The sequence below is a fragment of the Chryseobacterium sp. 6424 genome (assembly GCF_003692615.1).
In the GTDB taxonomy this organism is placed as follows: Bacteria; Bacteroidota; Bacteroidia; order Flavobacteriales; family Weeksellaceae; genus Kaistella.
Window position 1 is genome coordinate 1441785 of sequence record NZ_CP023540.1, and the last position, 57671, is coordinate 1499455.

Genomic DNA, 57671 nt, shown 5'->3' on the forward strand with positions numbered 1-57671 from the left:
AGTGTCCCGACCGTTTCTGCAATAGTCCGATTCATTTCTGTAAATGTTCCATACATTTCTGCAGGTGTCCGGACTGTTTCTGCAAGCGTCCAATACATTTTTGCAGGTGTCCGTTCTGTTTCGGCAAGTGTCCGGTTCATTAATAATACTCAAAGGAAGATTTCTACAGGTGGCGGAAGGATTGTAGGTTGTGGACTGCTCTACTCTTTGGGCATCCCTACAAATGCTGGCGAGAGTACAAGGTGGAAAAACATCCACCCTGCGTGGTCTTAGCCGAATTTATTAATGAAAATAAAAAGCGTTGCCAGAGTTTAAACCTTTAACAACGCTACTTTTTGGCCTTAAGCCTATTGCCTGGAAGGTGTTGCCTTAAATTACATCGCCTCCATCTTGAAGCTCATGCTCTCGATCACTTTCAGGATGGCTTCCACCGTATCCATCGAGGTCAGGCACGGCACGCCGTTCTCTACAGACATGCGGCGGATTTGGAAACCGTCGCGCTCGGCCTGCTTGCCTTTGGTGGTGGTGTTTACCACGTACTGCACCTTTCCTTTTTGAATGAGGTCGATCAGGTTGACATCTTCTTCGCCGATCTTGTAACCGATTTTCACCGGGATGCCGGATTCCTCAAAATATCTGGCCGTACCCTCGGTGGCCCAGATGCGGAAACCGACTTCGTGGAAGCGCTTGGCGAACACAGCGGCTTCTTCTTTGTGCTTATCGGCCACGGTAAAGAGAATGGAACCGTGTGTGGGGACCTTTCGGCCAGCTGCTATGAAGCCTTTGTACAAAGCTTTTTCAAGTGTGGTATCTTTGCCCATTACCTCGCCGGTTGACTTCATTTCCGGCCCGAGAGAAGTGTCCACCTTGGTCAGTTTAGAAAAGGAAAAGACCGGAACTTTGACAAATACGCCTGGTTTATTGGGTGCCAGACCGATCTGATAGCCCAAATCCGCCAGTTTCTTACCGAGAATGGCTTTGGTGGCAAGGTTCGCCATCGGGATTTCGGTGATTTTAGACAGGAAAGGTACGGTTCTGCTCGATCTTGGATTCACCTCGATCACATATACTTCATCGTCTGAAAGTACGTACTGGATGTTCATCAGGCCGATGACCTTCAGCCCTTTTGCGAGCCTTTGGGTATAATCTACCAGGGTATTGATCTGCTGCTGACTGATGTTTTGGGGTGGATACACCGCGATAGAGTCGCCCGAGTGAACGCCGGCTCTTTCGATATGCTCCATAATGCCTGGAATTACGACGGTTTCGCCATCGCAGATCGCATCGATCTCTATTTCTTTGCCTGTCAGATAACGGTCGATGAGGATCGGGTGTTCTGAACTTTCCTTCACCGCGTTGGTCATATAGTGGCTGAGATCTTTTTCATCGTAAACGATTTCCATAGCGCGGCCACCCAATACATAACTTGGCCGAACCAACACCGGATAACCGATCTCTTCGGCGATGACGATGGCCTCTTCTTTGGTGAAACACGTTTTGCCCAGTGGCTGCGGAATCTGAAGCTCCTGTAGGGCAGCTTCAAATTTGTTACGGTTTTCCGCACGGTCCAAATCTTCAAGCGAAGTGCCGAGAATCTGTACGCCGTGCGCTGCCAGTTTATCGGCCAGGTTGATGGCAGTCTGTCCGCCAAACTGCACTACCACGCCTTTTGGCTTCTCGAGTTCGATGATGTTCATTACCTCTTCTTCCGTTAAAGGCTCAAAGTAAAGTTTATCTGAGATCGAGAAATCTGTGGAAACAGTTTCGGGATTGTTATTGATGATGATAGCCTCGTAACCGAGTTCCTTAATGGCCCAAACCGAGTGCACGGTGGCGTAATCGAACTCCACGCCCTGGCCAATCCGAATCGGCCCGGAACCCAGCACGATGATTTTCTCCTTATCGGAAACAATGCTTTCGTTCTCCTCTTCATAAGTTCCGTAGAAATAAGGTGTTTCGCTCTCAAATTCAGCAGCGCAGGTATCTACCATTTTATAGACCGGCATGATATTGTTCTCTTTCCTGAACTCGAAGATGGTTTTCTGGTCAGATTCCCAAAGATGCGCGATGTGCAGGTCAGCAAATCCTAACTTCTTGGCCTGAAGAAGGGTTTTTGTATCGAACTTATTTTCAGCGATCACCTTTTCAAAGTCGATGAGCTTTTTGATTTTCCAGATGAAGAATTTATCTATTTTGCTCCATTCTACTATTTTTCCCCAATCGTAGCCACGTCGCAGGGCATCACCGATGATGAAGAGCCGCTCGTCATCGCAAACGCGGATTCTTCTTTCAATCTCTTCATCCGTCAGTGCTTCGGCCTGCTTCGTTTTCAAACCGATATGCCTTAAACCAGTTTCAAGGGAACGGATGGCTTTGTGCAAAGACTCCTCGAAGTTCCTGCCGATGGCCATCACCTCACCTGTGGCTTTCATCTGGGTTGAAAGTCGGCGGTCCGCGGTTTCGAATTTATCAAACGGGAAGCGCGGGAATTTGGTCACGACATAATCCAAGGCCGGCTCAAAGCACGCGTAGGTCTTGCCGGTAACCGGATTCATGATTTCATCTAAAGTAAGTCCGACAGCGATTTTTGCCGCGATCTTCGCGATAGGATAACCGGTAGCCTTACTCGCCAAAGCTGATGAACGCGACACACGCGGATTGACTTCGATGATATAATATTTAAAGGAAGCAGGATCTAAAGCAAGCTGTACGTTACAACCGCCTTCGATGCCTAAAGCGCGAATGATCTTTAAAGATGAATTGCGAAGCATCTGATATTCGCGGTCCGACAAAGTCTGCGAAGGTGCCACCACAATGGAATCACCCGTGTGAACGCCCACCGGATCGATGTTTTCCATATTGCACACGACGATGGCGTTATCGTTTTTGTCGCGCATCACTTCGTATTCAATTTCTTTGAAGCCGGCGATGGATTTTTCGATGAGGCATTGGGTAACCGGTGAATATTTAAGTCCGAAACTTGCGATTTCTTTTAGTTCCTCATCATTATGCGCTATTCCGCCGCCCGTTCCGCCCATCGTAAAGGCAGGCCGAACGATGACCGGATAACCGATGTTGTGCGCAAACTCCAAAGCACCCTGCACCGTGTTTACAATGTCGGAATCTGGCACCGGCTCGTTGAGTTCGCACATCAGCGCGCGGAAAAGGTCGCGGTCTTCGGCCTGGTTGATCGCCGAAAGCTTGGTGCCGAGAACTTCAACTTTGCACTCCTCGAGAATCCCGGATTTCTGCAATTCTACCGCCATGTTGAGTCCGGTTTGTCCGCCAAGAGTTGGCAGAAGTGCGTCCGGTCTTTCCTTTCGGATGATGTGGCTGACGAATTGCAACGAGATGGGTTCGATGTAAACTTTGTCGGCAATCTCCACGTCCGTCATGATGGTCGCGGGATTGGAGTTGATGAGGATTACTTTATAGCCTTCTTCGCGGAGTGCGAGACAGGCCTGTGTGCCTGCATAATCGAATTCCGCGGCCTGACCGATAATAATGGGTCCGGAGCCGATAACAAGGATGGTTTTTATGTCGTTTCTTTTCATTTTTTATAATAGATTCAAGAGTCAAGAACCGAGATTCAAGATTTTTTTACAAGGTTGTTTTTAAAGGAATAGATCATTTTTTGAATTTCAGAGACATCGGCAATCAAGTCATTGGCAGAAACATCGCCTAAAAGTTCAAGTTCTTTAGATAAAATTAACTGTGTCTGAAGCTCAAATGCAGATCCTAGTGCGATTGCGAGGAAATGATTGAATTCTTTATCGCTGTTTCTACCGGAACCTTCAGCAATATTTGAGGGAATTGAAATTGCGGCACGTTTCATTTGAGACACCAATCCAAACTTCTCGTCCACGGGAAGTTGTGCAGAAAGAAGATAGATCTTCCTCGCGAAAGCCATCGATTTCTGCCAGAATATCAATTTTTCAAAATTGTGCATGCTCCTGCTCTTGATTCTTGGCTGTTGATTCCTGATTCTTAAAATCCTTCATTAAACTGATAAAGTCATCAAACAAATAGTTGGCATCCTCCGGCCCGGGGCTGGCTTCGGGGTGATACTGTACGGAAAAGCATGGGTGGAACTTATGCCGCAGGCCTTCATTGGTACGGTCGTTCAGCGCGATATGAGTTTCAATGAGGTCGGTGCTTCTCAGACTTTCCTGATCGATCGCATAACCGTGATTCTGGGAAGTGATGGCGACTTTGTTCTTCTCTAAATCCAACACCGGATGATTGCCGCCGCGGTGTCCGAATTTGAGTTTGAAAGTTTTGGCCCCGCAGGCTAAACCAATCAGCTGATGCCCAAGACAGATGCCGAAAATCGGTACCTTTCCTAATAATCCGTTGATAAGCGCAGGCGCGCCCTTCACATCTTCGGGATCGCCGGGACCATTCGAAAGCATGATTCCATCGGGCTTCATCAATAAAATCTCCTCAGCGGTGATGTCTTGTGACACTACAATCACGTCGCACTCGCGGTGCGTAAGTTCGCGCAAGATGCCGAGTTTGGAACCGAAATCTACCAGCACGACCTTTAGGCCTCTGCCAGGGCTTGCGTACGGCGTTTCGGTTGATACACTGGCAACCTGATCGGTGGGCAGACCGGTGGTCTTAAGGTTTTGTACCACAGTACTTTCATCTTCATCGGCATTTACGATGATGCCTTTCACAACACCTTTATCCCTTAAAACCCTTGTGAGTCGTCGGGTATCGATCTCGGAAATACCTGAGAGGTTTTTATTCCTAAAAAACTCATCAAGCGTCATCTGGTTACGGAAATTAGACGGGAAATCACACAGTTCCTTTACGATCAGGCCTTTTATGGCGGGTTCTATACTTTCGTAGTCATCGCGGTTGATGCCGTAGTTGCCGATGAGCGGATATGTCATGCACACGATCTGTCCGCAATATGAGGGGTCGGAAATAAGTTCCTGATAGCCTGTCATTCCGGTATTGAAGACCACCTCGCCGAGGATATCCTGATCAGCACCGAAACCCTGACCATGGAACACTTCGCCCGTTTCTAATATTAATTTTTTGTTCATTTATTTTATATTTTAGAATCAAGATGCAAGACGCAAGACTTTGCACTGCAGATTCTTCGTTTACAGCTCTTGGCTTCTGGCTCTTGGCTCTTGACTTCAGCTTCTACTTAAACTTAAATCCTTTAGTTTCCAGCGCATCTTTAAGGATCGCCATGCGCGCGAAAACGCCGTTTTCCATCTGTTTAAAGATTCTGGAGCGGCTGCATTCAACAAGCTCACTGTCGATTTCCACATTTCGGTTTATAGGTGCCGGATGCATGATGATTGCGTTTTCCTTCATCATCTTCTCGCGGTCTATCGTCAAACCAAACTTACGGTGATAGCTATCAAGCGAAATTTTCATCTTTTCGCCATGTCTTTCATGCTGGATTCTTAGGAGCATCAGCACATCCACTTCCTTCACGAGTTCATCGATGCTCATATAAGTTCCGTTGATGATGGTGCCTTCATCGAACCACTTTTCAGGACCGGAGAAAAACACCTTAGCACCCAGTTTCCGCAGTGCTTCAGCGTTTGAATTGGCTACGCGGCTGTGCTTCACATCTCCCACGATGCCGACTTTCAGGCCTTTGAAATTGCCAAATTCCTGCTGAATAGTCATCAGATCCAATAGCGTTTGAGAAGGGTGATTACCGCTGCCATCGCCACCGTTGATGATGGGGATATCAATATTCCGCAGTTCTTCATAATACTTATCCTGCTTATGACGGATGACAAGGAGATCGATACCTAAACTTTGCAGTGTCTTTACCGTATCATACAGCGATTCGCCCTTGTTGACGGAACTTGAATTAACGGCAAAAGGTACTACCTGCAGACCAAGCTGGCGCTGTGCCATATAAAAACTGGTTTTCGTGCGGGTACTGTCTTCAAAAAACAGGTTCGAAACATAGATCTCCTCTGTTGCCCTAAGTCTTTTTCCCTGTGCAAATTCTTCCGCTGAGCGAAGCAGCGTCTGGATTTTTTCAGCGGTTAATTCGTTTGTTGTAAGCATAGTTATGTACTTTTAAATCAAAAAAAAACGAAGCCAAAATGACTTCGTTAAATAAAACAAATATTGTTATGCCCGGCATCGCTGCCAGCCTCTTTATAAACTAATGGAAATGTGTTTCTCATTAGTTGCAAAGATAATAATTTTTCATAAATAGAGATAAAAATATTCGCATTGGGATAAAAAACCTTCCAAAAAGATAAGGGCAGATATATGTCAGTTTAAATTGTGTCTCTTCGTTACCTAAAAAATGATTTCAGAATCTTACCTTTGTACAAATCAAAAAAAATATATGAAATTTTTTATCGACACTGCCAATCTGGATCAGATTAAAGAGGCGCAGGATTTGGGAATTTTAGACGGCGTTACCACCAACCCTACGCTTATGGCGAAGGAAGGAATCTCTGGGAAAGAAGCCATCAATAACCATTACAAGACCATTTGCGATATTGTAGATGGGGATATTTCAGCAGAGGTTTTAAGCACCACCTACGAAGAAATGATTAAGGAAGGTGACGAACTCGCGGCCATCCACCCAAATATCGTAGTGAAAATCCCGATGATTAAAGACGGTATTAAAGCGTTAAAATATTTTTCGGACAAAGGAATCAAGACCAACTGTACGCTTATATTCTCGGCTGGGCAGGCCTTACTTGCTGCAAAAGCTGGTGCGACTTATGTTTCGCCATTCTTAGGCAGACTTGATGACATTTCTGTTGATGGTCTTAACCTTATTGAAGAAATCCGCGTAATTTTCGATAACTATATGTTCGACACAGAAATTCTTGCTGCATCTATCCGTTCTCCGATGCATATTATCAATTGTGCAAAGATTGGGGCAGATGTGGTTACTTCCCCACTGGCTTCTATTTTAAACTTACTGAACCATCCACTTACCGATAAAGGGTTAGAACAATTTGTATCCGATGCCAAAAAACTTGGATAATTACTTGAACCACTTTCTCCAAAGTGGTTTTTTTATTTCTTGAATAAATAAGTTGTGTGCAATTTAATTGTTTACTATCTTTGTAATGTAAAAAAATTTAATTTTATGTCACTATTAGAGAATCTAAATTGGAGACATGCGGTGAAAGCCTATGATCCAACAAAAAAAATTGCCGAAGAAGAACTTAACAAGATACTCGAAGCCGCACGCTTGGCACCAACCTCCTCTGGTCTGCAGCCTTTTCGTGTGATTGTAGTAGAAAACCAGGAGCTTAAAGAAAATATGGTAAAAGGCGCCCTGAACCCCGAAGTGATGAGAGACTGCTCCCACGTATTGGTCTTCGCCGCATGGGATAACTACTCTGCCGAAAAAATTGATAAAGTATACGATTATCATACTGATGTACGAGAGTTACCGCGAGGACGCTTTGGCAGCTATACCGACCAACTGAAAACAATATACGGCGCACAGACCGCAGAGCAAAATTTCGCACATACCGCACGACAAACTTACATCGCATTGGGACTTGCCATGGCACAAGCCGCAGAACTGAAGATTGACAGTACCCCAGCAGAAGGATTCAGTAATGAAGTGGTTGATGAAATACTAGGACTTAATGAACTTGGCCTGAAAAGTGTTACACTGCTGTATCTGGGATATCGTGATGCTGAAAATGACTGGCTTTCTAAAATGAAAAAAGTCCGCATCCCGATGGAGGAGTTCATCATCAGGAAATAATAACAGTAACCATTATGGAAAACAGCCAAACGCCTAAGCTTGGCGAACAGCTTTGCTTTCCGTTTTATCTAATTGCTAAGGAAATCGCAAACCTGTACCGTCCTTTTCTTGAAGAGCTGGGCATTACATATCCGCAATATCTGGTCATGATGATCCTTTGGGAAGAACAGCCACAGACGGTAAACCAGATCGGGGAAAAACTTACCTTAGACAGCGGCACCTTAACGCCACTCCTTAAAAGACTTGAGGCTAAAGGCTACCTGACCAGAAAAAGAAAAGTTGAGGATGAACGTGTGGTACAGATTTTCCTTACCGATGAAGGAACTGTCTTGCAGCATGAGGCCTGCCTGATCCCAGGAAGAATGAATGAAAAACTGGGCTTAACAGACCAAGATTTATGCGAATTGAAAAACACCCTTCATAAACTTTTGACTACCATTAAAAAATAAAATATGAAAACATTGTACAACACAAGCGTTACAGCCACCGGCGGACGCGACGGACATGTGAAAAGTGATAACGGCATCCTGGAACTGGATGTAAGAACACCGAAAGCTTTAGGTGGTAAAAATGATGACTTTGCGAATCCTGAAATGTTATTTGCCGCTGGTTATGCCGCCTGTTTCGATAGTGCGCTAAACCTAATGATTAGAAAAAATAAATCAGCCGCGGGCCAGACTACCGTAACCGCAGATGTAGGCATTGGGCCGAATGACCAAGGTGGTTTTGGCCTTCAGGTGGCGCTTCAGGTAAACGTACCCGGCGTATCGCTGCAAGAAGCACAATCTCTGGTAGAGCAGGCTCATCAAGTTTGCCCATACTCCAACGCTACCCGTAACAATATTGATGTAAGCTTACAGGTCACCAACAATTAGACGGTTCTGAAACACAAAAAAAACGAAATAAAAAACCGGCACACTTCCCAGGAAGTGTGCCGGTTTTCGTGTGACCGCGGAGGGATTCGAACCCCCAACCCTCAGAGCCGAAATCTGATATTCTATCCAGTTGAACTACGCAGCCTTATTTCAGTCGGATCGGTAACCTACTAAAAGGAAATCTTTAATCCTCCTAAAATCTGTGTTCCCAATACTTTATATCCTTTGAAGGTTTGGTAATTGGTGTTCAGGAGGTTATTTCCGTGGGCAAAAATACTGAAATTTTTGTGAATTCTATACTCTGCAGATAAATTTAAATCCGCGAATCCACCAACTTTATCATCCCCGTTTTCATTTGATACATAAAAATCCGGCGAAGTGCCTGATGCTGTGTAGGAAAACGAATTGGTCGTACGGTCGGTAGCGAAGATCATCTTGGTCCCTAACGTCAGTTTTTTGCCCAAAAGGGTATAATTCGCTCCGATGTTGGCGCGCAGCAAAGGTACGTTATAAATGTGCTCATAAACATCAAGGTCGTATTTGGTGAACTGCGCTTCAGCACTGAGTACAAGGTTGGCCAGCGGGAAATACTGCACACTCGCGTTCACTTCGCTCACTGTACCGTTGTCATACACGGCGGCAAACGTATTGGCGTAGTCATATGCCGCCCTGTTGGCTGCAACAGCGGTATCAAAAAGATCATTGGCACTATAAAAAAGGATGTCATTTACTTTACCGAAACCTGCATTGAAGTCGTACTTTATCGTCTGGTCAATATCGCCGCGAATGCCCACATACCCCTTATATTTGACTTCGGTGGGACGAAGTTGCTGGTCGGAAACCAGGTAAGGATTTTCCTCTAACATGTAGGCATAGCTATTGAGCGTCAAACCACCTTTTATGCCCGCGTAAAACTTAAATTCCTGCGCCGCGGAAAACAGGATTTCTGCCCGCGGAAACCAATATGTTTTGTTCGACTTCTGCTGTTCAGCCATTAAATTAGTGTTGTATTTACCACTAAAGAAAGAAAAATCAGAGCCAATCATCAGATAAGAATCTCCTTTAAAGAAAGTAAGTTTGGGTGATACCGAGGCATTTAGGAAACGTGTGATGTTTTGACTAAGAAGTTTAAAGTCTGTATTTAAAGTTTCCACGCCTAAGCCTAAATCTGTATTCAGGGTGATGTCGTTTATAGGCAGGGCGATGTCGTGTTTTGAAAAATTAGCCACGATTTCTGCCTGAGTTTCCCTGGCATCGAAATGATCGCTAAGGAATGATGATTTCACTCGGATGTCGTTGAGGATTTCATTGCTGTAAAAATCATAGTAGCCATTCACCTTGAAACGATTGGTTTTCTGCTTCAGATTGACATCAGCGGAAGGATCAAAGGCGTAGATGCCATAGTAATTGTAATCATTTAGGCCATAATCTGCGATTACGTTGAACTTTCCTTTGTTGTTGTAAGAATTCAGGTAAGCCGCTACATTCCCTGTGTTTTGTTTAGAACTCCACGCATATTCTTTTTTCAGACCCGAAGTTGAAAGTACATGCAAATCCGCACCTACTTCAAGATTATTCTCCAGTTTTGCGACAATATTTCCGTCTGCCAATACCCGTCCGAAATTGCCCATTCCCAACTGGAAGTAACTGTTTTGGTGATCAGCATCAAATTTCGGCGAAATATCTTCCCCCTGAATGGTGGAAGTTTTAAAATCAGACGCAGCCGGAACATTGGTAATCTGGTAACGTAAATTAAGAGAATCCTGCGTTTTTTTCTCCTTTGGCGGATAGTTTTTTTCTGCTGCAACCGATGTCTTTTTCTTTTCGATATTCTTGACTTCAGGTTCGCGCTTGCGGTCGAGGATGAGTTTTTCTTCTTTAATCTGCGCCAAGGCAAACTGCGATAAGCCTAGGAAAAACAGAGCTATGATGGAGATTCTTTTGTTCATTAAGATAAATTTTTTAGAGGAAATTCAAACCAAATTGTACGGGGGTTATTTTATCAGTTTCTTGATTTCTTTGGCCTCCGCTACAATTTCCGGAAAGTCTTGGTAATTGTCGATAATCTGATCCACGGTATAACTTGCCTGATATTTATCTTTCAGCCCGATATAGTTTCTTGCCATCAGTACAAGAGCTTTTGCGCCCCAATATTCTTCTGATGCATAGTTATTTGCCAATTTGAAAATGGTTTCGTTAGAAGATTTGAACGCTTTTGCTTTGTTCTGGTAAAATGCTTTTGCGTAAAAAGCTTCGGCAACAACTTCGGTATTTGATGACCTTTCAAGTGCGGCGTAGGCAGCTTTGGCTTCGTTATCGCGGTTGCGGTTCATCAGGCTTCGGGCTTTCACAACCTTGGCCAGTTCGCTGACCGATGCGGCATTTTTCGTGTTAGCCAACACCAGATCCGCAAATTTCTCTGCCTGCGCGAAGTTTTTCTCTTCGGCAAAGATCTTCATCAGTTCCAGATTTGCGAAATTGCGTACATTTTGGTTAGATGAGCTGCTGAGTGGCTCTAGATATTTCTTAGCTTCTGCGCGGTTGTTCTGTTCTATATATATCTGTGCGATGCGGGTTTGCGCATCTTCCTGGTAATCATTCTGTACAGCTGCAAGTTCTTTCAGCACTACCAGAGACTGTGGTAGATTACGGGTTTGATAGAAGCTTTCGCCCAATTCATATTGCGCTTGGTACAGCCCCTCGCCTGTCGGGTTTTGCGTAAGATATTTTTCGTACAGTGGAATGGCCCTTTTGTAATCTTTAGCGGCGTAATAGTTTCTAGCAGTAGTCAAGTTTATTTCATCCAGTTCCGAAGCAGCGATTTTTACACCTAACGTCTTCGCGAAACTTTCGTAGCCGGCAACATCACCATTCTTAATGTAAACCGGTCGTGCGGCCTGCACAATTTTAGGGGCATAGGCAGTGTTTCGGTATTGGTTACCCAGAGATTTTAGTTCCGAGAGCGCACGCGAATCTTGGTTAAGATCTATATAGTTTTGTGCACGGTAAATTTGCGCGTTTGCCACCAAATCTTTGTCGGTGCTGCTTTTAATGACTTGCGCGAAATAATCGTTCGAGGTATTATAGTCATCATTAGCGGCATAGGCAGTGGCTATTTCGTACTGGGCATCATCGATATATTCCGAATTCTTGTATTGTGAAAGTAACTTTTTAAGTTCAGAAATCTTAGCTTCCGTGTCTCCTTTAAAACCATAGGCCATGGCTTTCTGGAACATCGTATAGTCATCAGCATTTTCGGCTTTATCATAGATCGCGATGGCTTCATTCAGTTGATTATCTGCATAATACGTATCAGCAAGCCGAAGTTCGGCATCTGCCTTAAACTCTGGTTTTGGATTGTTCAGATAGGCCGCGAAATATTTTTGAGCCTGCGCAAACTTCTTTGATTTGAAATATGCGTATCCGAGGTCATACGGCAGCTGCTGTTTCTCGCTGAAACTTTCATTAAGAATCTTTTCATACCGAACAATTGCAGAAGCATAATTTCCTTTCTGATAATAAGTTTGGGCCAGCCAATAAGTGGCACGTACATTAAATTCTTTATTGATATTAAATTCTAGACTGCGCAGGAAATAGGTTTCCGCCGCATCGAAATTCCCTTTATTGAACTCTTCTGTACCTAAAAGGAAAGAAACCTCCTGGTCGATCCTGTTCAGTTCAGGTGTGGAGTTGGGCATTTTGTCAATCGCACTCAAGGTTCCTTTGTAGTCGCCGGAATAAAGGTAAGATTTCACCAGCAAGGATTTCATCTCCTCAGCCTCCGTACTGCGCGCATACCGGTTGATATAATCCTGAATCACCACAGGCGCAGACTCGAAAGGATTACCGATATCATAACTTAGCTTTGCGTATTGTACATGTGCCAATTGCTGCACTTTGGCATCATAAGTCATTTGTTTTGCCGACCGGAAAGCCGAAAGCGCCTCCTGTTTCTTACCCACTTCCAGATACGCATTCCCAAGTTGGTAATAGGCATTTTGCGAGGTAGGCGAATTACTGTTGATCAGCTGGTTATAATAAGATACAGCTTCATCATATTTTTTGAGTTGGGCCGCAACAAAGCCCATTTCATAAAGATCGCTTTCCGAAGGTGTTTCATTACTTTCAAGATAAATCTTAAGGTGTGGATAGGCCGAGGCATACTCCCCTTTCATAAAGTAACTTTCACCAATGATTTTATGAACTTCTATTTTATAACTATTTGAAAATGAAACATCAAGCAAAGCATTTCCTTCCTCGATAGCACGGTCGAAATCACGGTTATTGAAATACATCTGCACATAATACGGCTTTACTACACGCGCGTATTTTTCCTCGTTTTTAATGGTATCAAAATAACTAAATGCACGGTCGTTTTGGCGGTCGGCATAGTATAAATGCCCCAACATATAAGCAATGTCGCTTTTATCAGTACCTTCAGCGTTTATATAGGCCGCGTCTAATGCCTCAATAGCGCCCTGGGAATCTCCGGTCATAAATCTGGCGTAGCCCAGTTTCATGATATACTGTGTGTTTTCTTCGCGGGAAAGTTGGTACTGATTAATGTTCCCCAGCATTTCAAGCGCTTTCGGGAAGTCTTTCTGTGCCAGATAGTAGTCGGCGAGCGGCAGGTTGGCCTGTGCAAAATACGCAGAATGGGGATATTCGCGGATGAATGCCTCCAAACCCTGCTCCGCATAGTTCTTCCGAAGTATCACCCCAATGACATTATCAAAAAACTGTGCCGCTTCCTGTTGCGACGCAACCAGTTTTCCGTTATAAAAATACTGCCTCGCGTATTCGAACTGGGCAGCACTGTATATTTTGTTTTGATAAAGATTTTCTGCAAGTCCCAGACGGTACGTTTCGCGGTTACTGAAATATTGTGACTGCTGTGCCTGAGCGTGACCGAAATAAAATATAACGGCTGCAAGAACTATTTTTTTTGACTTCATTGAATCCGGATTTTCAAAAAGAAGCGGAAAATCCAGCTTTTTCGGGCTGAACTTTCCACGTTTAGTGAACGAAAATAAGAAAAACTTATTGCCTGCACAAGATGCAGCGCTCTCCTGGGATGCCTTTTATACCGAGGAAAGGGCTGGTTATCATCATGTAAAAACTTTTATAAAACAGCTTAATCTCTATTTTTAAGTAAAATCCAGCCTTGGCGCTGCGTTGTCTTTTGGGTTATCGGGTCGTACCAAGACAGCGTGTACCAATAGGTTGAACTGGGGAGTGCTTTTCCGCTCATCGTACCGTCCCAGGCAACTGTTTTGGTGTCCCCGGAAGCAAATACACGATTGCCATAGCGATCAACAATCTGGATAGAAACCCGTTCCATTTTGTCAAGGTTTTCAACCTTCCACACATCATTCCTACCATCACCATTTGGACTGAAAGAATTAGATATTTTAATAAAATACACCGTTTTTGGCGGGCCCAAACAACCCATAGCCGACTGTACCTGAATTTCATAATTAAGTTCCGTAGGGTTTTGGAGGATATTCGATGTCTGCATGATGCCATTGAAATAATATCTGTATGGCTTTGCGCCGCCAGTTGCAATAACCTCAATAGCGTTCGACGTTTGGTTTACGACCTCTATTTTCGGCTGGTTTTCATCGGAAATAACGAAATTGTGCGTGTACGGACAACCATCCGCGCCATTTTTCAGCACAACTGAATAGCTTCCCGACTGCGTGAAATAGGCAATCTGGCCCGTCTTCCCATCGCTCCAGCTGAAAACTGTGTTTTCTGCTCCGGCATCAATGGCCAAAGTTTCACCATAACAGATAAAATATTTGTCAAGCAAAGTACCCGATTTTACGGGCGTGTTTACTTTTAAATTGATCTTTGCTGTCGACGGACACTGGCCTCCAGAGGTAATACGAACATAAACCGTTTGCGCAAAGGCCGTTTCATTAATATATGTCGAAGGAATGGTGACCGTAAAACCGGAATCTTTAAAATACTCAAAAACCGCTGAAGCATCAGAGATAAATTTCGTCTTCAAAGTATCCAAATTAAATGTTGTTTTTCCGTCAAAATCCTCGTCACACAGCTCGTAATCGGTTTGCGTTGAAATCAGCGCTGTGGGTGAACCTTGCACGAAAGTGATGCTTTGAAAATCGGATGTGCAACCTGTACTGTTGTTCTTCATATAGAACCGTACAGTGAGCGGTAATATTGTCAGATCAAAATTTGAGGGCAGTGGATTGCCGAACTCATCTGTAAACGTGTATTGCGGCTCATTTACGATGGCTTTCCGTTTAAAATTCTGCAAAGCATATGTGGTTTCGCCGCAGACGGCGATTTGGGAAATGAGTGCAACAGGTTTCGTAAGTTCTATCAAGTTAAACTCAATTCTGTCTGAACATTCCAAATTGTTGGTTTGGTTATAAACAAAAACCATATAAGGTCTTCCCCGAACACCAGCATCATAACTTTCCCATTCGACCTGAGAAAGAGCTATATTAGAGGCATCAAAATAACGGATTTCCGGATACTCGCTCCAAGTACCAATATAATCTTCAATCACAGTCGTCAGATTGTAAATTTTGGTACCACAAATCGAAAACTTGGTTTCGGGCGTTGTCTTTATAAGCGAAGGTTTACGGTATATTCTAAGCTGCAGTGTTGGAACGGAATCAGCGACGCATCCAGTCACTATATTTTCGACTTTAATGTAAATTGTTCCGCTCCCCCGATAATTCAAGTCTGTAATTTGGTCAGTAAGTTCTATATTACGATAGAATGTCGCAAGAATTTCTGAAGAGTACTCAAGCTCCGCTTTTGTAATATTTAAGTCAAAATATTCAGTTGTACTAAAGCAATGCGGCGGAAATGTCGAAAATGGTTTAATTTCAACTGTCGGATGAAAATCAAAATTCAGCTTTACAATACTTTGGCAGGTGAAATTGGGGTCTGTAATTTTTACCCAAATGCTTGAATGTGTCTGCGGATTTACCGGTGTAGTATTAAAAGTAGTTCCGTCTGTTGAAAACTCAAACTGGAATGGTGAGCCGGCGAAAAATTCGGCTTTAAATTGCGGAACTGTGTAAGAATTTACATTATCGCAAATCTTTGCCGACGTGTAAACCGTATTATCTGGTGGAAATGACTGATACGCAATGCTGAAATTTTTGGTGAAAGTACACGCAGGACTTACGCCGGCATTCGTGGACACTTTTATTGTAAAATTCTTGGTTTGACCTGAAAGTATGGAGGCAGAGGTTATCGGTGCGGAGGTACCTGTCTCGAAATATTCAACCGTATAATCTGCGCCTGGCGGATAACCCGTAACCGCTGCGAGATCAAATATTTGCGATGGCTGCCCGCTCTTGTCGCAAATGCGGATCGTCAGCCCATCATGCACAAAAGTGGGCAAGATCGACGAGATATCTACAACCTGACTGGCGGATCTTAGGGTACACGTACCGGCCGTGTTCTTCACCTGTACATAATAACTTCCGTTACCGACCAGAATGCTGGTACCAGTTTGGCTGAATGACGCATCTGTGTCTGAACGCCATTCGTAAATCAGATTCGGGTCTGGACTTATCACATGCAACTCGGCCGGATTTCCGCAACCCGCCGTGTAAGTCGGTGCCGAAATCTGTGGATTTTGAAGTAATTTAAACTTAACTTCATCCGACACCGCCGCACCTACCTGTGCGCCTGAAGGATCGTGATAGGTGACTACGACCATCAGGACATCACCATCATTGGGCTCAAAATTATTTACAGTATCAGAAGTTTCTCCCGGAATCTGCGTGCCGTTCCGAAACCATTTGAATTGGGGAGTAAGATTTTGGTTTGGAGTGAAAACCCATGCCACACCCTCGCTTCTCCACGGTCCGTTATTGTAGTTATGTGTTGGGACTTTAAATTTGGTTGCGTTTTCATTTTGAATACCAAGGATCGCGTTATATGAGTTTTGAGTCTTATTGCGCACTTCAATTATAATTTCGCCGCCTTCAATCAAAAGGACGAAACTATTATATGGCGCACTAGAATCATCTCCGGTACCGTTTGTACGAATCTGATTCTGAAAGGAGATTAGCAATGCATTCTTGCCATTTACACTGATGTTTTTATAAAAATAATCGACTGAAGACTTGGTTGATTTGGGAACGAGATCGGTATATCCGAAAAAGATCTGGGCTAAATTAAGTTCTCTTTCCGGTGCATTGCGGTAAACTTTATTGTAATCCGTAGAAGGTAGCCTTGAGTAATCATTGTAGCCCGTAATCCCACTGAATGTTCTGTCCTTATACACATTAATGTCCTTCAGGTCTTCCAGTTCGGCATCGTTTGTAAATACCAGTCGGCCGTTACTGCCTAAGACTGCTTTTGTGTAATTTTTTTCGTAAAAGCTAAAGGTAAAACCAATGGGAAATGCTTCACTGAATTTATCGGCACCTGCACTTTGAAAGTTGATGGGGATGTTGCCTGCCACGAGCGGAAAAGTTGAAGCGGCTTCGCTAGATATTCTGTAATCCCCGGTTGAGGTGGACTCCGCGTTTACTTTAAAGTCAAGACTTTCTCCCACGCAAAAATATTGCTGCGAAGGATATAGAATCTCGGTTGTCGGATGATACAAATCTATTGTCTGGGCAGTATTATAGATACCCAGAAATAGCAAAAACAGTACATATATTCTCCTCATCACAGTGAAATTTAGTCAAAAATACATTATTATTTAAGAACACATCTTCTCGTTTTAGCATCTAAAACATGTAAAAAATAACAGTTTCTGCAATTTTCTTTTACTTTTGCATCAATAAACTATTTTATGAATCAACTTTTCAGGAGAAAACATTATTCTGAAACCGAGCAGCCCTCTGGTTTGCGCCGCGTTTTGGGCGTATGGGATATTGTATTTTTTGGTATCGCGGCCATTATCGGGGCGGGCAGTTTCAGCAGTTTGGGTGAGGCCGTTTTCCGTGGTGGGCCGGGGGTGATCGTACTCTATCTGATTTGTGGCTTTGCGTGCGGTTTCACTGCACTTTGTTATGCGGAGTTTGCGAGCCGCATTCCGCAGGCTGGTTCGGCTTATACGTATGCATACGCAAGTTTTGGTGAGCTTATCGCTTGGGTGATCGGTTGGGCGTTGATTATGGAATATTCTTTCGGTAACATCTATGTCGCTTTTTCATGGAGTGATTATTTTACGAGTTTTATGGAGAGAATCGGTATTCACATCCCCGATTATCTGAGTTGTAGTTATACCGAAGCTAAAAAAGCTTTTTTCGGGAGCTCAGGAAATAAAGAACTCATCAATGCCTGGAGTTCGGCGCCTGTAATCGGCAATCTGAAGATTATTTTCGATTTGCCTGCACTTGTAATTAACGGATTAATTACGTGGCTTTGTTATGTAGGTGTGAAAGAATCTAAAAACTTCAATAACATCTTCGTCCTACTGAAACTGTTCATTATACTATTGGTAATTGCTGTTGGAATTGGCTACATTAATACCGGAAACTGGTTCCCCACAAGCAGCGTCACTGGTGAAGCGTCTTTCATGCCGAACGGCTTTACCGGCGTAATGAGTGCTGTATCGGGCGTTTTCTTCGCTTATATTGGTTTTGATGCGCTGAGTGTTTTATCTGAAGAGACCAAGGATCCACAGAAAAACCTGCCACGTGGGATGTTGATATCTCTGGTGCTATGTACCGCGATTTATATTGTGCTGACACTGGTACTAACCGGAATGGTGGATTACCGAAAATTTGATGGTATTGGTGACCCGCTGGCTTTTATTTTTGAAAGTTCTAACGCCAACGTGCCGTGGATGGAGTTTGTAGTGGCACTTGCGGCGATTATCGCCATAACGACTGTGCTGCTTGTTTTCCAGATGGGCCAGCCACGGATTTGGTACGCCATGAGCCGTGACGGACTGATGCCAAAAAAATTCATGGAAATTCACCCAAAACACAAGACCCCCTCCTTCGCTACCATCATCACCGGTATTGTAGTGGGTTTACCTATTCTGTTCACTGATAAATCTTTTATACTTGATTTTACCAGTATCGGGACGATATTCGCCTTCGTACTAGTCTGCGGGGGCGTGCTTCTGCTGCCGGCCAAACAGAAACGGAAAGGCCGTTTCCACATGCCCTACATCAACTCAAAGTTCATTTTCCCTGTATTGTTTTTGGGTGGGCTAGCCTTTTTCTACTTCTGGCAACCGACTTTCTTCCAACAGTTAATGGATTGGAGTGATCCTGCGGAAAAGGAATTCCGGATTTCGATCCTGGTGTACATCATCCTGAATCTTATCCTGTGTGTGATGGCTTTTGCCAAGAATTTATCTTTAATTCCGTTGATCGGACTTACTTCCTGCCTCTATTTACTAACAGGGATGAGCCATGATAACTGGTTTTGGTTTCTGCTTTGGTTTGCGATTGGTATGATTATTTATTTCTCCTATGGGTTTAAAAACAGTAAACTCAATAACGAACTCAACGGAGATTTAAATTAAATAAACATGTCAGAAAGGATAAAAACTTATCAGGAATTTTATATTTATTATTTATCACAACATCAGAAGACCGCGACTAAAATCCTGCATTTTATCGGGATAATGATTGTACTGGGTGTGGTCGCGTATGTGCTTGCCTCAGGGAAAGAGAGGTTTCTGTGGTACATCGCCATTGTAGGATATGGTTTGCCACTGCTTAGCCATTATACTTTTGAGCGCAATACACCTACCGCTTTCCGGTACCCATTGTGGACATTTATATCAGATTTTAAGATGTTTTTTGAACTTATTTTTGGTAAAACTAAATTTAAAAACAATGCGTAATAAAAATCCCGAAAAACCAGTGTTTTTCGGGATTTTGTATTTTAGTGGAAATGTGTAGGCGGCGGTGGCGGAAGTTTGTCTTTCGACGTTTCTTCAATTTTTTGTGTGGCCGCCATCGAAACCACCAGGTCATTCAGCATGGAACTTGCCGCACTTGGCGAATTAGGCAATAATACCAAATTGCTTCGGTTGTTCGCACCAATGCTGTGTAGCGTGTCGTAATGCTGTGTCACTACAATCAGCGCAGACGCTTCCTGCGAACTAATGCCAGCTTCGTTCAACATTTTAACAGATTCCTCCAGACCTTTCGCAATCTCCCGGCGCTGGTCGGCGATACCCATACCCTGAAGTTTCTTGGATTCAGCTTCGGCCTTTGCAACAGCAACGATTCGGATTTTCTGTGCCTCAGATTCGTATTCAGCGGCCGTTTTTTCGCGTTCTGCAGCATTGATCCGGTTCATTGCATGTTTTACCTGCTCATCAGGATCAATGTCGGTGACAAGCGCTTTGATGATGTCGTAGCCATAACTCTGCATCGCGTCCTGAAGTTCGCCTTTCACCGCGATTGCAATATCATCCTTACGAACGAAAACATCATCGAGTTTTAGTTTCGGTACTTCCGCACGCACCACGTCGAAAACATAAGAAGTTATCTGATTCTCAGGGTTTTCAAGTTTGTAGAATGAATCTGCCACTTGCTCTTTGATCACCTGATACTGCACCGAAACTTTCATACGGATGAATACATTGTCAAGTGTTTTGGTATCAATAATCACATCAAGCTGCTGAATCCGCAGGTTCATCCTTTTGGCTACCTGATCAATAAACGGGATCTTAAGGTGCAGACCTGCGTGGCGCACCGAATGGAACTTGCCCAATCTCTCTACAATAGCCGCTGTAGCCTGCTTCACCGTAAAAAAAGAGGCAAACAGTACGACAAGGCCCAGGAAAATAATAATACTTAATAATGTCATTCGTAAATATTTAAAAGTTAACTAATTTGTATCTGAAACGTCATAAATATAGTAAAAAAAATTAAAATTTCGTCTTAATCGTATCAAAATTCACTGAAAATAATGATTAGACTGTCATCCCGATTTCAATTCCTTTGATTTTCCGGTAGAGATCGGTGGCAAAATTATCCGTCATGCCGGATACAAAATCAATGACTCCCAATACGCGTTGATAATCGCTTCCATTCTCATAAACAAACTGTTGGGGCAGCAGTTTCAAAGCCATTTTATCATAAGATTTCCGTTCTTCTTTCGGTTTGATGATCGATGGTATGAAATGATCTAAAAGTTCATACATCACGTTATAACCGGCATTCTCGATTTCTATGACTGCTTTGTGATTGTAGATTTTGGCTATGGAGAATTTTTCGATTTCAGTTAGGGCATTGTTTTCTGTTTTGTATATATCCAGCAGGGCACAATCTAGTTCCCCATTTAGGATAGCATCGAAATTTTTCTCATAAATACTCATGGATTTATTGATTAGTGCATTAATCACTTTGGCGCGCAGATAAGAAATCCGCTCGTTGGCGTTCATAATCGCTGCAAGTTTGTCTTCTACCCTTTTGATGTTTTGGTTTTCAGACTTTATAAGTTCCAGGAAAAGACCCTCGCAATCATTTGATGATACGATACCGAGCCGGTGCGCGTCTTCCATGTCAATGATGTTATAGCAAATGTCATCCGCAGCTTCTACCAGCCACACAAAGGGATGGCGACGAAAAATATATGGTTCAGTACTTTCCTGTTTTAGTTGCAGGGTATTGGCGATCTGCAGGAAAGTTTCTTTCTCATTCTGGAAAAACCCGAATTTTTTACGGTGCAGCACCCCTCTTTTCTTAGCAACCGCTTCACATGGATATTTGGCGATACTGGCAAGCGTGGTAAAAGTAAGTTGTGTTCCGCCTTCATCTTTACCGTTTTGTTGGTGAGTCAATACGCGGATGGCATTGGCATTTCCTTCAAAATTTACCAGATCCGCCCATTCCTTGTCGCTGAATTTCGGTTTCAGATCATTTTCATTCTTTTCAAAATAGCTGGCAATGGCATCTTCACCGGAATGGCCAAAAGCCGGGTTTCCCACATCATGGCATAAGCAGGCTGCGGCGATCACATTATGCAGGTTATGCTGATAGAAATTCTGCGCGTCTTCTGTCAACTCATTATTAAAATTTTTAAAGATGAATTCACCTGCTAAGCTGCCCAAACTGCGACCTACAGAGGAAACCTCTAATGAATGGGTAAGCCGGTTATGTACAAAGACACTCCCAGGAAGCGGAAACACCTGTGTTTTGTTCTGCAAACGGCGGAAAGCCGCGGAAAAAATGATACGGTCGAAATCCCGCTGGAAATCGGTTCTGCTGGTGATGGTGGCTTTGTCTTGTCCTGTCCTTTGGTTGGTGAAGATATGATTTAGATCCATAGGCCAAAAATACGTTTTTATTGTGGTTCATGTTTTGAATAAGAGTTTTTTAAAAACCAATTAAACATGCCTGAGGGACCATCCATACTCATTTTGAAACAGCTTACCGAAAAATTTATTGGGCAGCAAATTCTGCAGGCAGCGGGAAACGCCAAAATCGCGAAAGAGAATTTAACAGGGCTGGTGTTCGAGGAATACCGCATTTTCGGAAAACAGTCTTATCTTGTTTGTGGAGACTGTGTCATAAGGATTCATTTGCTGCTCTTCGGCTCCTATAGTATTGATGAGCAAATTAAACCAGACCGGCAATTAAGGCTTCATCTGAAGTTTATGAATGGGGACCTTTACTTCTATTCTTGCTCGGTAAAATTGCTCGACCGCCGTGTTTTGAATGACATTGACTGGCAAGCGGACGTGCTGAGTGATGACTGGAGCCCATTACGCGCACGTAAAAAACTGAAAGCAAAACCTGAAATGATGGTTTGTGACGCTTTGCTGGACCAGAATATATTTTCGGGTGTGGGCAACATCATCAAAAATGAGGTACTTTACAGAATTGGTGTGCACCCGGAAAGTTTGATAGGCCACCTACCGGCAAAAAAATTATCAGCACTTATATTTGAAGCCCGCAACTACAGTTTTGATTTTCTGAGATGGAAAAAGGATTATGTGCTGAAGAAAAACTGGCTGGCACACACCAAGAAAATTTGTCGCAAATGCGGAGAACCGCTTACGAAAAGTCATTTGGGAATAACCAACAGACGCAGTTTTTACTGCGAAAAAGATCAGAAACTGTATTCCTGAAATTTAATATACTTAAATCTGCAGAACTATTAATTATACGGAGATTTTATTAAATTTTCAAGTAATACAGCAATAATATTATAATTATCTTTGTAAAAAAATTATATGAAAAATATGTATTTTCTGGCTGCGGCACTATTTTGCAGTTCAATTTCTGCACAGACCACAATTTCTTTCGAAAGTAGCGAGGGTTACGCTTTAGGAAACATTAATAACCAAAACGGTTGGACAGTTACCCAAACCAGTGACGGACCGCTCACAAATCAGATTGTTACTAATGAAGTTGCATCCGCAGGAACTTACTCATTTAAAAATGCCTATGTACCAGAATACGGCGACCAGTGGTTCCCAATATTCGGCGTTGAAAAATCTTTTTCTCCAGCTTTAGATTACAAGAATACAACAATTTCTTATGACTTTTATGCTCCGCAACAGGGAGGCGCCGATTTCGAATTTGCTTTATATTCAATCAATGAAGAGGAAGATGTTTTCGATATTTTGTTGGCGGTTGGCTTCGAAAACAGAGGTCTTATTTATATTTATCCAGAGAAGAATTTCGGCGGATTTACTTATGCGGAAGCTGAATGGCATGCAAACCAATGGTATAATTTAAAGGTGGAAATAAAAGAAGAGACCATTAAATATTTTTTAAATGGCGCGGAAATCCATTCAGGACCGAATACCACTAAAGTGAATGTAAACGGAATGAATTTCTTACATAATAATTATGGCGGAAGCGCTTATTACGATAATATTGTTGTAAATGGAACTAATATGTCTACAACTTCAGTTCAAAAAGGCAGCATAAAGGTTTATCCCAATCCAGTTATCGATGTAGTAACTATCGAACTGCCACAGGGTGAAAAACTTGACGGCGTTGAAGTTTATTCTTTATCCGGACAAAAAGTGGTAAGCATACCTTCCGACAAAAATTTAAATCTTTCAAAGCTGAAGTCAGGCGGTTATATCCTTAAGGCTAAAACTAAAGACGGAAAAACTTATATTTCTAAAATCATTAAAAATTAGGTTACACCATTTTAAACACAAAATATCCCCGCAAAATTGCGGGGATATTTATTTGATTTGCAAACATTAAAATCACATATACGCCTCAATCGGTTCGCACGTACAGATTAAATTCCTGTCCCCGTAAGCTTCATCAACTCTGGATACGGACGCAAAGAACTTATGTTCCCGAACCCATTCCAGTGGATATGCCGCTTTTTCTCTTCCATACGGCTTGTCCCACGAATCGGAAATAACCAACTGCTCGGTATGTGGCGCATTTTTCAGAACGTTATTTGCTGCGTCCGCACTTCCTTCGGCGATTTCATCGATTTCTTTCTTAATCGAAATCATTGCTTCAGCGAAACGGTCGATTTCTCTTTTGCTTTCCGATTCGGTTGGCTCGATCATTAATGTTCCGGCAACAGGAAAACTCACTGTTGGTGCATGGAAACCGTAATCCATCAGTCGTTTTGCAACATCGGCAACTTCGATTCCTACCGCTTTAAACTGTCGGAAATCTACGATACATTCATGCGCTACTCTGCCGTTATTATTCGCATATAAAATCGGGAAGTGTTCTGCAAGAATCTCTTTCAGGTAATTTGCGTTCAGGATCGCGTGTTCCGTAGCTTTCTTCAATCCTTCCGTTCCCAGCATTTTGATATAGGCGTAAGAAATATTCAGGACAAGGCTGGAGCCGTACGGCGCTGCGGAAATTGCGTCTATGGCCTCTTTCTCGCCAATGCGGATATTAGGATTTGATGGTAAAAACTTCACCAGATGTTCTGCAACACAGATAGGTCCAACGCCAGGTCCGCCGCCGCCATGTGGGATTGCAAAGGTTTTGTGCAGATTCAGGTGGCAAACATCGGCACCAATATTTCCTGGTGAAGTGTAACCGCACTGCGCGTTCATATTAGCACCGTCCATATATACTTGGCCACCATGATCGTGGATGACTTTAATGATGTCCTTAATGTTTTCATCAAAAAAACCGTACGTTGACGGATAGGTAATCATCGCCGCAGATAGGTTTTCAGAATGCTGCTCTGCTTTGGCTCTTAAATCGTCGATATCAATTTCTCCATTTTCAAGGTTTTTCACGACTACCACTTTCATCCCTGCGATAACTGCTGAAGCAGGGTTGGTACCGTGCGCCGACTGTGGTATCAATACAATATTACGGTGATGATCGCCGCGGGATTTATGATATTCTCGGATCACCATCAGACCTGCGTATTCACCCTGCGCACCGGAGTTCGGTTGTAGTGAGGTGCCGGCAAAACCTGTGATTTCTGCCAGGTCTTTTTCAAGTTCTTTTATCAAAGTTTGGTAACCAGCGGCTTGTTCTCTCGGTACAAATGGGTGTATGTTACCCCACTCTGGCCAAGAAATCGGCAACATTTCGGTAGCGGCATTGAGTTTCATGGTGCATGAACCGAGTGAGATCATGGAATGCGTCAAAGAAAGGTCTTTTCTTTCAAGTCTTTTGATATACCGCATCAGTTCGGTTTCTGTGTGATATTTATTAAAGACTTCAGCGGCTAAGATGTCATCAGTTCTTAGGGATTCCTCAGGGATCATCAGTTCTTCCTTAATAACAAGCTTAAAACTCTGTTTTTCTTTAAACTGTGCTAGCGCATCAAACAGTGCCTGTAATTTCTCTTCGGTAGTACTTTCGTTAACCGAGATGCTTACTGTATTTTCGGTAAAATAATTAAGGTTTATTTTGTTACCGAGCATTAGCTGGCGAAGCACGTTTTTTTCGCTCTCCTCCATAGTGAATTTTACAGTATCGAAAATTGGTTCATCAGATACTTCATATCCTAAAATCTGCAATGCATTTCTAAGCGCATTTGCTTTGAAATGAATTTGCCCTGCGATGTAGTTCAATCCTTTCGGACCGTGATAAACAGCGTACATGCCTGCCATTACTGCAAGCAGTACCTGCGCGGTACAGATATTAGAAGTAGCTCTTTCTCTTTTAATGTGCTGCTCACGGGTCTGCAGTGCCATTCGTAGTGCCCGGTTTCCGTTCGCATCCTGAGAGATACCGATGATTCTACCAGGGATGTCTCTCTTATAATCTTCTTTACAGCTGAAAAACGCAGCGTGCGGGCCACCGTAACCCATCGGGATCCCGAATCGCTGGGTAGTACCCACGGCACAGTCGGCACCCATTTCCGCAGGGGATTTCAGTTTCACCAAGGCAATAAGATCACAGGCAACCACTACCTGTAAATTAAGTGTCTTGTATTTTTTAATGTCTTCAGTATAATCTTTTACCACCCCGTTCTTACCTGGATATTGAAGGATTATACCGTAGAATTCGGTGTTAAAATCATAGGATTCATGATCACCTACAACGATTTCGATACCGAGACCTTCGGCTTTGGTGGTAAGAACTGCCAAGGTTTGTGGCAATACCAATTCGGAAACGAAGAATTTATTGGCACCAGATTTCTTTTGATCCTTGGTCCGGCTTTCATAAAACATGTGCATGGCTTCGGCGGCAGCGGTAGATTCATCCAGCAGAGATGCATTCGCCAGTTCGAAACCTGTAAGATCGCTGACAACGGTCTGGAAGTTCAGCAAAGCCTCTAATCTGCCTTGTGCAATTTCTGCCTGATATGGGGTGTATGCCGTGTACCAAGACGGATTCTCCAAGATATTGCGCTGTATAGCACTTGGCAGAATGGTACCATGATAACCGAAACCTATATAATTATCGTACAGTGCATTTTTTGCAGCCAACTCTTTTGAATGGGCCAACATCTGATGCTCTGAAAGTGCGGGTGAAATATCCAAATCTTTTTCCAGACGAATGGTGGAAGGGATGGTTTGGGATAGCAGTTCTTCGATACCCGAAACGCCAATCTTCTGCAGCATCGCTTGTTTGTCAGCTTCATCCAAAGATATGTGGCGGTTTACAAATTGCGTGGTGTTCATTGTATTTTTACTTGATTTTATTAGAATTAAGGTTCGTAAAAATACGAATTATTATGCAACGGACAATTCGGAAAATCATAGTGAAAATCCGGAGATATTATTTTGATTAATTCTAAATTAAAATTATATTTGCCACATGAATTCAACCATCATTCCTTTCAAGATCGCGCCGCTTGCGCCCGCTTTCCGTTCTGTTGAAGAAATGTATTGCGAAAAAAAGAAATGCTGTAAAAAATTTAAGAAGGGAAAACGCTGTAAAAAGTGCCCAGGCAGGCTAAAAATGGCTTAATGCTTATTGCATAAAGGTTTTCACCAAAAGCATTGCTGCAATTATTATAAAGAGGACCGCAAGGATGATTCTGGCCAATTTGGGCTTTCGGTCTGCCGGTGACTGTGTAGATTGCCGCGGTCGGAAAAGTTCTTCCGCTTCACTCCGATGCTGCTCCTTTTCAGTTTCAAAGACTTCAGTAATGGTGATGCCACGCACCAAAGTTTTATTCAGTAAGGTATTGGTGGCGTGCAGTAACAACTGAAATTCCCCATCCTTGAATTCATTTATCTTAAACACCCTTTCTCCATAACCTTTTTCGAGACCAAAGGGGATGATCTTTACAACATCCGCATTGTGCGTCTGCCATTTAATGATGATTTCCTCGCCTTTATGCGCACGGATCTTATTAGCGCTGAAACTTCTGATAGACGGCGGAAGATTCGGTCGGTAACTGCGTTGCTGATGACTTAAATTCTCATCATAAATACGCCTTTTCTCTTTATCACTGAGGATTTCATAAGCCTCCTGAATTTCCATAAAACGGGCAGCGAAAAAGGGATCATTGTCGTTTTTATCCGGATGGTATTTCACCGAAAGTTTGCGGTAAGCTTTTTTAATTTCTTCCTCCATGGCATTTTCAGGGATACTCAGGAAATAATAATAGTTCTTCATTCAGGCGTGGTTTGCGTGCAAAAGTAAGATTTATGTCCGAAAAAAATCTTCAGGAAATTACTTTTCAGCCAGTGTTTTCAGATACTCAAAGCCTTTGCTAAACCCTTCATTCATCATATTTTCAATATCACGTGTGGTGTGTATGATGGCTCTAAGCTCAGTGGTCTGCGAATCAATTTCACGTAAAAAATACTTTTCTTCAGCGCCACTCCATTCGAGTTGGTTTACTGTCGCGGTATCCACCCGACCTTCCCGAACCATCCCCAAATGACTGAAAACCACTTCAGCAGGTTCGTGCAGACTTTTAATGGTGGAATACAAGCCACTGCCTTCAGCATTCAGGAAGAATGTCTCCCCATTCACTTCCCAATCGGACCTGAACTGTGATCCGGGCGCAAAAAACTGCTTCCATTCTTTGTAGGTTTCAGGATTCCAGAGTAAATCCCAGATCTTCTGGCGCGGTGCTTTGATGATGATTTCGTAATTGAAAGTTGCCATACTGTTTTTTCTTTAATTCAAATAAAAAAAGCCGTCACCCTGCTGACGGCCCGGTGCTTTTCAGCAACAGCAACTACATTGCCATAATTTATCTGCGGCGCGATTAATTATTTTCAACGTACTTATGGAAATTGTTCAGGATGGCATACCATCCCTCGCGTTGCATTTTGCGCGAATTTTGGGTTTCAGGTTCAAAAGTTTCTATCACCGTAGTGGTATTGGGATCGATTTCGATAAACTGAATTTCCACTTTCCGGCCATCCTGCAGATGATATTTAATGAATTGCTTTGGGATAATCTCGTCGTAAATGCCCACATAATCAAAACCATAACTTTTATCGCGTGCTTCCATACGGGTTTTCAGCATGCCACCTACGCGCAGGTCATTTTCTGCTTTTACGCAGTGCCAGGATTGGTCCGCGAAATTCCATTTGGTAATATGTCTCGGATCATTCATATAGTCCCAGACTTTTTGAAGTGGTTTCAGGATGGTAATCTCAATTCGTATCGGTTCCATAACAGTATTTTTCATAAAATTAATAAAAATGTATGATATGCTGCCGGCAACTTGGTAAAAAAAAACGCAAATTACTTTGCGTTTGATCTTTAATCGGCGTTTCTGAGTATATCCAGAGCCGTGTCATAGTCTGGTTCCTGCGCGATTTCCGGCACTTGCTCATGATACAGTATTCTATTGTTCTCATCGGCTACAATTACAGCGCGGCTCAGCAAGCCTTTCATCGGCGAATCCATCATGGTCACTCCATAATCATCACCAAAAGCACTACGGAAATCGGATAGCGACTCGACATGGCCCAGACCTTCCGCGGCACAGAATCTGCCCAGAGCAAAAGGTAAATCCTTCGAAACATTGATGACCACCGTGTTTTGAAGGGTGCCTGCTTCTTCATTGAACTTTCTGGCAGAAGCGGCACAGATACCCGTATCAATACTTGGGAAGATATTGAGTATTTTTCTTTTCCCCTGATAATCTGCAAGTGTCTTGATCTCTAATTTTTCGTTCACCAATGCGAAGTCTTTCAGGGTGAGCCCGATTTCGGGTAAATTTCCAATAGTTTGTACAGGGTTTCCTTTTAAGGTAATTTCAGCCATAATATTTGTTTTTAGTAAGATCAAAAATATATAATTTTCGGGTCGGATGCCTATTTTATAGGTTAAATTAATCTTAAAGTTCCTTTAAGCGCACTTTTGTACTCGGGCAGAAATCCTTAAATTTGTTTTCTTTAAAAATAAACAAAAAAATCCCAATAATGTCTGATTATTCCAAAATTGTCTATACCTGGACCGATGAAGCGCCAATGTTGGCCACACACTCTTTTTTACCGATTGTACAAGCGTTTGCCAAAACCGCTGAGATCGAGATTTTACCTAAGGATATTTCATTGGCCGGCAGAATTTTAGCCAACTTCCCAGATTTTTTACAGGAAAACCAAAAAACAGAAGATGCATTGGCAGAACTAGGCCAATTGGCCACTACGCCAGAAGCCAATATCATAAAACTCCCAAACATTTCCGCGTCTGTACCACAGTTGGATGAGGCGATTGCTGAGCTGCAAAGCCAGGGATACGCGGTGCCAAACTATCCTGCGGAACCGAAGAATGCAGAGGAAGAAGCCATTAAAGCGAGATACAGCAAAGTACTCGGAAGCGCCGTGAACCCAGTACTTCGAGAAGGAAATTCAGACCGTAGAGCGCCAAAAGCAGTGAAAAATTATGCCAAGGCAAACCCTCATAAAATGGGAGCATGGACCGCAGACTCAAAAACTAAAGTCGCGCACATGACCAGTGGTGACTTCTATGGCACCGAAAAATCCGTCACTGTAGAAAAAGACAGTCAGTTTAAGATTGAATTCTTTGGGAATGACGGTTCTGTAAAAGAACTTAAGGCGCTTTCTCCACTCAAAGCCGGGGAAATCATCGATACTTCGGTAATGAACCTTACATCCCTTAAAAACTTCGTGGCAGAAACTATTGCAGAAACAAAAAAAGCCGGCGTATTGCTTTCAGGACATCTGAAAGCGACTATGATGAAGGTCTCCGACCCAATTATCTTTGGTGCGATGGTGGAAGTGTATTTCAAAGAGGTTTTCGGGAAGTATGCTGAAATTTTCCGTGAGCTTGACATCAATCCTAATAACGGGTTACAGGACCTTTTGGATAAGATAAAAGATCATCCGCAAGAAAGCGAGATCCGTGCGGATATCGAAAAAGCCTTCGCTGACGGGCCTGCAGTGGCGATGGTAAACTCTGACAAAGGTATTACCAACTTCCATGTCCCATCAGATGTCATTGTAGATGCTTCCATGGCTGCCCTCATCCGTGGTGGTGGAAAGATGTGGAACAAAGAAGGTAAGGAAGAAGATACGGTTGCCATGATCCCAGACCGTAATTACGCAGGTTTCTACCAGGCTGCCATAGAAGATATGCAGAAAAATGGCACTCTAGATCCTAGGACCATGGGTTCTGTACCAAATGTTGGACTGATGGCCCAGAAAGCCGAAGAATATGGCTCCCATGATAAAACCTTCCAGATGACAGCTGACGGTAACGTAAAAGTTTCTGACGCTGACGGAAATGTTTTCATGGAACAGAAAGTAGAGAAAGGCGATATCTTCAGGATGTGCCAAACCAAGGATGCGCCGATACAGGATTGGGTAAAACTGGCTGTAAACCGCGCCAGACTATCCGACACCCCAGCAGTTTTCTGGCTTGATGAAAAGCGTGCGCACGACCGCGAAATGATTAAGAAAGTACAGAAGTACCTAAAGGACCATAATACGGAAGGCCTCGATCTTCGGATTATGGATATTGAAGCAGCCATGACGTACACTTTGGAAAGAATACGAAAAGGACAGGATACTATTTCAGTCTCAGGCAATGTATTGCGGGATTACCTTACCGATCTCTTCCCGATCCTGGAACTCGGAACATCCGCTAAAATGCTTTCAATCGTACCATTGATGAATGGTGGCGGTTTGTTTGAAACCGGCGCCGGCGGTTCTGCACCGAAACATGTAGAACAGTTTACTGAAGAAGGTTACCTTCGTTGGGATTCTTTGGGCGAATTCATGGCGTTGCAAGCCAGTTTAGAGCACCTTTCGCAGACACAAAAAAACCAAAAGGCACAGGTCCTCGCCGATGCGTTGGATGTAGCCAATGAGAAATTCCTTGCGAATGACAAATCACCCGCCAGAAAAGTAGGTTCCATCGACAACCGTGGTTCTCATTTCTACCTTACGATGTATTGGGCAGAAGCTTTGGCTAACCAGACGGCTGACGCACAACTTGCGGCCATCTTCGCTCCGGTAGCTGACGCCTTGAAAGAAAATGAAGAAAAAATCAATCAGGAGTTAATCGAAGCGCAAAGCAAGCCCCAGGAAATTGGCGGATATTATCACCCAAATACTGAAAAAACTTACGCTGCAATGCGCCCATCGCAAATCTTCAACAACATCATTGCGTCTTTGTAAAGACACCTATGCTTATTAAATTCAAAAACTTTCCGTAATAATTGCGGAAAGTTTTTTAATGTTGGATCTGTAAAGTCAATCGACCAACGACAGAATTAGCCTAAACAAAAACTCCCCTGAAATACAGAGGAGTTTTTTTTATCTTTAATCTAAAGCATTTTAAGATTGTTCACTTCAAGGTCGGTAAGGATTCGCCAGTGCCCACGCTTGATGTTCTTCTTCGTGAGGCCTGCAAACATCACGCGGTCCAGCGCTTCCACCTCATAGCCAAGCTTCTGGAAGATCCTGCGCACCACCCTGTTCCAGCCGATGTGTATTTCAACACCGATTTCATTTTTCGGTTTACCGTCAATGTAAGAAATGCTGTCAACCTGCGCTATTCCTTCTTCAAGACGAATTCCTTCTGCAATTGCGTTCAGATCCGCACGATCCAGCTTTCTATCAAGGGTGACATGATAGATTTTTTTCATGTTGAATGAAGGGTGCGTGAGTTTTTTAGTCATGTGACCATCATTGGTCAGTAGAATGACTCCGGTTGTTGATCTGTCGAGTCTTCCTACTGGGAAAAGCCTGTATGGGGATGCGTTTGCTACCAGATCCATTACGGTTTTCCTGGCTTTTTCGTCTTTGGTAGTAGATATGTAGCCTTTTGGTTTATTCAACAGCACATAGACGGGTTTCTCTGGTGTGATGCCTTGTCCGTCGAAAACTACGCGGTCTGTTTTCTGTACCTGATAGCCCATTTCGGTTACCACCTGCCCGTTTACCTGTACCAAGCCTTGGGTGATGAGTTCATCTGCCTCACGACGGCTACAGATGCCAGAATTAGCGATGTATTTATTTAAACGTATCGACTCTTTGTTGGTGTCTTTGGCTATTTTTTCAAACCTTCTTTTCTGTACGAATGCCCTGGTACGGTCATCATTATCGCGCTCGAAAGGCTTGTTGCCTTTCTTAGGACTAAATTTGCGGTCGCCATTATCGTATTTATCACGACTGTCAAAGGATTTACCGGTTTTTTTAGTCGTACGGCGTGTAGGTTTATCAAAGGATTTCTCGAAGGCTTTTGCTTCAGATTGCGAAAGCAACCTTGGGGTCCTGGTCTTTGCCGTGGATTTCTTCTCAGTATCTTCATTGCGGGCAGCACGGGGCCGCGAAGTGGCAGGTTTTGCACTTCCGGCATTTGATATTTTAGAAATTCTTGGTTTTTTGGGTTTTCCGTTACTGTTTCTGTCTCGGCTCATGATCTGAAAAAATTTCTGCAAAGATAAGCATTATCAATAACAAAGGTAACTATTGTATCATGGCAGACTACATCCTGTACATAATCCCGTCAAGCAGCATGGCTATGATCCCGATAAACACCCAGATCCTTAGTATATTCAGGGCTATAAAATTGTTCTTCTTTATCTTGTTCAGTAAAAGGTAAATGATGAATACCAAAACGAAAAGGCCTGTGGTAAAGTAATGATGTAATATACGTTGGTCATCGGCAAAAGCTACAATTACAGCAGCGCTTCCCATTGCAAAGATGGCCAGGCAAACGGCAATGTTCCTGGCCGCACGGGTGCCAAAGTAGTTCGGAATGGTGACGTAACCGAACATTTTATCCGCATTTCTGGTAAGAATATCTTTAATCAAGTCTATAATCAGTAATACTAAAAAAAGGAACACCGCCATCACAAAAAGCTGCCCGGAGAAAGTTTTATAATATACCATCATCCCAAAAAAAGGGTACAGCGTAAGGCTTACAAAACATAAATTATTGATTATCAATAATTTACTGAGTTTATGGCTGTAAAACCACATAAAGAACTGGTACACCAAGAAGAAAATAAAAACCCGGCCCGATATAAGCAACGAAATACTTAAAGACAATAGAAAAAGCGTCAGGTAGGCATACAAAAAGTATTTTTGTTTCAGAAAGCGCTGTAACTTGCTTCGGAAAGGTTTCGTCAGTTGGTCCTTTTCCCGGTCATAAAACTGGTTGATGATGCCGCCTGCCAGAATGCTAAGTACCGTACAGAAAATAATGCCGTGTACCTTGAAATCAAAGACAAACTCACGTAAACTTTCTTCTTCATTAAACAGGAAAAAGGTGGACACATACAGCGCGAAAGTCAGCAACATGGCCACAAAAATCCTGGCTCCCAAAAGAAAAGCTGTAAGTTGTGAAATTCTGTAAAAAAGTGGATTTTTCATTCTGTAAGCCGAAGAAAGCAGTTGAATTGTCCCGACCTGAATGTTAAAACCTGTAAATTACTTCTTTTTGAAATCCGGAAAGCATTTTTTCCGCTTTGTCATAATCGCGTGTGAAACCTAAAATGTAGCCTCCGCCCCCACTGCCACACAGTTTCAGGTAGTAAGCATTGGTGTCGAGGCCTTTTTTCCAAATATTATAAATACTCTCCGGAATCATCGGCTTAAAGTGTTCATACGCCCAAACCGACAGGTTTTTTAAATTCCGGAACAGCGGCGTCATTTCTTTCTTCAAAAAAGCGTCAATACAGGCATTGTTGTATCGTATAAACTCTTCTTTTAAAGTCTTGCGGAAGCCTTCCGTCTTCATTTTTTCAAAGAAAATCTGTACCATAGGGCCGGTTTCTCCCGTAATGCCAGAATCTATAAGAAAAATAGCGCCTTTACCTTCTTTGCCTTGAGGGATGGCAACGCGGTCAACATTCTCGCGGTTTTCAATTAAAATAGGCAGATTCATATAACAAATCAGTGGATCAATACCTGAACTTTTGCCATGAAAATAGCTTTCAAGTGTGCCAAAGACTTTCTTAAGATCCTTTAGTTCGTCTTTTGAAATATTTTCAGGCACATATTTTTTCAATGAATATCTCTCGAAAATAGCAGCGACCAACGCCCCTGAACTTCCTACGCCATAACCCTGCGGAATGTTTGAATCAAAGAAAAGTCCGTTTTCAATATCTTGCTTGAACCGCGCAGTGTCCAAACCAAAATTCTCCGGAAGTCTTAGGTCTTTAAGGTAATCGCAATATCTCGCCAAGGAAATATTTGATTTCTTTTCGAAATCTTCCGTAAGGTCAGAAAATTTCAGGGCACCTTTATAAAAACTGTAGGGCAAGGTCAACCCCTGGGAGTCTTCGATGATTCCGTATTCACCGAACAGCAGGATTTTGGCGTAAAATAAAGGATTGGTCATGGTTTAATTAATCTATTGAGATCCTGTTGCAAAATTACAAAAAATCTGCTATAATTTCTGATGAATCAAAAATGCAGCCAATCCTGATTAAGACTTAGTTTTGGATACAGATACTTTTAGGAAACGTATAAGTACCAGACCGACAAAGAAAAACACAGACATAGATAAAGCCGAAAACCGCATATTATGGTACTTTTCGATCATCGTAGCAAAAATAAAAGTTCCTAAAATAATCGCTAGTTTTTCAAGAACATCATAAAAACTAAAGAAAGTGGTGTTATCCATCGAATTTTCGGGTAGCAACTTTGAATAGGTTGAACGCGACATGGCCTGCAAACCGCCCATTACCAGACCGATAATCGCTGCAATGCCATAAAACTGATATTCTACGTTCGGGTTTTCTTTGTTCAGATAATATGCGGATAGACAAGCTACGATCCACAAAATAATCGCAATTGAAATTACATTTTTATTACCAATCGCCCGTGAAAGACGCGAGAAAATAAGCGCGCCGATAATCGCTTCAATCTGTATAAGCAGTAAAGTGAGGATCAGTTTGTCTTGTGCGAGATTAATTTCACTTTTACCAAAAAGCGTCGCCATTAAAAAAATGGTCTGCATCCCCACACTATAAAAAAAGAAACTGGAGAGAAAAAACTTTAAGTTGCGGTCAGCAAAAAGCGTATGTCCGACCTTGAAGAGTTCATTGAAACTTTCCTTTACGACATCTTTGTAAAAACTGATATTATCCTTCAAAACTTCCCAAAAACCACCCTGCTCCGCGTGTTTCTTAAAGATGTTTTTGTAGTTCAGCAATACCAGATCTTTAGGTAACTGCTTATGAACAGTACCGAACTGCGGCAGATGTTTAAATGTATATTGCGAGAAACCAAACCACCATGCACCAGTTAATAAGAAAGAAATACGGGTGTAAAGCTTCGCTTCTTCGGGTGTTTTTGCCAATACCTGAATCAAGATTAAACAGATGACTACCAATACCACAGATCCGATGTAACCGTACACATACCCCTTGGCCGAAAGTGCATCTTGCTTATCGCGCGTGGCAATATCCGGAAGGAATGAATTATAGAACACCAAGCTGCCCCAAAAACCTACACTTGCCGTAATACTGAACAAAAGCCCGAGAAAAACGTTCTGCATCCCTGTAAACATCGCCAGTCCCATGCATGAAGTGGCACCAAGATAACAGAAGAACTGTAAGAAAGATTTCTTATTACCAATGGTATCCGCAAGCGACGACAGAATCGGCGACAACAGTACTACAATAAGAAACGAGATAGTCAGTGAATAGCCATAGATCGCGTCTGGCTGATACTGCTTGCCGAAAATGGTAATCATGTGGCGTACTGGCACCTTGATCCACTGCCCAGTCTGCTGTACATATTCTGTCTTTTCCGTTGCCGTAGTTAAAATAGAATAATATATCGGGAAAATGGTAGAGGTAATTACCAGCGAATACACCGAGTTTGCCCAGTCATAGAAAGACCATGCTTTCATTATTTTAGGGTTGTTTTTGATTTCCGGTGTGTTCAGACGGTCGTTTTCGGGCATTGCTTCTGAGATTTTAATGAACAAAAATAAAAAAACCATTAAGAACATGATGAAATTTCCATGAATATTCTTAATGGTTAAAGGAAAATAATTGGGTAATTACTGTACGTTCTCGATAACGATCGCAGAGGCACCACCGCCGCCATTACAAATAGCTGCCGCGCCGTATTTGCCGTTATTCTGTTTCAGTACATTAACCAGTGTTACAATGATTCTGGAGCCGGAACTGCCCAGCGGATGACCTAATGATACAGCGCCACCGTTCACGTTAACCTTAGCGGCATCTAATCCCAAGATTTTGTTGTTGGCTAATCCTACTACAGAAAATGCTTCGTTGAACTCGAAGAAATCAATATCAGAAACCTCCAGGTTTGCCTTTTTCAAAGCGGCAGGAAGTGCTTTTGCGGGTGCCGTAGTAAACCACTCAGGCTCATGGGCTGCATCGGCATAAGAAATAATTTTCGCCAAAGGCTTCAACCCAAGTTCTTCCACTTTTTCTTTAGACATCAAGATCAGCGCAGAAGCACCATCATTGAGTGTAGAGGCATTTGCGGCAGTTACCGTACCGTTTTCCTTTTGAAAAACAGTGGGTAGTGTTGAAATTCGCTCGAAATTTACAGCCTTATATTCTTCATCTTCTGAAAAGACAATTGGTTCGCCTTTACGCTGCGGAATTTCGACTGGAACTACTTCATCCTTAAACCTCCCTTCACTCCAGGCGTTTGCTGAACGTTTGTAAGATTCGATAGCGAAATTATCCTGATCCTCCCGACTGAATTGGTGCTCGGCAGCACATTTTTCTGCGCACACGCCCATATGTACTTTTTCGTACACATCGGTAAGGCCATCCAGCACCATCCCGTCCTGCATTTTTACATCACCTAGTTTGGTTGCGTTTCGTGCGTTATAATAATGTGGCACCTGCGACATATTCTCCATACCACCAGCTACGATAATGTGCTGATCTCCGGCTTTAATGGATTGTGCAGCCATCATCACCGCTTTCATACCAGAAGCACATACTTTGTTAATCGTAGTAGCAGGAGTTTGATTTGAAAGACCTGCTCCCAAGGCTGCCTGCCTTGCGGGTGCCTGCCCTTCCCCTGCCTGCAATACGTTGCCCATGTAAACTTCTTGTACAAGGCTGGGGTCAAGATTTATTTTATCTAACGCGCCTTTGATGGCGGTTGCACCTAATTTAGTAGCCGGCACAGTAGAAAGGCTCCCAAGGAAACTCCCCATGGGGGTACGTGCAGCGGATACAATAAATACTTCTTGCATATCTTTATATATTATTTTAAAGTAGGCCAAATTACAAAAAAAACACACTTGTATGAAGTGTGTTTTTATAATAATTGTAGCGTTTATTAATGTTTCAGTTCGGCAACAACTTTCGGGTCATGTTTGTGTTTAAAGAGGATGGCGAATGCAATTGCGACTACCAAAGCGTAAATGGCAAATACGAACCAAATCTCATCCCACATCTTCAGGCCTGTACTGTCGGTGAAATAACCCGAAATCAACCAGCCACTCACCGAACTTCCCAAGATGGCGCCGAAACCGTTTACCATCATCATAAAAAGCCCTTGTGCAGAAGAACGGATTTTACTGTCAGTCGTGCTTTCTACAAAAAGCGAACCGGAGATATTGAAGAAATCGAAAGCCATTCCATAGATTATATTTGAAAGGAGAATCAGCAGCAAACCGAAACCTTCCGGCGCACCCAAGGAAAAGAATCCGAAACGCAGGACCCAAGCAAACATCGAGATCAACATCACTTTCTTGATGCCGAATTTATACAGGAAAAACGGGATAGCCAATATAAACAGTGTCTCTGAAATCTGCGATATAGAAATAATCATAGTCGAGTACTGTACCACCGCCGAGTCTTTAAAAGCTTCTATAGTCCCAAAATCTTTCAAGAAGGTATCACCATACATGTTGGTCAGTTGCAGCGCCGCACCTAATAGCATCGAGAAGATGAAGAAAAGTGCCATTTTCTTCTGCTTAAACAGTTTAAACGCGTCAAGGCCCAGTTTCTGGGAAAGTGTCGCATCTTTACTGATGAGTTTTGGTGGTGGGCATTTCGGGAGGAAGAAAGAGAAGATCCCTAAACCTATCGCAAACATTCCGGCAAAGTAGAACTGGTTGGCATTCAGTGAATTGCCGAATAAATCAGCTACGGATTGTCCGAAACTAATCCCAAACTGTGAGAATGACTGCTCATCACTGAAAATATTGGTGCACCACATGGCCACAATAAAGCCTATTGTTCCCCAAACCCTAATCGGCGGAAACACTTTTACCACATCATAATCACTGTCTTTAAGTAATTTATATGAAATAGAGTTCGACAGTGCCAGTGTCGGCATATAAAAACACATCCCAACTAATAGAATCCAGAAGAAGGTAGTGGGATCGTTAGTTTTGGCCAGCAGGAAAAGCGTTGTGCCGTAGAGGATGTGCAGGGTACCGTACAGTTTCTCCGCGTTTATCCATTTATCCGCGATGATGCCCATAAGTGCGGGCATAAAAACCGATGCAATCCCAAGGGTAGAGAACACAGCGCCAAACTCTGCCCCGCTCCATTGTTTATAAGCAAAGCCATAAGTTCCCAAAGTGGTAAGCCACGCGCCCCATACGAAAAACTGCAGAAAACTGAGGATCGTAAGACGTAATTTCAAATTCATAGTTTAGGTATAAAGTTATTCAATCTTCTTGTTTCTGCGCTTTATTTCGTTCTGTATTTCCATAGCAGCATCGAAATCCTCTTCCTTCACGGCGTCTTCCAGTAGTTTTTGCAGATCTTCCATCGGTAAAGAGGTCAGGTCGCCTTCATTAGCGGCGTTGTCGAAATTTTCTTCCGCAGTGGGCTCTTCAAGTTCAAGCAAAATGCCGGCTTCGCTGAGGACTTGCGGAGTCGTATAGATAGGTGCGTTAAAGCGAACGGCCATGGCTACCGCGTCAGAAGTTCGGGCGTCTAAGATAAGTTCTTCAGCGGTAATATTATTTTTGAAATTCAGGTTTGAAAAAAATACGCCGTCAACTATCTGATAAATAATGACTGATACTAAAGAAAAGTTGGCAGACACTACAAATTTGGTAAAAAGGTCGTGGGTAAGCGGGCGCGGCGGATGTATGTCTTTCTCCAGCCCCAGAGAGATGGCCTGTGCTTCATAGTTCCCTATAACTACGGGTAATTTCACATTCGATTCTTCGTGCTCCAGCAGCAGCGCGTAGGCTCCAGATTGGGTTTGGCTGTAAGAAATTCCGCGTATGGTAAGTCTTTGGTAATCCATGGATACAAATATAATTGATTTTTTAGATTTGCATTTATTTTTAAAGGCAATCCTGCAAAAAATCATTATTAAAAACGATTTGTGAAGAGTTTTTATTGAAGTTTTGGGACACGGATTTGGATAAACCCTAAGTTGCTACAGCACATCAATATTTACTGAAGAAAATTGAAGGCAGTTTACAGCGTCTTTACGCAGATGATGCTGCTTTCACTTCAAATAAAGAAGATTCTTAGTTCATTAAATTCATTAAGAAAGTAAAATTATAATGCAAAAAGAAGCGCTGGATTTACCAACGCTTCCTTTTACTGATTTAAAACTTAATTATTATCCTTTAATCGCTTTGATTTTCTTGGTCAGTTCTGGGATGATTTGGAAAGCATCACCTACCACTCCATAATCCGCAGATTTGTAGAAAGGAGCTTCCGCATCGCTGTTGATAACTACAATAGTCTTGGATGAATTAACGCCCGCTAAATGCTGAATGGCGCCTGAAATACCTACTGCAATGTACAAATTCGGTGCGATGGCTTTACCAGTTTGCCCTACGTGTTCAGCGTGTGGGCGCCAACCGATATCAGATACAGGCTTCGAACAGGCTGTGGCCCCACCCAATACGTTCGCCAGTTCCTCGATCATTCCCCAGTTTTCGGGCCCTTTCATTCCTCTTCCGGCAGAAACGACTACTTCAGCTTCTTTCAGATCTAGTTTTCCTGAGCTTTGCTCATGCGAAAGCACTTTTGTATCTTCATTTGCAATGGTGAGGTTTTTAACTTCTTCAGTCCCGGAAGCAGGATTTTCTTTTACGCCAAATGCATTTTGAGAAACAGTCAGGATAACACCGGCGGCCGTTGCTTTTGCATGCATAAATCCTTTACCTGAAAAGGCTTTTCTCTTCACCTGGAAAGGCGAGGTGCTTTCAGGAACTTCCAACACATTGGTAATCAGTGAATAGTCTTTCATCACGGCTAACATCGGCGCCACGGAAGACGCATCTGTGGTGTGCGGGAAAACGATGATTTCACCGTTTGCCACTTCATTTAATGCCTGCGCGTAAGCTTTTGCACTGAAGTTTTTCAGTCCGTCATCTTTAATGTGTATAACCTGGTCTGCACCATATTTATAAAGTAAGTCGGAAGCATCCGTTGGGTTCACTGTGATTGCGGTTACCGTATCGCCTGCTGCCTGCGCAACCGCTTTGGCGTAAGACACCGCTTCAAAAGCTGCTTTCTTATAAATACCGTTTATATTTTCTGCATATACGAATATTGCCATTTCTGTATTTTTTGGATTTGATTAAATTAGATAACTTTAGCCTCTTCATGTAGTAAACGAACCAGTTCATCCAGATTGTCCGGACTTACCATTTTTACGGCTGCCCTTGGTGGCACCGCATCAAAGGACACGCCTTCTACTTTTACGTTTGCGCCTGCAGCTTCCTGAATCTGTAAAGGTTTGGTACGTGCCGACATGATGCCGCGCATGTTCGGGATGATGAGATCCTTTTCATCTACCAGACCTTTCTGACCAGCGATAACGGCCGGAAGTTTAACAGAAATCGTCTCTTTCCCACCTTCAATCTCGCGTACTGCGGTAGCTTCAGTCCCATTCACCTCCAGTCCTACACAGGCATTTACAAAAGGCTGACCAAGCAATTGCGCCACCATCCCCGGTACGGCACCGCCGTTATAATCCAGCGATTCTTTTCCGCACAAGATAAGGTCGTAACCACCGTTTTGGGCAACATTTGCGATTTCCTTGGCCACAGAATAGCTGTCCTTAGGCTCGGTATTTACACGGATACCTTCATTGGCACCGATGGCTAATGCCTTACGGATTACGGGTTCTGTAGTGGCGTCACCGATGTTCAAGACGGTTACAGTAGCACCAGATTCCTGAAGTTTAACTGCTTTGGTTAAAGCGAACTCATCAAGCGGGTTGATAACCCACTGTATTCCGTTTTTGTCCAGCGCAGACTTATCTGCTGTAAAGTTAATTTTAGATGTAGTATCGGGTACACTACTGATGCAAACTAATATTTTCATGCTTTGATTTGTTTTTGTTTGATCTTTAATGATTTTATGAATGATGTTTTTGCTAAATTAATAAATATATATTATGCATGCATAGTAATCATGCTGCTTTTAATATTTGTTACATAATTTAACCGTTAGGTTTTGAAGGACGAATCTCAATTTTGCTTGGTAACGTTCGCGGATTCATATTAAAGATATTAAGGATAAGCTCACCCACGTCTTCCGGCTGAATCTTCCAGGCATCTTTCTCTGAAGGCTCATTGCCGTTAAAATGCGTGGATACCGAGCCAGGCATGATGGTCGATACTTAGATGTTGTATTTTCTAAGGTCGATCATGGCGGCCTGTGTAAAGCCTACCGCCCCGAACTTGGAAGCATTATAACCTGCGCCTTTTTCGAAGAAATTGGTTCCCGCAAGACTTGCAATGGAAATGTAATAGCCTTCGGTTTTCTTTAATTCTTCTACCGAGGCTTTCAGCGTATGAAAGATCCCGGTAAGATTGGTGTCGATCATCGCCTGCCAGTCATCTGTAGACATTTCATCCACGGGTTTGAAGATCCCTAGGCCAGCATTAGCGATAACAAAATCTAACCGGCCAAATTTATCCTGTATGGATTGTACCGCTTTTACTTCGTCTTCGAAGTTTCTGACATCCGATGCAAGGCCAAGCACTTTGCTTTCATCAGAAGATAGTTGTCGTGCAGCGGCTTCCGCGTCTTCCAGTTTTCTTCCGGAAACTGCTACTTTAATGCCTGCACGCAACAGTACTTCTGCTATCCCGTACCCGATACCTTTGGTACCACCTGTAATGTAGGCAACTTTATCTGTATGCATATAATTATTTTTTGTGTTTAAAGATAATAAAAACGCCCCATTCCTGAGGCGTCTTATAAAATTAATTAAATAGATTTGTACCGGTTACAACAAATCAGCTTTAAGATTTTGCATAGTTTTCAAAAAATAACGGTATGCTTTCAATGCCTTTATAGAAATTGTAAAGTCCGTAATGCTCGTTCGGGGAATGTATGGCATCAGAATCCAAACCAAAGCCCATCAGAACAGATTTTGCACCCAACACTTTCTCGAACATCGCCGTGATTGGGATGGAACCGCCGCTTCTATATGGCAGCACCTCTTTTCCAAAGGCAGTTTCCATGGCTTTTTTAGCCGCCGCAAATTCTTTCGTATCGCTTGGAAGCACATAAGGCATACCCCCATGATGCGGACGAACAGTCACTTTTACATTATCCGGCGCGATTTTCTCGAAATACCTGGTGAATTTTTCAGTAATTTCTTCCGGTGTCTGGTACGGTACCAGTCGCATTGAAATCTTGGCGAAAGCCTTGCTTGGGATCACCGTCTTGGCGCCTTCACCTGTATAACCGCCCCAGATTCCGTTGCAATCCAGCGTAGGACGAATGGATGTACGCTCTAAAGTAGTGTAATCTTTCTCACCTTCCACGCCGCTCAAGCCGATAGACTGCTTGAAGCTTTCAGGATTGTCCTTAAGTTTATTCATTTCAGCGCGGTCTTCTGCAGAAACTACTTCTACATTATCATAAAAACATCGATGGTGATGTGACCGTCTTCGTCAATCAGTTTAGCAATCATCCTTGACAGTACATGGATGGGATTTGGCACAGCGCCGCCGTACAAGCCTGAATGTAGATCGCGGTTCGGGCCTTCCACCTCTACCTCCACATAGCTTAGGCCACGCAGCCCGGTAGTTACTGTTGGCTGCTCGTTAGAGTAAATGTGCGTATCGGAGATAAGGATGGTATCGCAGCTTAACTTCTCGGTATGCTGTTTTACGAATGCTTCAAGGCTTTTCGATCCTACTTCTTCTTCACCTTCGATTAAAAACTTGACATTGCAGGGCAACGAATTTGTTTTCATCATGGCCTCAAATGCTTTCACATGCATGAAAAACTGTCCTTTGTCATCAGCGGAACCCCTCGCGAAGATGGCACCATCAGGATGGAGGTCGGTTTTTTCAATATAAGGTTCAAAAGGCGGCTTCTTCCATAAATCCAAAGGATCTGGTGGTTGCACATCATAATGACCATAAACAAGCACTGTTGGCAGGTTAGGATCCAGCATTTTTTCACCGTACACGATAGGATAACCTTCGGTCTGGCAAACTTCCACGGCATCCGCACCGGCATTACGGAGGTGTGTGGCGACTTCATCAGCACATTTCAGTACCTGGTCTTTGTACGCAGGGTCGGCAGAAATAGAAGCAATTCTCAGCAGACCAAAAAGTTCATCTACGAAACGCTGCTTATTTTCATGGATGTAATTGAGGGTTTCTTGCATTTTATGTTGTTTGATTTTAAACGAAGATATCTTGTAAAAATAAAAAAAATGTCCTGCATTAGCAAGACATCTGGTATTTTTATGTGATGGGCTTAGTGAGAAGCTGCGGCGCTCTTGGTGCTGTCCGCAGAAACCTTTACCTCCTCGATTGGGGCTGTACGGATAGAGTCTGTGGCAAATGCACTTTTGGATGTGGTAGAGGCAGCGCTGTGAACCCGCTCACCATTCTGAGCTGCGGGGTCATAAGGTAAACCCATATCTCCGGTTTTAGAATGATCTAACCTCATGATGGATTTGTTCGAGCCTTCCTGAACTTTCTGGCAACTTAAGACCAGTCCTGCAGTTACTAAACCTAAAAATATTTTTCTCATATAGAATTTTTGATGCCTCAAAAGTAATAAATATTACGATTTTCCACAAAAATATCGCCTCAATATCCTGTAGATTTTAAAATTATTTTTTTTCCGTCTATGGTTTGAGTGAAAATGAGGTACGCATTTCCGCCATCGGTAATTTTATATTTACGCTTGATCTGCTCTGGCGTAAGCGGATGGTTGCGCGAAATAATGTTGTAGCGTTCACCTTTGCGCAGCTCCTTTGCATCAATTGCCGCCACTTCAAGTACGCGACCAGGAAACTCATTAACTAACATTTCTGATGTGTAAAAATGGGTGTTCGGATGTAGTTTTTTCAGTTTGAAACGTTTTGCGATTAAATTGAATGCGCCGGATTTCAATATCGCATTGTTGGGGATATAAAGGTATTTCAGCGGTGATGAATATTCAGCAATGGCAATCTGCTCTTCGCCGTACTGAAAATTGAATGCCGGCTCGCCACTCGCTAGGTTGATAGCTGTGATGCTGATGCCATCAACTTTCAACCGCGGTCTTATAATCACCAGAAGCTCTTTCACTTCGTTACGGACCGCAATGATATGTACTTCAGAGATGTCTTGAAGCACCGAGAGAAGGTAGGAAACATCAATCAGCGGAGAAAGTTTAACCATGATCAACTGCCCGCATTGATGTAATTGCGACTGTATTTCAAGGATATTTGGCGAAAGGTCTTCCAAAAGAAATTTCTTGCGGTCATCGTTGCCGCGCCGCGCCGGATCCAGATAGACTACATCGTAAGTCTGTGTGTTTTCTTTTAAAAAATCCTCCAGTTCATTATGTATGAAATTGGCTTTTCGGTTTAGTATATCCCAGTTGTGTTTTACAATTCCGAGAAGTTCATGATTTCTTTCGACCAAAGTCACCGAAGAAAATCTTTGCGACAGGAAATATGCGTCAATCCCAAAACCTGAGGTCAGATCCACAAAACTCTGCCCTTGTAACAACTGCGCTTTATATTCAGCGGTGACCTGCGACGAAGCCTGTTCCAAATTCAGATGAGGCGGGAATATTATCCCTTCTTTGAGTAGAAAACTAAATTTCTTCTGCGCTATTTTCTTGCCTTTGATCTGCTGTACAATCTGCGACATCGGCACGTCCGGAAAAGGGGATTTCTTCAATAACAAAGAATGCAAATCCACATGAAGATTTGCATTGATATAAGCCTGAATATCAGTATCTAATATTTTCATAACCCATTATTCGAACATTTCAGAAAGGCGTACCGGTTTGATGAGGTTCCTATCATACAAATCTTCCACGTTTCTTGTTTTTTTCAGTTGCGGATACAGATTGACGCCGATCAGTTTGGTTTTACCTTCCTCAACCCACTGTTGTGCGCGGACAGATTGCTCGTAAACCATGTGCTGTATTTTAAAGGTTTTGAGGAGTTGCAAATAACCACCCTCCTCCTCCATCTGAAGGAAAAGTTGCCATGCATTCTCTGCCAGTTGGCGCGTAACCTCTTCGATATAGTAACTGCCGTTACCAGCATCATCGAAGACATTGATGATGCTTTCATACGCTAAAACAATCTGCTGCTTGAAAGAAATTTCCTGTGAAGAAACGTTGTTAGCCGATAGGTCGTATGGGTGACTGAAAACCGCGTCTGCACCACCAATCATGGCAGCGGAAAGCTCAATGGTGGAACGGATCAGGTTGTTTTCAGGATCGTGTACAGCTTTATTGCGCTGGGTGGTTTCTGCAAAAATATATGGCCACTCATTCAACCCATATTCTGCGGTAAGCTGCCGGAACAGGAGTTTAAAAGCGCGAATCTTACCGATTTCAAGAAAATAATCTGTACCGATGGCAAAACGGAAAATAAGTTTGCTGAACACTTCCGGTCCGAATGTTTCGGCTACTTCTTTTGCTTTGCCCAGCGCAAACGCGAGTTGCTGCACCATAGACGCCCCTGCATTTTGATGTAGAGAAACGTCAACGCAAATATTCCTTTCAAAAGATTTAGCCAAAAGTTCCTTGCCTAATTGCTCATTCAGTTCGCCGGTTTCGTCTTCAGAAAAAATATTAACGAGTGAAAAATAAAGGTTCTCATCCTGTACCGCCACATGTTCGGCAAGGTCTTTATTGTTGATAAACAAAGATTTATCGGTAAGGTTCTCCACATTCTCATCAAGCAGGTAGGCGAAAATCCCTTCTTCGGATTCCGGCAGATAAGGCGCGACCAGTTGGGTAGATTCTTCAATCCTCGGGAGTGTAGGTAAAGGCTGTTTTACCGAGTCATAATAAGGTTTTACGGAAATCCCTTCGAGATTCTCTTTACTGAGCACCGAATAAATATCCTCTGTTCTCAGCTGTTGCTGTACGAGTTTTTCCCAATCTTGAAGTGAAGTTTTACCAAACATATTAAGGTGTTTTTTTCAATTGTGTGCTGTCAACCACCAGAATAAAGATTTCTTCATTCGGTTTTTTCATAAAGTAGTTTTCGCGGGCGTATTTTTCTTTTTCCTGCTTGTCGTTCATCAGTTTTTTGTAGAACTCATCGTTTTTTTGATATTCTTCTTTATAATACGCCAGTTGTTTCTCGTATTTGCTGATCTCGCCGTTCATTTCGTTGATGACCAGGAACGAATTGCTGTCAAAGAAAGTCATCCACACCATAAAAAGTGCCACCGTTATGAAATATTTATTGAGCATATACTTCTGGAACAGGCGGAAGGCACGGGTTTTTGGCTTTATATCTTTGATGAGTTCACTCATGACACGTGGGACTTTTTCAGCGTGTTATTGATAACGGTTGACAGAAAATCAATGGCGACAGTATTTTGCTTCATGTTCGGGACAATAAGGTCTGCTTCATTCTTTGAAGGCTCTATAAATTCCTGATGCATAGGCTTAAGCGTGGTTTGGTAACGGTGCAACACCTCCTGTAGGTCGCGGCCGCGCTCTTGTGTATCCCTACGGATTCTGCGGATCAAACGCTCATCAGAATCTGCGTGTACAAATACTTTGAGGTTAAATTCTTTCAGTAATTCAGCATTGGTAAGCACCAAAATCCCTTCTACGATCAGTACATTTTTCGGTTCGATGAGTACATGGTCGCCCGTACGCGAATGTGTAACGAAGGAATAGATGGGCTGTTCGATGGTTTCGCCGGTTTTCAGGGCTTTCACATGCTTTATCAGCAGGTCGAAATCAATAGATTTCGGATGATCGTAATTAAGGACTTCCCGCTCGGCCAATGTAAGTTGGGGATTATCATGATAATAATTGTCCTGAGAAAGTACATTTACCCCTTCTGCATTAAGTTGTTGCAGGATTTTATTTACGACAGTGGTTTTTCCTGATCCTGTTCCGCCGGCAATTCCGATTACGAGCATAATTTATAATTTTTGCAAAGATAAGATTTAGCGGCAGTTTTTGGGACGTCCGGTGCCGCATTTTAATAAATTTTATGGCATGCTGCTCTTTCGTTCGATACCGAAAATGTAATAAACAACGGCCAGCACACGCGCCAAGAATTCGCGCGACTGGTTTCTGTAATAACTGCGGTTTGCCAGCACATCCTGCGCATCAAAGCCCAGCGCGTTCATCTGGTTGTTCCTTGCATAAAACAGCGCCCGAAGGTTGTGGAAACCCTGTGATACGATAATCACATCATTCTGTTTGAAGACATTTTTACAGTTATTGATGCTTGCCTGCGTCTTGAAGCCCTTAGGGTCTTCGGTAATGATGTTTTCAGGCACGCCTTCCTGATAGACAAGGTAATTCTTCATCGCGAAAGGTTCATCATAACCAGGACTTTTTTCGCCGCTGACGATTATCTTCTTGATTTTACCGTGGTGATAAAGCAAAGCGGTAGCATCCATCCGGGCAGTAAAATAAGGATTGGATACGCCCGATTTCATACGTGGTGAAGTACCCAGCACCAAGGCGGTTTCTCGCGGTGGAATCTTTGATATTTTGGTGAACGTACGGCCATTGGTAAGCGCAAATACCCAGATATTGGCCAAAATCATCAGTAGTACACCGCATTCTATCAGAATGAAAAAAAACTTAAATATGTCGAGTATTTTCTTCAAATTTACTTTTGCGCTTTATATCACATCAAAATTTACTTTAATTTTATCACTCAGGACAACCGACATACACGCCAGGATCTGCCCCGATTTCTCTTCTTTCTCCGTAAGATATTCATTATCTAGAAGTTCAACTTCACCTTCCTCTAAAGTACAGACACAACTTCCGCAGATGCCCGATTTGCAAGAATACGGAACCGGGAAATCCTGTATGAGCAACTGCTGCAACAATTTGGTACGGTTATTTGGCAACTGGGTGACGTAGGTATTATTGAACAGTTGAAATTCGACAGCAATGTTTTCAATCACCGGAAATTGTTTTTCCACCGGATAAATATCCTCATTATACTCCTGAAACAGTTCAAAATGAATATTCTTCTTCGGGATCCCATTGTTATAGCAGGCATTCGCCAAAGATTTTATCATTTCACCTTTACCACAAATCAGCACTTCATCCACGGCATCCCAAATGGTAGATTCTTCATCAGTATCATCGAGATGAAGAATTTGATTAATGATCAGGTGCAGTTTTTTCTCATCCAACCGGCCCTGGAAAAGGTGGTCGCCAGCCTCTTCGCGCGAGAAGAAATAATAAATCTGCAGCCGGTCACCGTATTTATCAACCAGTGCATCGAGGTCTTGTTTAAATGCGATTTCCTCTGACTTTCTATTGCCGTAAAACAGGAAAAGACGCGTGCGCGGTTCTTGGTGCAGGATATGTTTGAAATGACTGATGAGCGGGGTAATGCCAATACCACCAGCAAATCCGAGTATTGTACGGAACTCGTGGGGCTTTGAGATCAGGGTGAAACGTCCCTGCGGCTCAGAAACCTCTACATAATCCCCAGTCTCAACATCATAATAAAGGTCCTTGGTAGAACTTTCATCCGAGCCAATCTTTATTCCTAACGCGATATTCTCTTCATGCGGCGCAGAAGTCATTGAAAAATCATTCTGAACTACCTGTCCTTTCGATGCATATCTGAGCGTTACATATTGCCCGGCGTCAAACCTGAAATTTGGTTTCAATTCCTGCGGAACCTCAAATTCAAACGCGAAAGTGTTTTTGGTCAGTAGCTGCTTTTTCGTTAATTTTAGCCGATGAAAGGCTGCCTGGTTCGCTCTAGGTACTAGTTTTTCCATAACATTATTGTTTCAAAAATAGTAAAAATAAAATGAAAAAAATATTCCTCGGTATGATGACTTTTGCAGCATTAACCGCCTGTAAAAAAGAAAACAGCCTTACCGAAACCAACGAAATCTCTGCAACTGATACAGCTACAATTACCCAAACTGAGGCACCGGACATCATCCCTTATCAGCAAGTAGAACTTAATGTAAAGGAGATGTCGGAAATGCTTGCGAAAAAAGACAATGACACTTTATATATCACCAACTTTTTTGCAACTTGGTGTGGCCCGTGCGTTCGTGAAATCCCTCATTTCAGAGAGAAAATGCAGGAAACTAAATCACAGCCAGTGAAATTTACCTTTGTAGGTTTAGACGTGAAAGAGGACTGGCCCACCAAGGTGAAAGAGTTTGTTGAAGCGCATCAAATGTCGGAAAATACGGTGCTTATAAACCCAGAAACTTTGACACCAGAGTTCTTCCCAGCGAATTTCAAGCAGTGGGACGGCGGTTCCATCCCGTTTACCTTCATGCGCAAAGGCGATAAAACCGATGAAACCATCGGAATGATGAGTAAAGAAATGCTGAGCAGTAAAATAAATTCTTTCGGTAAATAACCCAACAACATTAGCTGGAAACAATGCGTATTCGGTTCAGAACGATTTGCTTTTTTTTAGTTGTGGCGGTCCTTGCAGCTGTTTTTGTGAATTTGAATACTGGTTTTTTAACACTTTCAGTAGCTGATTTCTTTTCCTCAGCATCACAAAATTCGCAGATTGCCGAGTTGCGTATCCACCGTATTTTGGCTGTTATGTTGGCAGGTCTGGCCATTCCTACCTCTGGGTTTCTGTTGCAGGAGTATTTTCAGAACCCACTTGCCGGTCCATCTGTGCTGGGTATTACATCTGCAGCCAGCCTCAGCGTGGCTTTCTATATTTTCTTCTCTAAAGACCTCTCCTTACCGATGTTTTTGCAGAACAGCTTCATCAGTATCACTGCCATCGCAGGCGCGCTGGTGCTGATGCTGGTACTTATCGCCTTCTCGAATCGCTTCGCAGATAAATCTTTCCTTATTATCTTTGGGTTCCTGATTTCAGCCTTGGCTGGCGCCATTGTTTCGGTATTGCAGTTCTATGCGGATAATCAGGATCTTAAGAATTATGTGTTGTGGAGTTTTGGCGCCAATAATCAGGTTTCTGGTAACCAAATCACCGTCTTGGCCATCATGGTGCTTGTTGGTTTACTGCTAAGTTTCAAAACTATTAAACCATTGATTGGCAGCGCATTAGGCAACAGCTATGCGCAGAGTGTCGGGGTGAATCTTACTTTACTTAAATATCTGGTTATCATTGCTTCATCTGTGCTTTCTGCTTCTGTTACCGCTTTTTTAGGACCTATTCTCTTTATCGGGATTGTGGTGCCTCATTTCTGTAGAATGATTTACAATCCGTCCAAACTTTGGCATCAATGGATTTTAAACATGATTTTAGGAGTGTTGGTAATGGAGGTATTTTCAGTTATTTCAGAGGTTTCACAATTCCCATTGAACGTGATTACGTCTTTATTTGGCATCCCCGTGATCCTTACCATGATGTTAAACCACAGTAAAACAAGCCATTGATATGTTTCTGGAACTTAAGGATACTACTTTCGGTCATAAGGAAGCTTTAATAAGTAAGGCAAATACTTCGCTGGCACTGGGCGAAGTGTGCTTATTGATTGGTAACAATGGTGTCGGGAAAACAACGCTGCTAAAGAGCATCCTCAACCAAATCCCTTTATTAAAAGGTGAAATTTACCTAAAAAATAGCTTACTGAAAACCCTCTCGTCCAAGCAAATCGCAGCACAGATCGCGATGGTATTCTCAAAGGCACAAATTCCGGCCAATTATACAGTGAAAGATCTGGTGTCGCTGGGGAAATATCTACACTACCCGTATTACTTCGAACTTACAAAAGAGGATGATGATGAAGTGGAACGGTTGATTCATGATCTGAATCTTCAACAGTATAAAAATTTCAGCCTGCAGCAACTTTCAGACGGAAATCTACAGAAAACCTTCATTGGGAGAGCCTTAGCTCAAAACTCGCCAATGATCATCCTTGATGAGCCAACCACGCATTTGGACGAAGAAAACAAAATAAACATCCTGAAACTTCTACGGTCCCTTGCGAAAACACACAACAAGCTCATCTTATTTTCAAGTCATGACTGGCGGCTGGCGAAGGAATTTGCAGATAAAATTTGGATCATACACAACAAAAATCTTGAAACAGGAATTGCCGAAGAAATCTTGTTAAAACACAACGAACTGCTCAATGGACGACTTTTCCAGATGGATGACGCCTTTGTTCCACCACATATCTCAGCCCCTGAAATGGAGAAGGAAATGCTCTATTCTTTCCTTCAGAAAAACTTCAAAAAAAACTTATCTGACCTTAAATTCACTTTTCACAGTAATATTTGGGAAATAGAATCTTCAGAGATTCATTATAAATGCACATCCTTTACAGATATTTCAAATATTCTGTCAAAACACCTATAAATCAGCACATTTTAATGTTTTTAAATGCATAAGAACTATTTCTCTTATGCAAATCATATCATTTATAACGCTGATAATCAAACACATAGACAATACACCATAATTACTATGCATGCATAGTAATTTTTTGTTATATTTGAGTATAAAGATTGAAAGAAAATTATGGAAACAAAAACTGTTGAAAAGGTAGAGAATATTGATCTTGTATTAAAATCTACCTGGCTGGCTGTATCCAAGATGTACTCAGACCTCGCCCAAGATCACGATGCTACTGCGGTACAGGCACTCACCCTCCTTAAAATTGACCCAAAAGAAGGCACCCGAAGCACTAATCTGGGTCCCAAAATGGCGATCGAGCCTACTTCGTTGACTAGAATCATCAAACTTCTCGAAGACAACGGATATATTTATAAGGAAAAGACTTCTACAGATAAGCGCGAAGTTATCATCAAACTGACTGATAAAGGCCTGAACAGCCGTAACTTATCTAAAGAAGCTGTGGTGAATTTCAACAGGGCGGTAGCCGAAAAAATCGCTCCGGACAAACTTCAGGTATTCAAAGAAGTAATGTCGGATATATTACAGATTGCCAACGAATTAAATATTAAAAAATAGAAAAAGAATGAAAAGACGAATCAAACATGTCACGGTTCTCGGTTCAGGAATTATGGGTTCCGGTATCGCCGCGCACTTCGCCAATATTGGGGTGGAGGTTTCGCTGCTCGATATCGTCCCTTTTGAACTGAACGAAACGGAACAGAAAAAAGGTCTTACCAAAGACGACAAGGCGGTACGTAACAGAATTGCTTCTGAAAATTTCGAGAAACTTAAAAAAGCCAGCCCGGCACTCCTCTACTCGCCGAAATTCGCGGACAGGATTAAAGTCGGAAACTTCGACGATGACCTTCCGAAAATCAAAAATACAGATTGGATCATCGAAGTAGTCGTAGAAAGACTCGATATTAAAAAATCGGTTTACGAAAAAATCGAGCAGTTCAGAAAACCCGGAACTTTAGTCTCTTCCAACACGTCCGGAATTCCGATCAACATGCTGGTAGAAGGTCGCAGCGATGATTTCAGGAAGCATTTCGCCGGTACGCACTTCTTCAATCCGGTGCGTTACCTGCCGCTTCTGGAGGTGATTCCTACTAAAGATACCAATCCTGAAATCGCCCAGTTCTACATGGATTACGGCGCAAAAATGCTTGGAAAGACGACTGTTTTAGCCAAAGATACTCCGGCATTTATCGCCAACAGAATCGGGGTCTTTTCGATGATGAACCTTTTGCATTCGGTGAAGGATCTGGGACTTTCGGTAACGGATATTGATAAACTGACCGGTCCGGTGATCGGGCGCCCGAAATCCGCAACCTTCAGAACTGCCGATGTGGTGGGACTTGATACATTGGTGATGGTAGCAAACGGCATCAGCGCAAGCGGTGTGGAAGCTTCAAATTCCAATGATGTTTTCAAACTTCCCGAGTATATCCAGAAAATGGTGGATAACAAATGGTTAGGTTCGAAAACGCAACAGGGTTTTTACAAAAAAATTAAAAATGCCGAAGGAAAATCTGAGATTCATGGCCTGAATCTCGACACGATGGAGTACGAACTTCAGGAAAAAAGCAACTTCCCGACGCTAGAACTTACTAAAAATATCGACAAACCGATTGACCGTTTTAAGGTATTGATCGGTGGTAAGGACAAGGCTGGCGAGCTTTACCGGAAATCTTTCGGGGCGCTTTTCGCGTATGTTTCGCACAAAGTGCCTGAAATTTCGGATGAAGTTTACAAAATTGACGATGCGATGCGCGCCGGTTTCGGCTGGGAAAACGGTCCGTTTGAAATCTGGGATGCCATTGGCGTTCAGACAGGTATCGAACTCGCTACAGAAGCCGGTTACGAAGTTTCAGACTGGGTGAAAAACGTGGAATCTTTCTATAAAGTAAACGAGCAGGGCCATAAAATTTTCTTCGACCAAAACAAATCATCTTACGAAAACATTCCAGGGCAGGACGCTTTCATTATCCTCGATAATATCAGAAAAGACAAAACACTTTGGAGCAATTCGGGTGCTGCGATTCAGGATTTGGGTGACGGAATCATCAATTTCGAGATCCGCTCAAAAATGAATTCACTTGGCGGCGAAGTTCTGGACGGTCTGAACCGCGCTATCGACCTCGCTGAAAAGGAATATGACGGTCTTGTCATCGGAAATCAGGGCGCGAATTTCTCTGTCGGAGCTAATCTCGCAATGATCCTGATGATGGCCATCGAGCAGGATTGGGACGACCTGAATATGGCGATCGCTTATTTCCAGAAATCAATGATGCGCGTGCGTTATTCGTCCATTCCGGTGGTGGTAGCCCCACACGGCATGACCCTTGGCGGTGGCTGCGAAATGACGATGCATGCGGACCGCGTGGTTGCCGCCGCGGAAACCTATATCGGCCTCGTAGAAACCGGTGTGGGCGTTATTCCCGGAGGTGGCGGTACGAAGGAACTTACTTTAAGAACTTCGCGCGAATTCACCAAAGATGACGTGAAAACCAACCGTTTGCGCGATGCTTTCATGAATATCGCAATGGGCAAAGTGGCGACTTCCGCTTATGAAGCTTACGATATGGGAATTCTGGAGCAACATAAAGATCTGGTAGTGGTTGATAAAAACCGACAGATCAAAACTGCCAAAATGCTCGCGCTTTCACTTGCCGAACACGGTTACACGCAGCCTATCGAGCAGAAAGTGACTGTTTTAGGTAAAGATGCGCTCGGAATGTTCTACGTAGGAACCGACCAGATGCTCGCCGGAAATTACATCTCCGAACACGACAAGAAAATCGCTGACAAACTCGGCTACGTGATGGTTGGCGGTAATCTATCAGAACCTACCCAAGTTACCGAACAGTACCTGCTGAACCTTGAACGGGAAACCTTCCTGCAACTCTGCGGCGAAAGAAAAACCCTTGAACGAATTCAGCACATGCTGCAGAAGGGAAAGCCGCTTCGTAATTAGAAGTTAGACATTAGGAATTAGAAGTTAGATGAAAACACACAGATTACGGGATTTACTTATTTGGCAAAAGTCGATAGCTTTAGTTAAAAATATTTATTTATTGACTGAAAATATAACGACTAAAGAGACCTATGGGTTAATCTCGCAAATTAGAAGATGTGCTGTTTCAATCCCTTCTAATATCGCTGAAGGAGCTGGAAGAAATAATCCTAAAGAATTTTATCAATTTTTAGGTATTGCAAATGGTTCTAGCTATGAATTAGAAACTCAATTGCTTTTATTAGTTGAATTAAATTTCAAAAGCGAGGAAGAAATTCAGCCTTTATTAAATGTTTTAATGGAAATTCAAAAGATGATTTACAAATTCAAAACTAGTTTAATGAATGGTTAGGCTCTAACTTCTAACCTCTCATTTCTAAAATCTAAAACAAAAAAAATGAAACAAGCATATATCATAAAAGGTTACAGAACCGCAGTCGGAAAAGCGCCGAAAGGCTCCCTGCGCTTCACGCGCCCCGATGTGATGGCGGCCACGGTGATCGAAAAACTGATGGCTGACGTACCACAACTTGATAAGAACAGAATCGATGACCTTATCGTCGGGAACGCGATGCCGGAGGCCGAACAGGGTCTTAACGTAGCGCGTCTTATTTCCCTCATGGGTCTTCAGACCGACAAAGTTCCGGGCGTGACCGTGAACCGCTACTGCGCTTCGGGTTCGGAAGCCATCGCCATCGCTTCCGCGAAAATTCAGGCTGGTATGGCAGATTGCATCATTGCCGGCGGTACCGAATCGATGAGTTATATCCCGATGGGTGGCTACAAACCTGTGCCGGAAACCGACATCGCAAAATCAAATCCCGACTATTACTGGGGAATGGGCTACACGGCAGAAGCGGTGGCCAATGAATACAAAGTTTCGCGCGAAGCGCAGGATCAGTTCGCATACGAATCTCATCAAAAGGCTTTGAAAGCCATTGAAGAAGGCAGATTTGCCAACCAGATCGTGCCAATTCCGGTGGAATACAACTTCCTGGATGAAAACCAGAAGATACAGACCAAAAAATTCGATTTTGCGGTAGATGAAGGCCCACGAAAAGACACGAGTATGGAAGGTTTGGCCAAGCTTCGTCCGGTTTTTGCAAACGGCGGAAGCGTAACCGCAGGTAACTCCTCGCAGATGAGCGACGGTGCCGCCTTCGTGATCGTGATGAGCGAAGACATGGTGAAGGAACTCGGTTTGGAACCGGAAGCACGTTTGGTTTCTTATGCCGCGGCTGGTCTGGAACCAAGAATTATGGGTATGGGTCCGCTTTACGCCATCCCGAAAGCTTTGAAACAGGCTGGGCTCGAGCTTAAAGACATCGACCTTATCGAAATGAACGAAGCTTTCGCTTCGCAGTCAGTGGCGATCATCAACGAACTCGGTATGAATAAAGAAATCCTGAACGTAAACGGTGGCGCCATCGCCCTCGGTCACCCGCTGGGTTGCACGGGCACCAAACTTACGGTACAGCTTCTCGACGAAATGAAACGGCGCGGCAGCAAATACGGCATGGTCACCATGTGCGTAGGAACGGGCCAGGGCGCAGCAAGTATTTTTGAATTATTATAACTGTACAATGTAAAATGTACAATGTATAATGTACAAAGTACGATGACAACTTAACAAATTTCTAATCAACCCCAGGTACATTGTACTTAGTACATTGTACATAAATACAACAAAAAGCTATGAGCGATACAACCACAAAAACCCTAATCGGCGGCGATTTCCTGATCACTGAAACGTCCGCACAGAACATTTTTACTTTAGAAGATCTATCTGAAGAGCAAAAAATGCTGCGCGATTCCGCGCGTGAATTCATCGACAGAGAAGTGATTCCACACAACGAAAGATTCGAGAAAAAAGATTACGCCCTTACCGAAGAAAAAATGCGCCAGCTCGGCGAACTCGGCTTGCTGGGCATCGCGGTACCCGAGGAATATGGCGGCCTGGGGATGGGCTTCGTCTCTACCATGCTGGCCTGCGACATTGTGTCGGGAGCGAACGGATCTTTGGCCACGGCTTACGGCGCGCACACCGGTATCGGCACGCTGCCAATCCTGCTTTACGGAACCGAAGAGCAGAAACAGAAATACCTGCCCGACTTGGCGACCGGCCAAAAATTCGGTGCGTACTGTCTTACAGAACCTGATGCAGGTTCCGACGCGAACTCCGGCAAGACCAAAGCAAAACTTTCTGAAGACGGCAAACACTACATCATCAACGGACAGAAAATGTGGATTTCGAACGCCGGTTTTGCCGAAATCTTCATCGTCTTCGCTAAGATTGATGATGATAAAAACATCACAGGCTTCATCGTGGAAAGAGAAGGTACCGAAGGGCTTTCCTTCGGCGAAGAAGAGCACAAGCTGGGCATCCGCTCCTCCTCTACCCGCCAGGTTTTCTTCAATGACATGAAAGTACCGGTGGAAAATCTTCTGGGAGAAAGAAACAATGGTTTCAAGATCGCGCTGAACGCCCTGAATGTAGGAAGAATCAAACTCGCGGCGGCCAACCTCGATGGTCAAAGAAGAATCTTGGGCAACGCGATAAAATACGCGAATGAAAGA

General features: G+C 43.1%; 48 protein-coding genes, 1 tRNA gene and 2 pseudogenes (2 of these 51 cut by a window edge). 17 read left to right on the forward strand and 34 right to left on the reverse strand.

What is annotated here, in order from left to right:
* The 5 genes from CO230_RS06760 to CO230_RS06780 all read right to left on the reverse strand — a co-directional run.
* Nucleotides 1-140, reverse strand: the 5' portion of a protein-coding gene (locus CO230_RS06760; RefSeq protein ID WP_122027903.1) for a hypothetical protein. Its footprint begins 151 nt before the window's first position; the window shows 140 of its 291 coding nt (coding positions 1-140); its start codon is at nucleotides 138-140; its stop codon lies beyond the left edge, outside the window.
* Nucleotides 141-374: 234 nt separating this feature from the next.
* Entirely contained in the window at nucleotides 375-3554 is a 3180-nt protein-coding gene (carB, locus tag CO230_RS06765) for a carbamoyl-phosphate synthase large subunit (protein WP_122027904.1), read from the reverse strand.
* Nucleotides 3555-3589: 35 nt separating this feature from the next.
* The gene (locus CO230_RS06770; RefSeq protein WP_122027905.1) at nucleotides 3590-3949 is read right to left on the reverse strand and encodes a four helix bundle protein; all 360 of its coding nucleotides are present in this window, start codon (nucleotides 3947-3949) and stop codon (nucleotides 3590-3592) included.
* Nucleotides 3936-5054, reverse strand: a complete 1119-nt coding sequence (locus CO230_RS06775; RefSeq protein ID WP_122027906.1) for a carbamoyl phosphate synthase small subunit — start codon at nucleotides 5052-5054, stop codon at nucleotides 3936-3938. The genes CO230_RS06770 and CO230_RS06775 overlap by 14 nt, the downstream gene beginning before the upstream one ends.
* A 103-nt stretch (nucleotides 5055-5157) precedes the next feature.
* Nucleotides 5158-6048 carry an aspartate carbamoyltransferase catalytic subunit gene (locus CO230_RS06780; RefSeq protein WP_122027907.1) on the reverse strand — a complete coding sequence of 297 codons (891 nt, stop codon included), beginning with the start codon at nucleotides 6046-6048 and terminating at the stop codon, nucleotides 5158-5160.
* A gap of 289 nt (nucleotides 6049-6337) precedes the next feature.
* On the opposite strand from CO230_RS06780, the gene fsa reads away from it, so the two are divergent.
* From fsa to CO230_RS06800, 4 genes are all read left to right on the forward strand, one after another.
* Nucleotides 6338-6991 carry a fructose-6-phosphate aldolase gene (gene fsa / locus CO230_RS06785; RefSeq protein ID WP_122027908.1) on the forward strand — a complete coding sequence of 218 codons (654 nt, stop codon included), beginning with the start codon at nucleotides 6338-6340 and terminating at the stop codon, nucleotides 6989-6991.
* Between the two features lie 105 nt (nucleotides 6992-7096).
* On the forward strand, nucleotides 7097-7729 hold the full coding sequence (locus CO230_RS06790; protein WP_122027909.1) for an NAD(P)H-dependent oxidoreductase: 633 nt from the start codon (nucleotides 7097-7099) through the stop codon (nucleotides 7727-7729).
* A 14-nt stretch (nucleotides 7730-7743) separates the two neighbouring features.
* A complete protein-coding gene (locus CO230_RS06795; protein WP_122027910.1) occupies nucleotides 7744-8178 on the forward strand; it encodes a MarR family winged helix-turn-helix transcriptional regulator in 435 nt (144 codons plus the stop codon).
* 3 nt (nucleotides 8179-8181) lie between these two features.
* The gene (locus CO230_RS06800; RefSeq protein ID WP_122027911.1) at nucleotides 8182-8604 is read left to right on the forward strand and encodes an organic hydroperoxide resistance protein; all 423 of its coding nucleotides are present in this window, start codon (nucleotides 8182-8184) and stop codon (nucleotides 8602-8604) included.
* Between the two features lie 71 nt (nucleotides 8605-8675).
* On the opposite strand, the gene CO230_RS06805 is transcribed toward CO230_RS06800, so the two are convergent.
* From CO230_RS06805 to CO230_RS06820, 4 genes are all read right to left on the reverse strand, one after another.
* Nucleotides 8676-8749: transfer RNA gene (locus CO230_RS06805), tRNA-Arg, on the reverse strand.
* 25 nt (nucleotides 8750-8774) lie between these two features.
* Complete coding sequence (locus tag CO230_RS06810; protein ID WP_122027912.1) at nucleotides 8775-10553, reverse strand: TonB-dependent receptor; 1779 nt, start codon at nucleotides 10551-10553, stop codon at nucleotides 8775-8777.
* Nucleotides 10554-10598: 45 nt separating this feature from the next.
* Complete coding sequence (locus CO230_RS06815) at nucleotides 10599-13559, reverse strand: tetratricopeptide repeat protein (RefSeq protein ID WP_122027913.1); 2961 nt, start codon at nucleotides 13557-13559, stop codon at nucleotides 10599-10601.
* Between the two features lie 179 nt (nucleotides 13560-13738).
* Nucleotides 13739-17272 carry a T9SS type B sorting domain-containing protein gene (locus CO230_RS06820; RefSeq protein WP_122027914.1) on the reverse strand — a complete coding sequence of 1178 codons (3534 nt, stop codon included), beginning with the start codon at nucleotides 17270-17272 and terminating at the stop codon, nucleotides 13739-13741.
* A 126-nt stretch (nucleotides 17273-17398) separates the two neighbouring features.
* On the opposite strand from CO230_RS06820, the gene CO230_RS06825 reads away from it, so the two are divergent.
* Both CO230_RS06825 and CO230_RS06830 read left to right on the forward strand, forming a co-directional pair.
* A complete protein-coding gene (locus CO230_RS06825; protein WP_122027915.1) occupies nucleotides 17399-19087 on the forward strand; it encodes an APC family permease in 1689 nt (562 codons plus the stop codon).
* A gap of 6 nt (nucleotides 19088-19093) precedes the next feature.
* Nucleotides 19094-19411, forward strand: coding sequence for a DUF962 domain-containing protein (locus CO230_RS06830; protein ID WP_122027916.1), 318 nt, complete (start codon nucleotides 19094-19096; stop codon nucleotides 19409-19411).
* 41 nt (nucleotides 19412-19452) lie between these two features.
* Here the strand turns inward: CO230_RS06830 and CO230_RS06835 are convergent, their stop codons facing one another.
* Together CO230_RS06835 and dgt are read right to left on the reverse strand one after the other, a co-directional pair.
* Nucleotides 19453-20385, reverse strand: coding sequence for an SPFH domain-containing protein (locus CO230_RS06835; RefSeq protein WP_122027917.1), 933 nt, complete (start codon nucleotides 20383-20385; stop codon nucleotides 19453-19455).
* Nucleotides 20386-20491: 106 nt separating this feature from the next.
* Nucleotides 20492-21847 (reverse strand): dGTP triphosphohydrolase, encoded by a 1356-nt coding sequence (gene dgt, locus CO230_RS06840; RefSeq protein ID WP_122027918.1) that lies wholly within the window; start codon nucleotides 21845-21847, stop codon nucleotides 20492-20494.
* Nucleotides 21848-21913: 66 nt separating this feature from the next.
* On the opposite strand from dgt, the gene CO230_RS06845 reads away from it, so the two are divergent.
* A complete protein-coding gene (locus CO230_RS06845) occupies nucleotides 21914-22651 on the forward strand; it encodes an endonuclease (RefSeq protein WP_122027919.1) in 738 nt (245 codons plus the stop codon).
* Between the two features lie 105 nt (nucleotides 22652-22756).
* Nucleotides 22757-23677 (forward strand): T9SS type A sorting domain-containing protein, encoded by a 921-nt coding sequence (locus CO230_RS06850; RefSeq protein ID WP_122027920.1) that lies wholly within the window; start codon nucleotides 22757-22759, stop codon nucleotides 23675-23677.
* Between the two features lie 72 nt (nucleotides 23678-23749).
* On the opposite strand, the gene gcvP is transcribed toward CO230_RS06850, so the two are convergent.
* From gcvP to tpx, 5 genes are all read right to left on the reverse strand, one after another.
* Nucleotides 23750-26608 carry an aminomethyl-transferring glycine dehydrogenase gene (gcvP, locus tag CO230_RS06855; protein WP_122027921.1) on the reverse strand — a complete coding sequence of 953 codons (2859 nt, stop codon included), beginning with the start codon at nucleotides 26606-26608 and terminating at the stop codon, nucleotides 23750-23752.
* Between the two features lie 292 nt (nucleotides 26609-26900).
* On the reverse strand, nucleotides 26901-27551 hold the full coding sequence (locus tag CO230_RS06860) for a J domain-containing protein (protein WP_122027922.1): 651 nt from the start codon (nucleotides 27549-27551) through the stop codon (nucleotides 26901-26903).
* A 57-nt stretch (nucleotides 27552-27608) separates the two neighbouring features.
* Complete coding sequence (locus CO230_RS06865) at nucleotides 27609-28049, reverse strand: SRPBCC family protein (RefSeq protein WP_122027923.1); 441 nt, start codon at nucleotides 28047-28049, stop codon at nucleotides 27609-27611.
* 103 nt (nucleotides 28050-28152) lie between these two features.
* Nucleotides 28153-28566, reverse strand: coding sequence for an SRPBCC domain-containing protein (locus CO230_RS06870; protein ID WP_122028917.1), 414 nt, complete (start codon nucleotides 28564-28566; stop codon nucleotides 28153-28155).
* A gap of 89 nt (nucleotides 28567-28655) precedes the next feature.
* Nucleotides 28656-29162 (reverse strand): thiol peroxidase, encoded by a 507-nt coding sequence (tpx, locus tag CO230_RS06875; protein WP_122027924.1) that lies wholly within the window; start codon nucleotides 29160-29162, stop codon nucleotides 28656-28658.
* A 158-nt stretch (nucleotides 29163-29320) separates the two neighbouring features.
* Here tpx and CO230_RS06880 point away from each other — a divergent pair, with 158 nt between their 5' ends.
* Nucleotides 29321-31540 (forward strand): NADP-dependent isocitrate dehydrogenase, encoded by a 2220-nt coding sequence (locus CO230_RS06880; protein ID WP_122027925.1) that lies wholly within the window; start codon nucleotides 29321-29323, stop codon nucleotides 31538-31540.
* A 149-nt stretch (nucleotides 31541-31689) separates the two neighbouring features.
* On the opposite strand, the gene CO230_RS06885 is transcribed toward CO230_RS06880, so the two are convergent.
* From CO230_RS06885 to CO230_RS06970, 18 genes and pseudogenes are all read right to left on the reverse strand, one after another.
* Nucleotides 31690-32784, reverse strand: coding sequence for a pseudouridine synthase (locus tag CO230_RS06885; protein WP_228438059.1), 1095 nt, complete (start codon nucleotides 32782-32784; stop codon nucleotides 31690-31692).
* Between the two features lie 67 nt (nucleotides 32785-32851).
* The gene (locus CO230_RS06890) at nucleotides 32852-33742 is read right to left on the reverse strand and encodes a UbiA family prenyltransferase (protein WP_122027926.1); all 891 of its coding nucleotides are present in this window, start codon (nucleotides 33740-33742) and stop codon (nucleotides 32852-32854) included.
* Between the two features lie 43 nt (nucleotides 33743-33785).
* Nucleotides 33786-34712 carry a mevalonate kinase gene (locus tag CO230_RS06895; RefSeq protein ID WP_122027927.1) on the reverse strand — a complete coding sequence of 309 codons (927 nt, stop codon included), beginning with the start codon at nucleotides 34710-34712 and terminating at the stop codon, nucleotides 33786-33788.
* Between the two features lie 87 nt (nucleotides 34713-34799).
* Nucleotides 34800-36284: an MFS transporter gene (locus CO230_RS06900; RefSeq protein WP_122028919.1), complete on the reverse strand. Its 1485-nt coding sequence runs from the start codon at nucleotides 36282-36284 to the stop codon at nucleotides 34800-34802.
* Nucleotides 36285-36383: 99 nt separating this feature from the next.
* Nucleotides 36384-37565, reverse strand: a complete 1182-nt coding sequence (locus CO230_RS06905) for an acetyl-CoA C-acyltransferase (protein ID WP_122027928.1) — start codon at nucleotides 37563-37565, stop codon at nucleotides 36384-36386.
* Between the two features lie 86 nt (nucleotides 37566-37651).
* A complete protein-coding gene (locus tag CO230_RS06910) occupies nucleotides 37652-38974 on the reverse strand; it encodes a nucleoside permease (RefSeq protein ID WP_122027929.1) in 1323 nt (440 codons plus the stop codon).
* 15 nt (nucleotides 38975-38989) lie between these two features.
* Nucleotides 38990-39583 (reverse strand): bifunctional nuclease family protein, encoded by a 594-nt coding sequence (locus CO230_RS06915; protein ID WP_122027930.1) that lies wholly within the window; start codon nucleotides 39581-39583, stop codon nucleotides 38990-38992.
* A gap of 324 nt (nucleotides 39584-39907) precedes the next feature.
* Nucleotides 39908-40855: an electron transfer flavoprotein subunit alpha/FixB family protein gene (locus CO230_RS06920; protein WP_122027931.1), complete on the reverse strand. Its 948-nt coding sequence runs from the start codon at nucleotides 40853-40855 to the stop codon at nucleotides 39908-39910.
* Nucleotides 40856-40881: 26 nt separating this feature from the next.
* Nucleotides 40882-41625 (reverse strand): electron transfer flavoprotein subunit beta/FixA family protein, encoded by a 744-nt coding sequence (locus tag CO230_RS06925; RefSeq protein WP_122027932.1) that lies wholly within the window; start codon nucleotides 41623-41625, stop codon nucleotides 40882-40884.
* A gap of 118 nt (nucleotides 41626-41743) precedes the next feature.
* A pseudogene (locus tag CO230_RS06930) lies at nucleotides 41744-42451 on the reverse strand (SDR family oxidoreductase).
* Between the two features lie 100 nt (nucleotides 42452-42551).
* Nucleotides 42552-43933, reverse strand: a pseudogene (locus CO230_RS06935) (dipeptidase).
* A 92-nt stretch (nucleotides 43934-44025) separates the two neighbouring features.
* Nucleotides 44026-44304 carry a hypothetical protein gene (locus CO230_RS06940; RefSeq protein ID WP_122027933.1) on the reverse strand — a complete coding sequence of 93 codons (279 nt, stop codon included), beginning with the start codon at nucleotides 44302-44304 and terminating at the stop codon, nucleotides 44026-44028.
* Between the two features lie 59 nt (nucleotides 44305-44363).
* Nucleotides 44364-45518 carry a class I SAM-dependent methyltransferase gene (locus tag CO230_RS06945; protein WP_122027934.1) on the reverse strand — a complete coding sequence of 385 codons (1155 nt, stop codon included), beginning with the start codon at nucleotides 45516-45518 and terminating at the stop codon, nucleotides 44364-44366.
* 6 nt (nucleotides 45519-45524) lie between these two features.
* Entirely contained in the window at nucleotides 45525-46691 is a 1167-nt protein-coding gene (locus tag CO230_RS06950) for a methylmalonyl-CoA mutase family protein (protein WP_122027935.1), read from the reverse strand.
* Nucleotide 46692: 1 nt separating this feature from the next.
* Entirely contained in the window at nucleotides 46693-47046 is a 354-nt protein-coding gene (locus CO230_RS06955; RefSeq protein WP_122027936.1) for an FtsB family cell division protein, read from the reverse strand.
* A complete protein-coding gene (udk, locus tag CO230_RS06960; RefSeq protein WP_122027937.1) occupies nucleotides 47043-47666 on the reverse strand; it encodes a uridine kinase in 624 nt (207 codons plus the stop codon). The genes CO230_RS06955 and udk overlap by 4 nt, the downstream gene beginning before the upstream one ends.
* 72 nt (nucleotides 47667-47738) lie before the next feature.
* On the reverse strand, nucleotides 47739-48368 hold the full coding sequence (locus CO230_RS06965; protein ID WP_410492836.1) for a vancomycin high temperature exclusion protein: 630 nt from the start codon (nucleotides 48366-48368) through the stop codon (nucleotides 47739-47741).
* Nucleotides 48369-48383: 15 nt separating this feature from the next.
* On the reverse strand, nucleotides 48384-49508 hold the full coding sequence (locus CO230_RS06970) for a 2Fe-2S iron-sulfur cluster-binding protein (protein WP_122027939.1): 1125 nt from the start codon (nucleotides 49506-49508) through the stop codon (nucleotides 48384-48386).
* Nucleotides 49509-49540: 32 nt separating this feature from the next.
* Between CO230_RS06970 and CO230_RS06975 the strand changes: the two genes are divergently transcribed.
* From CO230_RS06975 to CO230_RS07010, 8 genes are all read left to right on the forward strand, one after another.
* Nucleotides 49541-50110 carry a TlpA family protein disulfide reductase gene (locus CO230_RS06975; protein ID WP_122027940.1) on the forward strand — a complete coding sequence of 190 codons (570 nt, stop codon included), beginning with the start codon at nucleotides 49541-49543 and terminating at the stop codon, nucleotides 50108-50110.
* A 23-nt stretch (nucleotides 50111-50133) separates the two neighbouring features.
* Nucleotides 50134-51114, forward strand: a complete 981-nt coding sequence (locus tag CO230_RS06980; RefSeq protein ID WP_122027941.1) for an iron ABC transporter permease — start codon at nucleotides 50134-50136, stop codon at nucleotides 51112-51114.
* Nucleotide 51115: 1 nt separating this feature from the next.
* Complete coding sequence (locus tag CO230_RS06985; RefSeq protein ID WP_122027942.1) at nucleotides 51116-52039, forward strand: ABC transporter ATP-binding protein; 924 nt, start codon at nucleotides 51116-51118, stop codon at nucleotides 52037-52039.
* A gap of 162 nt (nucleotides 52040-52201) precedes the next feature.
* Entirely contained in the window at nucleotides 52202-52654 is a 453-nt protein-coding gene (locus CO230_RS06990; protein WP_122027943.1) for a MarR family winged helix-turn-helix transcriptional regulator, read from the forward strand.
* A 7-nt stretch (nucleotides 52655-52661) separates the two neighbouring features.
* The gene (locus tag CO230_RS06995) at nucleotides 52662-55055 is read left to right on the forward strand and encodes a 3-hydroxyacyl-CoA dehydrogenase/enoyl-CoA hydratase family protein (RefSeq protein ID WP_122027944.1); all 2394 of its coding nucleotides are present in this window, start codon (nucleotides 52662-52664) and stop codon (nucleotides 55053-55055) included.
* Nucleotides 55056-55083: 28 nt separating this feature from the next.
* Complete coding sequence (locus CO230_RS07000; protein WP_122027945.1) at nucleotides 55084-55446, forward strand: four helix bundle protein; 363 nt, start codon at nucleotides 55084-55086, stop codon at nucleotides 55444-55446.
* A gap of 45 nt (nucleotides 55447-55491) precedes the next feature.
* Nucleotides 55492-56670 carry an acetyl-CoA C-acyltransferase gene (locus tag CO230_RS07005; RefSeq protein ID WP_122027946.1) on the forward strand — a complete coding sequence of 393 codons (1179 nt, stop codon included), beginning with the start codon at nucleotides 55492-55494 and terminating at the stop codon, nucleotides 56668-56670.
* A gap of 119 nt (nucleotides 56671-56789) precedes the next feature.
* Nucleotides 56790-57671, forward strand: the 5' end (the start) of a protein-coding gene (locus CO230_RS07010) for an acyl-CoA dehydrogenase family protein (protein ID WP_122027947.1). The gene runs 900 nt beyond the window's last position; 882 of the gene's 1782 nt are visible here — the first part of the coding sequence; its start codon is at nucleotides 56790-56792; its stop codon lies off the right edge, out of view.

What these genes read in the sequence shown, in the direction of transcription:
- CO230_RS06915 (WP_122027930.1), bottom strand. Translation starts at nt 39,583, where the DNA reads ATGGATTACCAAAGACTTACCATACGCGGAATTTCTTACAGCCAAACC.
- CO230_RS06990 (WP_122027943.1), top strand. Translation starts at nt 52,202, where the DNA reads ATGGAAACAAAAACTGTTGAAAAGGTAGAGAATATTGATCTTGTATTA.
- CO230_RS06885 (WP_228438059.1), bottom strand. Translation starts at nt 32,784, where the DNA reads ATGAGCCGAGACAGAAACAGTAACGGAAAACCCAAAAAACCAAGAATT.
- CO230_RS06815 (WP_122027913.1), bottom strand. Translation starts at nt 13,559, where the DNA reads ATGAAGTCAAAAAAAATAGTTCTTGCAGCCGTTATATTTTATTTCGGT.
- udk (WP_122027937.1), bottom strand. Translation starts at nt 47,666, where the DNA reads ATGCTCGTAATCGGAATTGCCGGCGGAACAGGATCAGGAAAAACCACT.
- dgt (WP_122027918.1), bottom strand. Translation starts at nt 21,847, where the DNA reads ATGGATCTAAATCATATCTTCACCAACCAAAGGACAGGACAAGACAAA.
- CO230_RS06905 (WP_122027928.1), bottom strand. Translation starts at nt 37,565, where the DNA reads ATGCAAGAAGTATTTATTGTATCCGCTGCACGTACCCCCATGGGGAGT.
- gcvP (WP_122027921.1), bottom strand. Translation starts at nt 26,608, where the DNA reads ATGAACACCACGCAATTTGTAAACCGCCACATATCTTTGGATGAAGCT.
- CO230_RS06865 (WP_122027923.1), bottom strand. Translation starts at nt 28,049, where the DNA reads ATGGCAACTTTCAATTACGAAATCATCATCAAAGCACCGCGCCAGAAG.
- carB (WP_122027904.1), bottom strand. Translation starts at nt 3,554, where the DNA reads ATGAAAAGAAACGACATAAAAACCATCCTTGTTATCGGCTCCGGACCC.
- tpx (WP_122027924.1), bottom strand. Translation starts at nt 29,162, where the DNA reads ATGGCTGAAATTACCTTAAAAGGAAACCCTGTACAAACTATTGGAAAT.
- CO230_RS06940 (WP_122027933.1), bottom strand. Translation starts at nt 44,304, where the DNA reads ATGAGAAAAATATTTTTAGGTTTAGTAACTGCAGGACTGGTCTTAAGT.
- CO230_RS06820 (WP_122027914.1), bottom strand. Translation starts at nt 17,272, where the DNA reads ATGAGGAGAATATATGTACTGTTTTTGCTATTTCTGGGTATCTATAAT.
- CO230_RS06955 (WP_122027936.1), bottom strand. Translation starts at nt 47,046, where the DNA reads ATGAGTGAACTCATCAAAGATATAAAGCCAAAAACCCGTGCCTTCCGC.
- CO230_RS06925 (WP_122027932.1), bottom strand. Translation starts at nt 41,625, where the DNA reads ATGAAAATATTAGTTTGCATCAGTAGTGTACCCGATACTACATCTAAA.
- fsa (WP_122027908.1), top strand. Translation starts at nt 6,338, where the DNA reads ATGAAATTTTTTATCGACACTGCCAATCTGGATCAGATTAAAGAGGCG.
- CO230_RS06770 (WP_122027905.1), bottom strand. Translation starts at nt 3,949, where the DNA reads ATGCACAATTTTGAAAAATTGATATTCTGGCAGAAATCGATGGCTTTC.
- CO230_RS06810 (WP_122027912.1), bottom strand. Translation starts at nt 10,553, where the DNA reads ATGAACAAAAGAATCTCCATCATAGCTCTGTTTTTCCTAGGCTTATCG.
- CO230_RS06790 (WP_122027909.1), top strand. Translation starts at nt 7,097, where the DNA reads ATGTCACTATTAGAGAATCTAAATTGGAGACATGCGGTGAAAGCCTAT.
- CO230_RS06775 (WP_122027906.1), bottom strand. Translation starts at nt 5,054, where the DNA reads ATGAACAAAAAATTAATATTAGAAACGGGCGAAGTGTTCCATGGTCAG.
- CO230_RS06945 (WP_122027934.1), bottom strand. Translation starts at nt 45,518, where the DNA reads ATGAAAATATTAGATACTGATATTCAGGCTTATATCAATGCAAATCTT.
- CO230_RS06920 (WP_122027931.1), bottom strand. Translation starts at nt 40,855, where the DNA reads ATGGCAATATTCGTATATGCAGAAAATATAAACGGTATTTATAAGAAA.
- CO230_RS06985 (WP_122027942.1), top strand. Translation starts at nt 51,116, where the DNA reads ATGTTTCTGGAACTTAAGGATACTACTTTCGGTCATAAGGAAGCTTTA.
- CO230_RS06800 (WP_122027911.1), top strand. Translation starts at nt 8,182, where the DNA reads ATGAAAACATTGTACAACACAAGCGTTACAGCCACCGGCGGACGCGAC.
- CO230_RS06845 (WP_122027919.1), top strand. Translation starts at nt 21,914, where the DNA reads ATGCCTGAGGGACCATCCATACTCATTTTGAAACAGCTTACCGAAAAA.
- CO230_RS06880 (WP_122027925.1), top strand. Translation starts at nt 29,321, where the DNA reads ATGTCTGATTATTCCAAAATTGTCTATACCTGGACCGATGAAGCGCCA.
- CO230_RS06910 (WP_122027929.1), bottom strand. Translation starts at nt 38,974, where the DNA reads ATGAATTTGAAATTACGTCTTACGATCCTCAGTTTTCTGCAGTTTTTC.
- CO230_RS07005 (WP_122027946.1), top strand. Translation starts at nt 55,492, where the DNA reads ATGAAACAAGCATATATCATAAAAGGTTACAGAACCGCAGTCGGAAAA.
- CO230_RS06900 (WP_122028919.1), bottom strand. Translation starts at nt 36,284, where the DNA reads ATGCCCGAAAACGACCGTCTGAACACACCGGAAATCAAAAACAACCCT.
- CO230_RS06995 (WP_122027944.1), top strand. Translation starts at nt 52,662, where the DNA reads ATGAAAAGACGAATCAAACATGTCACGGTTCTCGGTTCAGGAATTATG.
- CO230_RS06890 (WP_122027926.1), bottom strand. Translation starts at nt 33,742, where the DNA reads ATGAAAAATCCACTTTTTTACAGAATTTCACAACTTACAGCTTTTCTT.
- CO230_RS06980 (WP_122027941.1), top strand. Translation starts at nt 50,134, where the DNA reads ATGCGTATTCGGTTCAGAACGATTTGCTTTTTTTTAGTTGTGGCGGTC.
- CO230_RS06895 (WP_122027927.1), bottom strand. Translation starts at nt 34,712, where the DNA reads ATGACCAATCCTTTATTTTACGCCAAAATCCTGCTGTTCGGTGAATAC.
- CO230_RS06870 (WP_122028917.1), bottom strand. Translation starts at nt 28,566, where the DNA reads ATGGAACCGATACGAATTGAGATTACCATCCTGAAACCACTTCAAAAA.
- CO230_RS06950 (WP_122027935.1), bottom strand. Translation starts at nt 46,691, where the DNA reads ATGTTTGGTAAAACTTCACTTCAAGATTGGGAAAAACTCGTACAGCAA.
- CO230_RS06830 (WP_122027916.1), top strand. Translation starts at nt 19,094, where the DNA reads ATGTCAGAAAGGATAAAAACTTATCAGGAATTTTATATTTATTATTTA.
- CO230_RS06835 (WP_122027917.1), bottom strand. Translation starts at nt 20,385, where the DNA reads ATGACATTATTAAGTATTATTATTTTCCTGGGCCTTGTCGTACTGTTT.
- CO230_RS06825 (WP_122027915.1), top strand. Translation starts at nt 17,399, where the DNA reads ATGAATCAACTTTTCAGGAGAAAACATTATTCTGAAACCGAGCAGCCC.
- CO230_RS06975 (WP_122027940.1), top strand. Translation starts at nt 49,541, where the DNA reads ATGAAAAAAATATTCCTCGGTATGATGACTTTTGCAGCATTAACCGCC.
- CO230_RS06860 (WP_122027922.1), bottom strand. Translation starts at nt 27,551, where the DNA reads ATGAAGAACTATTATTATTTCCTGAGTATCCCTGAAAATGCCATGGAG.
- CO230_RS06970 (WP_122027939.1), bottom strand. Translation starts at nt 49,508, where the DNA reads ATGGAAAAACTAGTACCTAGAGCGAACCAGGCAGCCTTTCATCGGCTA.
- CO230_RS07000 (WP_122027945.1), top strand. Translation starts at nt 55,084, where the DNA reads ATGAAAACACACAGATTACGGGATTTACTTATTTGGCAAAAGTCGATA.
- CO230_RS06850 (WP_122027920.1), top strand. Translation starts at nt 22,757, where the DNA reads ATGAAAAATATGTATTTTCTGGCTGCGGCACTATTTTGCAGTTCAATT.
- CO230_RS06780 (WP_122027907.1), bottom strand. Translation starts at nt 6,048, where the DNA reads ATGCTTACAACAAACGAATTAACCGCTGAAAAAATCCAGACGCTGCTT.
- CO230_RS06795 (WP_122027910.1), top strand. Translation starts at nt 7,744, where the DNA reads ATGGAAAACAGCCAAACGCCTAAGCTTGGCGAACAGCTTTGCTTTCCG.